Annotated in this window: 59 protein-coding genes (2 of these 59 running past the window's edge); 42 read left to right on the forward strand and 17 right to left on the reverse strand. The window is 63.4% G+C overall.

What is annotated here, in order from left to right:
* The 10 genes from EWM57_RS00245 to EWM57_RS00290 all read left to right on the forward strand — a co-directional run.
* Window positions 1–92: the end of a ZIP family metal transporter gene (locus EWM57_RS00245; RefSeq protein WP_242509932.1), read on the forward strand. It extends 625 nt beyond the left edge of the window; only the last 92 of its 717 coding nucleotides appear in the window; its start codon lies beyond the left edge, outside the window; it ends in the stop codon at window positions 90–92.
* Between the two features lie 130 nt (window positions 93–222).
* On the forward strand, window positions 223–492 hold the full coding sequence (locus EWM57_RS00250; protein ID WP_129919127.1) for a hypothetical protein: 270 nt from the start codon (window positions 223–225) through the stop codon (window positions 490–492).
* A 78-nt stretch (window positions 493–570) separates the two neighbouring features.
* On the forward strand, window positions 571–1,239 hold the full coding sequence (locus EWM57_RS00255; protein WP_129919128.1) for a DUF305 domain-containing protein: 669 nt from the start codon (window positions 571–573) through the stop codon (window positions 1,237–1,239).
* A 4-nt stretch (window positions 1,240–1,243) separates the two neighbouring features.
* Entirely contained in the window at window positions 1,244–1,972 is a 729-nt protein-coding gene (locus EWM57_RS00260) for an SDR family NAD(P)-dependent oxidoreductase (RefSeq protein WP_129919129.1), read from the forward strand.
* Window positions 1,973–2,024: 52 nt separating this feature from the next.
* Window positions 2,025–3,224, forward strand: coding sequence for a family 1 glycosylhydrolase (locus tag EWM57_RS00265; RefSeq protein ID WP_129919130.1), 1,200 nt, complete (start codon window positions 2,025–2,027; stop codon window positions 3,222–3,224).
* 47 nt (window positions 3,225–3,271) lie between these two features.
* On the forward strand, window positions 3,272–3,970 hold the full coding sequence (locus EWM57_RS00270; protein ID WP_129919131.1) for a DUF1345 domain-containing protein: 699 nt from the start codon (window positions 3,272–3,274) through the stop codon (window positions 3,968–3,970).
* Window positions 3,971–4,033: 63 nt separating this feature from the next.
* On the forward strand, window positions 4,034–4,969 hold the full coding sequence (locus EWM57_RS00275; protein WP_129919132.1) for a bestrophin family protein: 936 nt from the start codon (window positions 4,034–4,036) through the stop codon (window positions 4,967–4,969).
* 176 nt (window positions 4,970–5,145) lie between these two features.
* A complete protein-coding gene (locus tag EWM57_RS00280) occupies window positions 5,146–5,412 on the forward strand; it encodes a hypothetical protein (RefSeq protein WP_129919133.1) in 267 nt (88 codons plus the stop codon).
* A 285-nt stretch (window positions 5,413–5,697) separates the two neighbouring features.
* Entirely contained in the window at window positions 5,698–6,192 is a 495-nt protein-coding gene (locus tag EWM57_RS00285) for a DUF305 domain-containing protein (RefSeq protein WP_165370352.1), read from the forward strand.
* A 519-nt stretch (window positions 6,193–6,711) separates the two neighbouring features.
* Window positions 6,712–6,942 (forward strand): hypothetical protein, encoded by a 231-nt coding sequence (locus EWM57_RS00290; protein WP_129919135.1) that lies wholly within the window; start codon window positions 6,712–6,714, stop codon window positions 6,940–6,942.
* A gap of 104 nt (window positions 6,943–7,046) precedes the next feature.
* Here EWM57_RS00290 and EWM57_RS00295 read toward each other — a convergent pair whose 3' ends face one another.
* Entirely contained in the window at window positions 7,047–7,493 is a 447-nt protein-coding gene (locus EWM57_RS00295; protein WP_129919136.1) for a hypothetical protein, read from the reverse strand.
* A 143-nt stretch (window positions 7,494–7,636) separates the two neighbouring features.
* On the opposite strand from EWM57_RS00295, the gene EWM57_RS00300 reads away from it, so the two are divergent.
* Window positions 7,637–8,590, forward strand: coding sequence for a murein L,D-transpeptidase catalytic domain family protein (locus tag EWM57_RS00300; protein WP_129919137.1), 954 nt, complete (start codon window positions 7,637–7,639; stop codon window positions 8,588–8,590).
* On the opposite strand, the gene EWM57_RS00305 is transcribed toward EWM57_RS00300, so the two are convergent.
* Window positions 8,485–9,396: a lipid A deacylase LpxR family protein gene (locus EWM57_RS00305; RefSeq protein WP_165370353.1), complete on the reverse strand. Its 912-nt coding sequence runs from the start codon at window positions 9,394–9,396 to the stop codon at window positions 8,485–8,487. The two genes, EWM57_RS00300 and EWM57_RS00305, sit on opposite strands and share 106 nt — an antisense overlap.
* A gap of 391 nt (window positions 9,397–9,787) precedes the next feature.
* Here EWM57_RS00305 and EWM57_RS00310 point away from each other — a divergent pair, with 391 nt between their 5' ends.
* Window positions 9,788–10,051: a hypothetical protein gene (locus EWM57_RS00310; RefSeq protein WP_129919139.1), complete on the forward strand. Its 264-nt coding sequence runs from the start codon at window positions 9,788–9,790 to the stop codon at window positions 10,049–10,051.
* A gap of 181 nt (window positions 10,052–10,232) precedes the next feature.
* A complete protein-coding gene (locus tag EWM57_RS00315; protein ID WP_242509933.1) occupies window positions 10,233–10,466 on the forward strand; it encodes a hypothetical protein in 234 nt (77 codons plus the stop codon).
* A 1-nt stretch (window position 10,467) separates the two neighbouring features.
* On the opposite strand, the gene EWM57_RS00320 is transcribed toward EWM57_RS00315, so the two are convergent.
* From EWM57_RS00320 to EWM57_RS00375, 12 genes are all read right to left on the reverse strand, one after another.
* Window positions 10,468–11,763 (reverse strand): type II toxin-antitoxin system HipA family toxin, encoded by a 1,296-nt coding sequence (locus EWM57_RS00320; RefSeq protein ID WP_129919141.1) that lies wholly within the window; start codon window positions 11,761–11,763, stop codon window positions 10,468–10,470.
* Complete coding sequence (locus EWM57_RS00325) at window positions 11,757–12,092, reverse strand: helix-turn-helix transcriptional regulator (protein WP_129919142.1); 336 nt, start codon at window positions 12,090–12,092, stop codon at window positions 11,757–11,759. Before EWM57_RS00325 ends, EWM57_RS00320 begins: the two co-directional genes overlap by 7 nt.
* A gap of 171 nt (window positions 12,093–12,263) precedes the next feature.
* Window positions 12,264–12,608, reverse strand: coding sequence for a hypothetical protein (locus tag EWM57_RS00330; protein WP_129919143.1), 345 nt, complete (start codon window positions 12,606–12,608; stop codon window positions 12,264–12,266).
* A gap of 2 nt (window positions 12,609–12,610) precedes the next feature.
* Window positions 12,611–13,168 carry a hypothetical protein gene (locus EWM57_RS00335; protein ID WP_129919144.1) on the reverse strand — a complete coding sequence of 186 codons (558 nt, stop codon included), beginning with the start codon at window positions 13,166–13,168 and terminating at the stop codon, window positions 12,611–12,613.
* A 30-nt stretch (window positions 13,169–13,198) separates the two neighbouring features.
* On the reverse strand, window positions 13,199–15,049 hold the full coding sequence (locus EWM57_RS21035) for a DUF4209 domain-containing protein (RefSeq protein ID WP_165370354.1): 1,851 nt from the start codon (window positions 15,047–15,049) through the stop codon (window positions 13,199–13,201).
* 298 nt (window positions 15,050–15,347) lie between these two features.
* The gene (locus EWM57_RS00345) at window positions 15,348–16,595 is read right to left on the reverse strand and encodes a hypothetical protein (protein WP_129919145.1); all 1,248 of its coding nucleotides are present in this window, start codon (window positions 16,593–16,595) and stop codon (window positions 15,348–15,350) included.
* A 96-nt stretch (window positions 16,596–16,691) separates the two neighbouring features.
* Window positions 16,692–17,705 (reverse strand): DUF4396 domain-containing protein, encoded by a 1,014-nt coding sequence (locus EWM57_RS00350; protein WP_129919146.1) that lies wholly within the window; start codon window positions 17,703–17,705, stop codon window positions 16,692–16,694.
* 46 nt (window positions 17,706–17,751) lie between these two features.
* Window positions 17,752–18,066, reverse strand: a complete 315-nt coding sequence (locus tag EWM57_RS00355; protein ID WP_129919147.1) for a DUF6122 family protein — start codon at window positions 18,064–18,066, stop codon at window positions 17,752–17,754.
* Between the two features lie 80 nt (window positions 18,067–18,146).
* Window positions 18,147–18,776 (reverse strand): DUF305 domain-containing protein, encoded by a 630-nt coding sequence (locus EWM57_RS00360; RefSeq protein WP_129919148.1) that lies wholly within the window; start codon window positions 18,774–18,776, stop codon window positions 18,147–18,149.
* A 122-nt stretch (window positions 18,777–18,898) separates the two neighbouring features.
* A complete protein-coding gene (locus EWM57_RS00365; protein WP_165370355.1) occupies window positions 18,899–19,525 on the reverse strand; it encodes a helix-turn-helix domain-containing protein in 627 nt (208 codons plus the stop codon).
* A 5-nt stretch (window positions 19,526–19,530) separates the two neighbouring features.
* A complete protein-coding gene (locus tag EWM57_RS00370; protein WP_129919150.1) occupies window positions 19,531–19,908 on the reverse strand; it encodes a cupredoxin domain-containing protein in 378 nt (125 codons plus the stop codon).
* A gap of 46 nt (window positions 19,909–19,954) precedes the next feature.
* Window positions 19,955–22,285, reverse strand: a complete 2,331-nt coding sequence (locus tag EWM57_RS00375; RefSeq protein ID WP_317128145.1) for a heavy metal translocating P-type ATPase — start codon at window positions 22,283–22,285, stop codon at window positions 19,955–19,957.
* Between the two features lie 397 nt (window positions 22,286–22,682).
* Here EWM57_RS00375 and EWM57_RS00380 point away from each other — a divergent pair, with 397 nt between their 5' ends.
* The 22 genes from EWM57_RS00380 to EWM57_RS00480 all read left to right on the forward strand — a co-directional run bounded on the left by EWM57_RS00380 (window position 22,683) and on the right by EWM57_RS00480 (window position 43,928).
* Window positions 22,683–23,177 carry a hypothetical protein gene (locus EWM57_RS00380; RefSeq protein WP_129919151.1) on the forward strand — a complete coding sequence of 165 codons (495 nt, stop codon included), beginning with the start codon at window positions 22,683–22,685 and terminating at the stop codon, window positions 23,175–23,177.
* Between the two features lie 132 nt (window positions 23,178–23,309).
* Complete coding sequence (locus tag EWM57_RS21720) at window positions 23,310–23,441, forward strand: hypothetical protein (RefSeq protein ID WP_262708220.1); 132 nt, start codon at window positions 23,310–23,312, stop codon at window positions 23,439–23,441.
* Window positions 23,442–23,498: 57 nt separating this feature from the next.
* A complete protein-coding gene (locus EWM57_RS00385) occupies window positions 23,499–24,446 on the forward strand; it encodes a heavy metal-binding domain-containing protein (protein WP_129919152.1) in 948 nt (315 codons plus the stop codon).
* Window positions 24,447–24,499: 53 nt separating this feature from the next.
* Window positions 24,500–25,222: a DUF305 domain-containing protein gene (locus EWM57_RS00390; RefSeq protein WP_129919153.1), complete on the forward strand. Its 723-nt coding sequence runs from the start codon at window positions 24,500–24,502 to the stop codon at window positions 25,220–25,222.
* 88 nt (window positions 25,223–25,310) lie between these two features.
* The gene (locus EWM57_RS00395; protein ID WP_129919154.1) at window positions 25,311–25,868 is read left to right on the forward strand and encodes a heavy metal-binding domain-containing protein; all 558 of its coding nucleotides are present in this window, start codon (window positions 25,311–25,313) and stop codon (window positions 25,866–25,868) included.
* A 106-nt stretch (window positions 25,869–25,974) separates the two neighbouring features.
* On the forward strand, window positions 25,975–27,219 hold the full coding sequence (locus EWM57_RS00400; RefSeq protein ID WP_129919155.1) for a TolC family protein: 1,245 nt from the start codon (window positions 25,975–25,977) through the stop codon (window positions 27,217–27,219).
* A 1-nt stretch (window position 27,220) separates the two neighbouring features.
* Window positions 27,221–27,847, forward strand: coding sequence for a hypothetical protein (locus EWM57_RS00405; RefSeq protein ID WP_129919156.1), 627 nt, complete (start codon window positions 27,221–27,223; stop codon window positions 27,845–27,847).
* A gap of 12 nt (window positions 27,848–27,859) precedes the next feature.
* Window positions 27,860–29,005 (forward strand): efflux RND transporter periplasmic adaptor subunit, encoded by a 1,146-nt coding sequence (locus tag EWM57_RS00410; RefSeq protein ID WP_129919157.1) that lies wholly within the window; start codon window positions 27,860–27,862, stop codon window positions 29,003–29,005.
* A 19-nt stretch (window positions 29,006–29,024) separates the two neighbouring features.
* Entirely contained in the window at window positions 29,025–29,528 is a 504-nt protein-coding gene (locus EWM57_RS00415; RefSeq protein WP_129919158.1) for a YybH family protein, read from the forward strand.
* 18 nt (window positions 29,529–29,546) lie between these two features.
* On the forward strand, window positions 29,547–30,290 hold the full coding sequence (locus EWM57_RS00420) for a hypothetical protein (RefSeq protein ID WP_129919159.1): 744 nt from the start codon (window positions 29,547–29,549) through the stop codon (window positions 30,288–30,290).
* A 3-nt stretch (window positions 30,291–30,293) separates the two neighbouring features.
* Window positions 30,294–33,515, forward strand: a complete 3,222-nt coding sequence (locus EWM57_RS00425; protein WP_129919160.1) for an efflux RND transporter permease subunit — start codon at window positions 30,294–30,296, stop codon at window positions 33,513–33,515.
* Window positions 33,516–33,528: 13 nt separating this feature from the next.
* A complete protein-coding gene (locus tag EWM57_RS00430; RefSeq protein WP_165370356.1) occupies window positions 33,529–34,113 on the forward strand; it encodes a helix-turn-helix transcriptional regulator in 585 nt (194 codons plus the stop codon).
* 83 nt (window positions 34,114–34,196) lie between these two features.
* A complete protein-coding gene (locus tag EWM57_RS00435; RefSeq protein ID WP_129919162.1) occupies window positions 34,197–34,592 on the forward strand; it encodes an HYC_CC_PP family protein in 396 nt (131 codons plus the stop codon).
* A gap of 166 nt (window positions 34,593–34,758) precedes the next feature.
* Window positions 34,759–36,105: an efflux RND transporter permease subunit gene (locus tag EWM57_RS21725; RefSeq protein WP_129919163.1), complete on the forward strand. Its 1,347-nt coding sequence runs from the start codon at window positions 34,759–34,761 to the stop codon at window positions 36,103–36,105.
* 1 nt (window position 36,106) lies between these two features.
* Window positions 36,107–37,999, forward strand: a complete 1,893-nt coding sequence (locus EWM57_RS21730; protein ID WP_129919164.1) for an efflux RND transporter permease subunit — start codon at window positions 36,107–36,109, stop codon at window positions 37,997–37,999.
* Between the two features lie 37 nt (window positions 38,000–38,036).
* Window positions 38,037–39,362, forward strand: coding sequence for a TolC family protein (locus EWM57_RS00450; protein ID WP_165370358.1), 1,326 nt, complete (start codon window positions 38,037–38,039; stop codon window positions 39,360–39,362).
* Window positions 39,340–40,770 (forward strand): efflux RND transporter periplasmic adaptor subunit, encoded by a 1,431-nt coding sequence (locus tag EWM57_RS00455; protein ID WP_129919166.1) that lies wholly within the window; start codon window positions 39,340–39,342, stop codon window positions 40,768–40,770. The genes EWM57_RS00450 and EWM57_RS00455 overlap by 23 nt, the downstream gene beginning before the upstream one ends.
* Window positions 40,763–42,265: an efflux RND transporter periplasmic adaptor subunit gene (locus tag EWM57_RS00460; RefSeq protein WP_129919167.1), complete on the forward strand. Its 1,503-nt coding sequence runs from the start codon at window positions 40,763–40,765 to the stop codon at window positions 42,263–42,265. The genes EWM57_RS00455 and EWM57_RS00460 overlap by 8 nt, the downstream gene beginning before the upstream one ends.
* A 117-nt stretch (window positions 42,266–42,382) precedes the next feature.
* Window positions 42,383–42,820, forward strand: a complete 438-nt coding sequence (locus tag EWM57_RS00465; protein ID WP_129919168.1) for a metal-sensing transcriptional repressor — start codon at window positions 42,383–42,385, stop codon at window positions 42,818–42,820.
* A gap of 21 nt (window positions 42,821–42,841) precedes the next feature.
* Window positions 42,842–43,114 (forward strand): glutaredoxin, encoded by a 273-nt coding sequence (locus EWM57_RS00470; protein WP_129919169.1) that lies wholly within the window; start codon window positions 42,842–42,844, stop codon window positions 43,112–43,114.
* Window positions 43,115–43,217: 103 nt separating this feature from the next.
* Window positions 43,218–43,397: a hypothetical protein gene (locus tag EWM57_RS00475; protein ID WP_129919170.1), complete on the forward strand. Its 180-nt coding sequence runs from the start codon at window positions 43,218–43,220 to the stop codon at window positions 43,395–43,397.
* A gap of 189 nt (window positions 43,398–43,586) precedes the next feature.
* The gene (locus EWM57_RS00480) at window positions 43,587–43,928 is read left to right on the forward strand and encodes a four-helix bundle copper-binding protein (RefSeq protein WP_129919171.1); all 342 of its coding nucleotides are present in this window, start codon (window positions 43,587–43,589) and stop codon (window positions 43,926–43,928) included.
* 74 nt (window positions 43,929–44,002) lie between these two features.
* Here the strand turns inward: EWM57_RS00480 and EWM57_RS00485 are convergent, their stop codons facing one another.
* Window positions 44,003–45,991: a RecQ family ATP-dependent DNA helicase gene (locus EWM57_RS00485; protein WP_129919172.1), complete on the reverse strand. Its 1,989-nt coding sequence runs from the start codon at window positions 45,989–45,991 to the stop codon at window positions 44,003–44,005.
* Entirely contained in the window at window positions 45,981–46,970 is a 990-nt protein-coding gene (locus tag EWM57_RS00490) for a hypothetical protein (RefSeq protein ID WP_129919173.1), read from the reverse strand. The genes EWM57_RS00485 and EWM57_RS00490 overlap by 11 nt, the downstream gene beginning before the upstream one ends.
* 208 nt (window positions 46,971–47,178) lie before the next feature.
* On the opposite strand from EWM57_RS00490, the gene EWM57_RS00495 reads away from it, so the two are divergent.
* The 5 genes from EWM57_RS00495 (at window position 47,179) to EWM57_RS00515 (ending at window position 52,530) form a co-directional block, all read left to right on the forward strand.
* A complete protein-coding gene (locus EWM57_RS00495; RefSeq protein WP_207218255.1) occupies window positions 47,179–47,802 on the forward strand; it encodes a hypothetical protein in 624 nt (207 codons plus the stop codon).
* 126 nt (window positions 47,803–47,928) lie between these two features.
* A complete protein-coding gene (locus EWM57_RS00500; RefSeq protein ID WP_129919174.1) occupies window positions 47,929–48,138 on the forward strand; it encodes a heavy-metal-associated domain-containing protein in 210 nt (69 codons plus the stop codon).
* A 328-nt stretch (window positions 48,139–48,466) separates the two neighbouring features.
* Window positions 48,467–49,624 (forward strand): DUF2231 domain-containing protein, encoded by a 1,158-nt coding sequence (locus EWM57_RS00505; protein ID WP_129919175.1) that lies wholly within the window; start codon window positions 48,467–48,469, stop codon window positions 49,622–49,624.
* Window positions 49,625–49,631: 7 nt separating this feature from the next.
* Entirely contained in the window at window positions 49,632–52,109 is a 2,478-nt protein-coding gene (locus tag EWM57_RS00510; RefSeq protein ID WP_165370360.1) for a multicopper oxidase domain-containing protein, read from the forward strand.
* A gap of 178 nt (window positions 52,110–52,287) precedes the next feature.
* On the forward strand, window positions 52,288–52,530 hold the full coding sequence (locus EWM57_RS00515) for a hypothetical protein (protein ID WP_129919177.1): 243 nt from the start codon (window positions 52,288–52,290) through the stop codon (window positions 52,528–52,530).
* Between the two features lie 14 nt (window positions 52,531–52,544).
* Here the strand turns inward: EWM57_RS00515 and EWM57_RS00520 are convergent, their stop codons facing one another.
* Window positions 52,545–53,480 (reverse strand): toxin-antitoxin system YwqK family antitoxin, encoded by a 936-nt coding sequence (locus EWM57_RS00520; protein ID WP_129919178.1) that lies wholly within the window; start codon window positions 53,478–53,480, stop codon window positions 52,545–52,547.
* Between the two features lie 260 nt (window positions 53,481–53,740).
* Here EWM57_RS00520 and EWM57_RS00525 point away from each other — a divergent pair, with 260 nt between their 5' ends.
* Window positions 53,741–54,856, forward strand: a complete 1,116-nt coding sequence (locus tag EWM57_RS00525; RefSeq protein ID WP_165370362.1) for a DUF4856 domain-containing protein — start codon at window positions 53,741–53,743, stop codon at window positions 54,854–54,856.
* 96 nt (window positions 54,857–54,952) lie between these two features.
* Window positions 54,953–55,596: the 5' portion of an imelysin family protein gene (locus EWM57_RS00530; protein WP_129919180.1), read on the forward strand. Its footprint extends 469 nt past the window's final position; the window shows 644 of its 1,113 coding nt (coding positions 1–644); it begins with the start codon at window positions 54,953–54,955; its stop codon lies off the right edge, out of view.

Raw genomic sequence — 55,596 nt, forward strand, 5'->3', positions numbered from 1 at the left:
CCGGCGTGGGCATCACCGTGCTCAAGGGGGCCTCCGACAACGTGATGGAACTGGTGCTCTCCTTTGGCCTGGCCGCGCTGCTGTTTTGGTGACGGAAGAGCTGCTGACCGAGGCCCACGAGGAACCGGAGTCGCCCTGGCTGACCTCGGCCTTCTTCCTGGGTTTTCTCCTGTTTCTACTTCTGGGCATGCTCGTGTAGCCGGCCCTTTTTACTTGCCTACTATGGATTCGCACAAGCTTCTTATCGAACTCACCCTGTTGCCGGCGGGCCGGCATATTGCCTTTTCTAAAGAAGTGCTGGAAAAGGTGCACGTGTACCGCCGGGTAGGGACAGCCGGGGACGCCTGGCAGCAAGTGGCCACCAACGCCCGTTCGCCTTTTATCGACACGGAAGCGTTTCCGGCCGGCACCACGCTGGAGTACCACGTGCAGCACTTCAATCAGCAGGATGCCTTTGAGGGGCACAGCAACATCGTGCGCACGACCCTGTAGCCCTGGGGCCCGCATTTTTCACATTTCCGTCACTCCTTGGCTCGGGCCCAGGCGGTGATAAGCTACTTCGCTCGCTGCATGATACCTCGTTTCGTTGTGGGTGTGCTCACGTTGCTGCTGCTGGGCGCGTGCCGGGAGTCGACGCCGGAAACGCCGGTGCACACGGCCGACACGCACCAGCGCCATCCGGCCCCGGCCCAACCCGAACTCAGCTCCGCACCAGCCGTGGCCGCCCGGGCGCAGCAGCGCCTGCGCACGGTGGCCCGCTCAGGCAACATCGACCACGACGTGGCCTCGCTGCTGCTGGAGCATCACCGCGGGGCCCAGCAGCTGGTTGCCGTGGAACAGGCCACGGGACGGGATGCGGACTTGCGGGCGCTGGCCGATTCGCTGCGCCGGGAGTGGCAGCAGGAAAGTCTGGCGCTGGGCCGGCTCGCGAGCCGCACCCACGACAAGGCCTCCGAAGAAAACACCCGCTTCTACCAGGAATTTTCCCGCGACGTACAGGCGGCCTGCGATTCGGCGGCCCGGTACTCCCGCCCGCCGACGGGCAACCCGGACGCCGACTTTGCCGCGGCCCTCTCCGCCCACCTGCGCACCGGCCTGCTGCTGGTGCAGGAGGGCATCGCCCACGGCAGCGACCCGCCCCTGATTGCCCTGGCCCACCGCTTTCACCACGACCAGCTCCGGCACCTGCGGCAGGTGCAGGCCTGGACTTCCGCTCACGCTTCTCCCACCAAGCACTGACCCCATGCGCTTTACCGACAAAATATGCCTCGTCACCGGCGGCGGCTCCGGCATCGGCCGGGCGGCCTGCCTGCAGCTGGCAACTGAAGGCGGCACCGTCGTGGTCCTGGACCGCGACGAAACCACGGCCCAGCAGACCGTGGCCCTGATTGAAAAAGGCGGCGGTCAGGCCCGGGCCATCCGGGTTGATTTGGGCCTGGTGGCCGAGATAGAAGCGGCCATGGGTACCGTAGTAGCCGCCTACGGCCGGGTGGATGTGCTGGTCAACAACGCGGCCATGATGACCTTCAAGCCCCTCACCGAACTGGCGGTAGCGGAGTGGGACCTGGTTATGGCCGTGAATTTGCGGGCCGTTTTCCTGCTCAGCAAACTGTGCCTGCCCCACATGCAGGGCGGGGCCATTGTCAACATCAGTTCGGTGCACGCGCAGGAAACCACGGCCAACGTGATTCCCTACGCGGCCAGCAAAGGCGCCCTGGAGGCCTTCACCCGGGGCATGAGCCAGGAATATCCGGCCGCTCACGTGCGCACCAACTGCGTGGCCCCCGGAGCCGTGGACACGCCCATGCTGTGGAACAACCCGAACGTGAAAAGCGGCAAGGAGAAGATTGAGGGCGAGGTTGGCCACCCCGCAGACATTGCCGGCGCCATCTGCTACCTGGCCTCGGCCGATGCCCATTACATCAACGGTACTACCCTGGTCGTGGACGGTGGCCGGCTCAGCATCCTGTAACCGCCTCCCCGCACGCACTTTTCCATTTCCGTTTAATCTGACCCCCAAGCCCATGAGCGCCTTCATGTTTGCCACAGGCATCGAAAACAGCTACCCCACCATCCGGCTGCCCGACGGGACGATGCAGCGGGTGGACGAGCTGGAGAAAACCGGCCATTACGAGCGCTGGCGCGAAGACTTCGCCCTGGTCAAGGAAATGGGCATTGAGTTTCTGCGCTACGGCCCGCCCTACTACCGGGTGCACACCGGGCCGGGCCTCTACGACTGGGCCTTTACCGACGAGACCTTCGGCGCCCTGCGCGAGCTGGGCATCACGCCCCTGGTGGACTTGCTGCACTTCGGCCTGCCCGACTGGCTGGGCAACTTCCAGAACCCGGAGTTCCCGGAGCACTTCGCTGCCTACGCCGGGGCGTTTGCCGCCCGGTTCCCGGACCTGCAGTTCTACACCCCCATCAACGAAATCTTTGTCACCACCATGTTTTCGGCCCAGTACGGCTGGTGGAACGAGTGCCTGGCCAGCGACCAGGCTTTCGTGACGGCCCTCAAGCACGTGTGCCGGGCGGGTGTGCTGGCCATGCAGGCCATCCTGGCCGTGCAGCCGGGAGCCACCTTCATCCAGAGCGAGTCGGCCGAGTACTTCCACCCCGAAACGCCGGCTGCCCGCCCCCTGGCTAACTTTCTCAATCAGAAGCGCTTCCTGAGCCTGGATTTAACCTACGGCTACCCCGTGAGCGTGGTCATGTACGAATTCCTGCTCAAAAACGGCATGACGGACGCCGAGTACCACTGGTTTGACGACCAGCACATCAAGGCCAAGTGCATCATGGGCACGGACTACTACCGCACCAACGAGCGCATGGTGCGCGAAGACGGCAGTACCTACCCCGCCGGCGACGTGTTCGGCTACTACGTCATCGCCAAGCAGTACTACGACCGCTACCGCATGCCGCTGATGCACACCGAAACCAACCTGTGGGAGCCCGACGCCGTGAACTGGCTGTGGCGGCAGTGGGCCAATGCCTACCGCCTCAAGCAGGACGGCATTCCGCTGGTGGGTTTCACGTGGTATTCGCTGCTCGACCAGGTGGACTGGGACACGGCCCTGCGCGAAAACAATGGGCGCGTCAACCCGCTAGGCCTCTACGACCTCGACCGCAAGCAGCGGCCCGTGGGCCGGGCCTACCAGCGCCTGATTGCCCAGTGGAAAGACGTGCTGGTGGACGAGAGCTACGGCGTGCACATCAACTACTAACTCACTTCTTTCATTGACCGGCACGTTGGCCGGCGGATTCTTTTGTCATGCCTTTTGCCCGGTTTTTTGCCCACCGTCACCTGCAGCACCACTTACTCAACCTCACGGCGCCCCAGCGCCTGCTGCTGGCCGCGGGGGGCGCGGGCACGGGGTGGGCGCTGCTGCCCGGCACCCTGCTGCCGGCCACCCGGCTGGTGGCCACCTGGAACCTGTTCTGTCTGTGCATCCTGGCCCTGCTCTGGGCCGGTACCCGCCGGGCCGATGCCGCCCACATTCGCCGCATGGCCAACCGCCAGGACCCCGGGCGGACGTGGACCTTCGTGGCGGTGCTGGTCGGCAGCGCGGCCTCGCTGCTGGCCGTGGTGATGCTGCTGAGCAACCTGCCCAACCTGAGCCGGCGGGAGGTCGCCTACCACGTGCTGCTTTCGGCCGGAGCCGTAGTGGGGGCCTGGCTGCTGGTGCATTCGGTATTTGCCCTGCGCTATGCTCACGTGTACTTCAGCGAGGATACCTCCACCGACCCGCCCGATAACCTGGGCGGACTGGACTTTCCGGGCGCCCCCCCGTCCTCCTACTGGGACTTCGCCTATTTCGCCTTTGTCGTGGGTTCCACCGCTCAGACGGCCGATGTGGACGTCTCCTCTACCCGCATGCGGCGCCTGGTGATGCTGCACGGGCTGCTGGCCTTTGCCTTCAATACCAGCATCGTGGCGTTGACCATCAACCTGCTGGCTGGCATCCTGTAGTCAGCCCTATCGCCGGCGCTTTGGTTAACCGTCCGCTACTTTATCCGCTCATTTTCATCTTGCATGTACGTTCAAAAACACATCCACTGGCGCGTTATCTGGGACTACTCCTGGAAAGACCTGCTGATTTTTTTTGTCTATGATTTAAGCCTGGCCGTTCTGCACGGGCCCCTGAAGATGACCTGGCTGGACGTGCCCTGGCAGCTGGTAAGCATCCTGGGCGTGGCCGTGTCGTTCTACGTGGGCTTTAAAAACAGCAGCTCCTACAACCGTTTCAACGAGGCCCGGCAGCTGTGGGGCGGCATTGTCAACCGCAGCCGCAGCTGGGCCATGCTGGTGCTGGCCAACACCCAGCCGGCGCGCAGCACCTTGACGCCTGAACAGGTTAGCGCCCAGCACCGGCTGGTGAAGCGACAGATTGCCTGGGTAAATGCCATGCGTCTGCACCTGCGCCGCCAGCCCCAGCGCTGGAACGAGGACGTCGCCCCTTTCCTGGACCCGGCCGAATCCGCCTACCTGCGCGCGACGGCCAACCCACCGGCCCAGCTGCTGCTGCTGCAAACCCAGGCCCTGCGCGACGCGGAAGGGCTTTTCGACCCGCTGCAGCACCGCACACTGGTGGAAGACCTGCGGGAGATGACCAACCTGCAGGGCGGCTGCGAGCGGATTAAGAACACGCCCTTTCCGCGTCAGTATGCCTTTTCCAGCATTGTCTTCGTCTGGCTTTTCGTGGCCCTGCTGCCGCTGGGCGTCCAGGGCGAGTTCGAGAAGCTCGGCCACGGCCACTACTGGCTAACGGTACCCTTTTCCATGCTGGTGTCCTGGGTGTTCGTTACCATCGAGCTGGTGGGCCATATCAGCGAAAACCCGATTGAAAACAAGATGAACGACGTGCCCATGACAGCGCTGTGCCGTACCATCGAAATCGACCTGCGCCAGATGCTGGGCGAAACGAACCTGCCCGCACCCATGCAGCCCCACAACGGTGTGCTATACTAAGGCTGGGGGAGCCGGCAGCGGGGATAAAGTAAAGGTGTTGGCCTAAAGCATGACATCAAACCGTTTTAAACCCCGGGCCATGACGTCCCCTTGGGTACATGGCTCCGCCTTCCTCAACGCTACTTCCGCTACTGCGTAAGCGCATTTACATTTTCCTCCACTGAATCCTGACCCTCATGGCTGACCATCCCGAAGAGCACCAGAAAATCATTGAGGCCCACGAAAAAGCCGCGCACTACTTTGAGCACGCCCTGCAAAATCACCGGGCGGCGGCTGAGCACCTCAAAAAAGGCGACCACGAGAAGGCCGCCCACCACGGCTACACCGCCTACGGATTTGCCTCCCATGCGCAGAAGCATGCCGAAGAGGCCGCTTTGCACCACTCGCATGAGCACGGCCACAACGAGCCGCTGCATGCCCATGAACAGGGCGGCCAGCAATAGCCGAGCGTGAAACCGCCCGCCTCAGAAAAGAGGCGGGCGGTTTTAGTTTTTAGCCATTGCTATCGACGTCTCAACCACTAGGATTTTTTGTTTATGGCGCGTCTCTGCCCCGCTTCGCTTCCATTCGTTTGCTTACTTTCCGCGCTGGCGTTGAGCGGCTGCGACCCAAAACCGGCCCCGCAGGCTACAAAACCCACGCCTCTGCCGCCCCCGGCGCATGGGGACGCCCGCGAGCCGGTAACCCACGCCGACCCACCCGGAGAGCCAGCCACGGTGCGTGGCATCGTGGCGGCACTGCGCGACGAGGTACTCAACAACAACTCGGTTGAAAACCCCGACCACGTCTTCATCCATCTGCTAGAAGTGTACCACCACAGTGGCTTGGACCTGGCGCAGGCGCAACTGCGGCGCGGCAAAGAGGCGGCACTGCGCCTGGCAGCTGATACGTTGCGTCACCGCAGCCAGCGTAATTTAAAACAGCTCGAAGCCCTGCACTTAAATCAGCACAGCCCGGGGGCCGACTTCCGCGCGACTTCTCCGGCCCAGGTGCGGGCCTTGCAGCAGGCTTTGCAACGGGTCCGGCGCATACTGGCTACCCCGGTGAAAGCGGGCAATCCAGACCAGGAGTTTGCAGCCCTGACGGCCTTGTATTACCAAAGTGGGTTGCTCCTGGCCCGGACCGAGTTGCGCTACGGCCGGGAAGCCAGGCAAAAAGCTCTGGCCAAGCAATGGTCGGAGGCGCAGCAGCGCGAGTTGCGGGCGCTAAATGCCTGGAAATAGATGGGAGCTCAACAGTAAAATAGAACGGGTCGTAGCAATACGCGGCGCGGTATTACGCAGAGAAATTTAAGATAGGCCAGCGAGCGACTTTCCACAGCGGAGCATGCAACGCAAATAGGTAGTCTCGTGTTGAGGCCGCATGTGTGAACACCATAAGCCTGCTCTGAAACTCCAACGCCTGGGCATCTACCTGGTGGTGGGTGTTTTGGTTTTATTAAGCCAGCTGTACGGCCAGTAAGATGGTCCGGAATCGGTTCGGCAACGCATCTTTCATTACCCATTGCTGTGACCGTACGCTCACCTTTACTTCACTGTCTCTGATGCGCTTAGTGGGCATGCCGATGCTCGCAACACCCCTTGCGGCCGCAACGCAACGTGCGTGTGCTGCGCCGCTCTAAGCCCTGCCGGCCGATACGTTACTCGTCCTGACCCGCCGCCCCTCGCTACCGCGCCGCTCACTGGGCCGCGCAGCCAGCCGGTCAGCGGGTGCTGGTTCGCGCGGGACTGTTCACTGCCGGGGTGTTGACTTCGCGCCGCGTAGCGGTGGTCAACTCGGACAAAGAAGTGCGCGAAGAGTTGGGCGAGCACGTGGTGCCAGTTCGCCCTACCATTGACGACGAGCTACGCCACGTGCCAGTGGCCCCGGGCCTTGGTTTAGTTGGGACGAAAGGTCAGCACAGCACCGTCAATCAGGCTTTGCTGTTTGCCCTTATCTATACCATCAACAACACGCTGACCAGTAATGTATAAAACCTGACCCACGTGGAATGTTGGTCAAGGTCCCGCCCTACTACCAGGCTGGTGCAGCCAGCTTGACTGTTGTACTCGTACTACGCTGAATAGCCGGGTAGGGGCTAGCGGCGCGTTAGAACAATAAACTTCTGGCCCGGCAGCAACCCCATAAAGCGGGCCGTCACGGCTTGCCGGGGCGCATCACCCCGGCTCACCTTCAAGGCGGGCCACAATCCGAACCAGCTGTTGCTCCATACCATCTCGGTCTGGGTAACCGACGCCAGCGCTTGGGCGTGCGCTTTTATCTGAGCATAGGCCGACGGCGTCAGCCGGGCCGTAACCTGGTAGAGGTTAAAGGACGGCTTTTCGAAGGTGGCGGTCAACTGAAAGCCGGCTCCCTTCAGAATGAGAAACTTGCGCCCCAGCCGGTCAGGCTCTTTGCGGGTAGCGTACACAAAAGGCTTAAGGCGACTGGCCACCACCACCTCCGGCATGTCCTTGGCCAACAGCAGTTCTACCAGCAAGTCAAAAAGCTGAACGGGTGATTTCTCGATGGGGGATTTGCTCATGGGTAAGGGTGTGGGGAGGCAGCGTGCGCAAGCTACGTACTTGCTCGTTTCCGGAAACCCGCAGCTGGGCCGGGCACGGCCGCACAGTGGTGCGCTTTTTGAATTAGGGCACTGGGATATACTTCCCGGTTAACCCGACTGCTATGGAAAAGCTTAGCGTTGTTCATCGCCTGCGGCGGCGCGACGGACCCCGGCCCGCTGCCCGCTGGGCTCTGCCCTTCCTGCTGGCGTTGTTTCTGGCTATGCCGCTGGCTGGCCCCGTCCTGACGTCCGTAGCGCGCCCGGAGCATCCGCTACCACGGCCACGGCCGGCACCTACCCCGATTCTGACTTCCGGGCATGTGGCCGGGTTTGACGCGCAGTTGCGGGCGCGCTACGCCAGCCTGGGGGCTGAGCAGCAGGGCCTGCGCTTCGCCGTGTTTGAGCAGGCGTTGACCGGCTTTCTGAACCTGCGTCAGCAGGGCAAGGTACCCACCCGGCAGCAGCGCCTAGCCGTCATTGACTTTGACTTGCCCTCCACTGAGAAGCGCCTCTGGGTGCTGGACCTAGTCGCCAATCAGGTGCTGTACCGCTCGCTGGTGGCGCACGGCAACAACTCCGGCCAGCTCGAAGCTACCCGGTTTTCCAACCTTAACGGGAGCAATGCCAGCAGCCTGGGCTTCTACGTAACCGGCCAGGAGTACGTCGGTAAGCACGGCCGTTCCCTGCGCCTGAACGGCGTGGACCCGGGCTTTAACGACCAGGCCGCGGCCCGTGCCATCGTGGTGCACGGCGCCGACTACGTTAGCGAGGCCTTTATCAAGCAAAATGGCCGCCTCGGCCGCAGCCAGGGCTGCCCGGCCCTTCCTCTGGACTTGTATGAGCCGATTATCGATACGCTCAAGGGCGGGGCGGGCCTGTTCATGCACAAGTCCGGTGCGGGCTACTCCTCTGTCTATCTTAACGAGCAGCAGGCCAGTGCGGTGCTGCCCGGGGTTGCCCAAGTTTGGAATCAGAAGGCCACCAGTATTCCGAGTGTGTTCCAGCGGTGGGTGCGCGACCCGGTAAACTCGGGCGAAATCCACGTCAGTGAAGCTTCCAGCCGCAGGCCGGCGTAGCCTAGCCCCACAGTCCCAGTACTGGTGACCACAGTTCGGCGGATGGCGGAGGCGGGCAGCACGTAGGGATTGCGGCGGTTTAGCAAGCCGCCTTGCAGCGTGGCATTGTAGCCCACCAGGCGGCCCTCGGCCTGCACCTCGCCGTAAGCCTGCAGCCTGGGCTGCCCCGCGCGACCAGCTTTACTGTTCACCCCCAGCGAGCCAACGGTGGCCGTCCGCTGGCCCAGCCGCAGCGTGGCACCGGCGCCGGCGTAGGTTTGCAGCGTTCCCAGCGAGGCACTGGCCACGCCGTTGAGTTCAGCCACGTGCCCGAGGGCGAGCAGTTGCTGTTCTATTCGGCCTTCATAACCCAGCACGACGTCGGTTTGCACCTGGTAATCCCAGCCGCGGGGCGTGGGGGCACCCAGCAACTCGTGAAACTTGGTTTGAAATCCCTTGGCCCCGGCCACCGGCCCCAGAATGCCCACGTTCAAGGCGGTGGTCATGCGTCGGCGCCGGGCGGACTGACTGGCCACCCGAAACAAGTCGGCGTAGATATAGGAGGCATAAGGCCGGTCTCCCAGGCGAATAAATGGGTCTTGGATGCGCAAGGGGGTAAATCCATCGTAGTGCAGCCGTATCCCGTGGTGCAAGGTGCTGCCCACAAGTACCGGCCCCAAAATCCGATTCACTGGAGAGTGCCGCAGGCCCGGGCTTACCAGCAGCAGCGTCATGCCCTGCGTGTAATAGTAATCGGTCCGCAGGAAGGCATCGTTGGCAAAAGAATACCCGAGCAACCGGTCCGAACTCACGCGGGTACTGTCCATAGGCGACTGGGCTGAGGCAGCTAATGAATTCAACCCCAGAAGCATTATTAACCCGAGAAGACAACGCATCATGGCTGAGATTATGGAACGGTAACTATACTTACGCCACAGCCCCTGGTGTTGGGTTGCCGGTTCCAAGCCGAGTTCGGTCTATACGCTGCTTGGTGGGACGGGCAAGCCGTTGCTTAGAGCGCAGCTAAGGCACAAGGTCTTTTTCCCATATCTACAACCATATTTTTTTCCGCTGCTGCCCGGCCCTGTACTGCCAGACCAAGCTTTCGTTACTGGCCGGATGGCGTACAAAACAACCGAAACCGGCCTCGTGGCCCAGGCGCTTGGCTGGACTTCTCGTATTCCTCCTGCTGGGCCACCTACTCCTTCGTTTCGCAATATGCATACCGCTAAAATAGACCTGACTCTGGAGCCCGCGGGCCGCCACCTCGCGTTTTCCAAAGACCTGCTGGAAGTTGCCCACGTGTTCCGGCGCGTCGGCGAAGCCTCCTCCTGGCAGCGGGTGGCCGTCAACGCCCGCTCGCCTTACCTCGATACCGACGCTTTTGTGCCGGGCACTCTGCTGGAATACTACGTGCAGCACGAAACCCAGCAGGGCGAGCCCGAAGCCCGAAGCCACGTGGTGAGCACCACCGTGGCCTGAGAAGGTTCCTGCGGTAGCAGAAGGCCCGTGCTGCCCTATGCGCATTCTCTAGGCAGGCAGCATCAGTTCGTCCAGCCGGGCCACGTTCCGCAAATAGCTGCGCAGCTGCGGATTCATCACCAGCGTAACCGCCTGACCATCGTGGCTGCGGGACTACCTAACGGCCCTGCTTCAGCCTTCCTTGCCCGACCAGGCCCTGGCGAATGTACCGGCGGCGTTGCTTGCCAACCTGGAGGCGTATCTGGTCGGCAAAACGTCGTACCAGGATGAGACCGGCCAGCGCTGGATTTACGCGGCCGACCTAACTGCCTGGGCTAGTGACCTTATTTACGGAGCGGGGATGGCGGTTGCCTTACCGCTGGCCACGGTCGACCCAGCCGACTTCCGGGCGGTGACGTTAAAGCTGGCCCCCTGAGTTACGTGAGTTGCCGGTGCACGAGGCCAATGGCGGCGGTGCGGTCCTCGCTCATGCCGGCCGTAGCGGCAAACTCCGGCCACCGCGCCACGTGCGTCAGCACCTCGTCGATGAGTTCGTCCGCCCCGCGGATGTTCATTTCCCGGGCCACCGCCCGCAGGTCGGCGCGGGTAAAGCCGTCGCGCTTGCCGTTCAGGGACATCTGGTGCTGATTGGTCCAGCGGTTGCCGGGCTGGTAGGCGTAGGCCACGTCGTAGGCCGGCGCCAGCTGCCACTGGCCCGCTTGATTCATCAAAAACGAGATGTTCTTGGTGTGGTCGTCTTGGTTGCGGGCCACCACGTTGAACACCATCCGCCGGAAGAACTGCTCGGCCGCCGTGTAAGGCAGCCGCAGGTCGCGCATCACTTGAAATGCCTGCTCGTAGGAATAGGCGGCGGGCTGGTTGTAGTCGTAGTGCGCCAGCGCGCACAGGGTCTGCGCGTGGATTTTCTCTCCCTCAGGCGTCCGGTCAAAGCGCCGCGTCATGAAGTGGGCCCGCGGCCCTTCTGTGTAGAGGCGGCACTCGCTCATCTGCAGGCCGCTGGCCGTGGCCATGAGGTAGTAGGCGTACTCCAGCCGGCCAAAGTCCTGGGGGTCGGTCAGGGCCAGGTCGCGTACCCCGTCGAGTTTGAGCAGCCAGTAGCCGAAGCCGGGCGGGGCCTTCACCTGGCCCGAGCGCACTTCGCCGCTTTCCTCGTTGAAGGCAATAATGGCCTTGGGCCGGGCCCCGCCCGCCGAGGTACCCACGGCCAGCAGGGCCGCCAGCCCCTCGGCCGCCTCGTCGCGCAGGTTGACGTGGAAGGCCTCGCGCTGGCCCACTACCTGCTGCGCCAGCTCCACCAGGGCGGCTACTTCCAGTGATTCGGCACCCACCCCGGCCACGTTGCCCACCTGGGGCTCGAACTCCAGCGCCCCCATGCCGCGGTTGGCAATGTAGCACAAGCGTTCCACCGGCGAGAAGTCCGCGGGGGCGCGGCCCTGCGTGGCCAGCCAGGCGTCGATGAGTTGGTTTCCAAACCGGTCCGGCAGCGCATCGGCCAGCAGCCCGGGCAGGCCGTGGTAGGTGTCGGGGTTCAGGCGGGGAAACGCGTACACCTGGCCTGCGCGGGTGGGTAGCGGCATCTGCAGCGGGGCCACGTTCAGGCCGGATTTGACAAAGCCCGGGTCGTAGGCAAAGGTGGCCAGCGACCGGGCCGCATCCCACCGTACGACGCCGACTTCCTGCCCCCACAAGCGAACAAAAGCGAGGTCTACCATTCAGCAGGCGGGGGTGGGGGCGGAGTGGATGAAGCCGGCGACGCGTTGCGGCGCTGCTTTTTGGCGAGGCGGGCCAGGGCCAGGGGACTGATTTCGGCTTTGGTTACCAGGGTATCCAGCAAATCGAGCTGCTCCAGCGTGCGCAGCAGCTGCACGAAGGTGAGCAGCGAGGTGGGCCGGCCATGCTCAATCTGGCTCAAGGTGGCCCGGTCGATGCCGGCTGCCTCCGCTACTGCTTGCTGGGACTGGTTGCGGTTAAGCCGAATCTGGCGCAGGCTGCTGCCCAGTTCGCGCAGGATGGCCAAGTCGGAAAGGGAGTACCAATTCATGTTGTATAGACGCAACAAAGATGGCCAAATATACCACGTTTGTTGCGTTTGCACAACATAAATACAGCCATCGCCAGAATTGGCTCAAGGCCTAACTTAGCAACACACGCCTGTTAAAGTCGAAAGCCGGAAATAGCTCACAACGAGGTCGGCGGTATCACACCGGGCCGGTTACAGCAGGCGGGCATTGACGGCAAACAGCTTCGCCAAAGCCGGCGTCACGTTTTTGATAAGCGCGTGGGCCGGATTGCCGGCCACCGGGTCGTGGACGCAGGGGCAGTTCTGGTCCAGTGGAACTTTGGCCAGCAGCAGCGCGCCGGTGTGCGTGGCCGGGTTGGCAATGGCCTGCTCCAACGAAGTCAGTCCCAGAATATCAACCGAGAGGCCATCTTCGCCGCTGCGCATTTTGAAGGCCGCGCTGGTGGGTCGGCGCACGCCGTCCGGGGTGATTTTAAAGAACTGGGGCTGCAGGATGATGCGGCGAAGCAACTCGTCCTCGGGGGTTATCTGGTGCACGCTCATGTACGGCTGGCCGGGGGCGTGATGAAATGCCGCAGGGCCGCAAACAGCGACGGGTAGGAGCCCAGGACGGTGCCGTCCGGGGTGAAGAGCAGGTAGTCCTCGGTCCCGTCGGGGTGCACCTCGATTTCCATGGACGCCGCGTCCCGGTCCAGTTCGACCTGCACGCCGCCGTCGCGCATGGGAAACACGTGCACGCTCACAGCCGGCGCGTACACCAGCTGCAGGGAAAGCGCCTCCAACAACTGCCGGGCGCGTTCGAGCGCGCCGGGCTCGATGGGCAGCGCGCCGTAGGTGTCCCAATCCGCCGCCAGGGCCCGGAACGAGTCCAGTTGAGCCGCCAGTTTGGGAATCAACATCCCCAGGCCCGTGGCCGGGTTCCGCCTGGTTTTGGTGGCCAAGGTTTCCAGGGTGATGAACAGGGCAAACTTGTTGCTCACCCCCCGGGCGCTCTTGCGGTTGGTGCGCTCGTTGCGCACGAACTCGTCCGCGTCCATGGCCCACATGTCGATGCCCTTCACCGACGGCGAGCCGCTGCGGACAATGGCCTTGCGCATGGTTAATTCCTGGGGTTCCAGGGGAGGAAGTTATACCGCACGAAATTCGTACGAGGCTAATTTTAAAATCATGGTCAGTACGAGAAAGACGTTTTCGACGCCGTACTCGTCGTCGTCCATCAGGCCGTGGGCCACGCGGTTGCGCAAGTTATAGCCGGCCTTCTCACTGAGGAAAAACTTGATGAAGAACCGGTCGTCCTCTTCGAGTTTCCCTTTCAGGTCCGCCAGCAGTTCATCCAGCAGTTTCTCCATGGTCACGTCCGTGTTCTCGCGCATCTTGAAGGTGGGCAGGCGCAGCTGCACGCAGATGTAGCGCAGCAGGTACTCCACTTTCAAGGTAAGCGAATCCGTGCTGGCGATAAAGTCGGGTTCGTAGTCTGGGTCCTGCCGCCAGGCTTCCAGCTCGTGGAACAGCAGGCGCACCCCGGACATGACCAGGCGCAGCGGCTGGGTCTGGGTTTGCTGGCCGCTGGACTCCACCAGCCGGGGCTGGCCCAGCCAGCTGCGCTGCAGGAACTCCTGCACGGCGTCGGCCGTCAGCTTGCGGGCCTTGAAGGCTTCCAGCATCAGCTTGACCAGCGTCTGGGTGGAGAGTTGCGCCAGCAGGCTGTAGGTGTTCAAAAACTGGAACTGCTCCTTTTCTTCTTCGGTGTAAAAGGTTTGGACCGTGTTGCCGTGCTTGTCCTCCAGGCTCTTGGGCAGCATGTCCATGAACGAGTCCCGCTGGGCCTGGGCCGCCTCGCTGACCCGGTCCAGGCTGTGAAACATGGGAGTCAGGCACAGCTCGGCGATGATGCCCTGGGCGTCTTTTGACCGCACGACTTCCGCGATGTACTCCATCAGCGCCCGCGTCGCTTCGTCCGGCATCTGGGTGCGGGTCTGGGTCAGGGCGAAGCGCGTGCGCAAGCGCTGGTATTCCAGCTCCAAGCGCCGGCTGTTCTCCTCGTCCTTCAGCTGCCGGTAAATGCGCAGGGCGCGTTCGGTGAAGGCCACGGCGGTCATGTTGTGCTGCACCTCGGCCTCCTGGGCCAGGGCTTCGAGCTGCTGGGCCTGAAAAAACGACCACCGCGCCCGTTCGCGTCCGGCTTTGCCGGCCAGTTCGGATGCTTCCGCGGCCAGCTCAATGGCCCCGTGCCGGTAGGTTTGCGCCAGTTGCTGCACCCCACGCCAGTCCTGCTCCAGCAGGGCATCGGCCTGCTCGGGCGCGGTCAGGGCGCGGTAGTACTCCGTGAACAGCTCCGTAATGGCGCTCAGTACCCGCAGCGTAGCCCGGTTGTCCAGGGGCCAGGTGGTGTGCAGCGCTACCAGGTATTGGACGATTTCGCCCAGCAGCTGCGCCACGGAAGCGTCGTTTTTTCGCGTGTTGGCCAGCTGAAACGCCTTGCGCAGCGCCTCCAGAGCGTGCAGGGCGTAGTGGGTTCGTTCTCCGCCGACGCGGTGCTTCTCGACGTAGCCCACGCCCAACTGAAACAGGGTGGCCGCCAGCTCCCGCACCTGCTCGTTGGTGCGCAGGTGTTTGCGCAAGTACAGAAACAAGCCGTATTCGCTCTTCAAGTACAGATTTGGAGTTTCCTGGTAGCGCCGGCGCACGTACGCGTATTCGGGCTCGGCGTACCCGGACGTATCGGGCCAGCCCACTTCGTGCTCAACTCCCTGCTCATCCTTGCGCGTACCGCTGATTTGGTAGCCGACGCCCCTATCCAGCTGCTTGCTGGCCGCCAGTACTTCCTGTTCAACCCGGGCCCACCGGGCCCCGTCGGCATCCCCCGCTTCCGCCAGCTGGACGGCCAACTCGCCCAGCCGCGCCGTTAGCGCGTGGGTGTCCCGAACATCTTCGCTGGCGGTATCAAGGTAGCGGAGGTAACTCTGAAGGTCTTGCATGGAATGAATTTCCCGGGACTCGATTAACAACCTGGCGGGCAGAATTGCTCCAAGTACGGCACTGCGGAGAAAGTACGCTATTTTTCACGGCCGTCCCCGGCCGCCAAGCCCCACGTACGCCCTTGCCAAGCCCATTACTGCGCATCCGGGCGGGCGCCTGATTCGCTGCCAGCGAGTACTTCCGGAAGCTTCCGGAAGCTTCCGGAAGGGCTAGAACCACCATGCTCTGCGCAAGGGCCAACTAGCACGTTGCTCTAGTGGCCTGGCGAAATGGCTGCTAAGTAGCCGGGCCGGCCTCCTAAACGCCCTTCGCAATCTTGCGCATGGCAGCCGGCGAGTCGCCAAACTTGCACAGCGCCTCGCAGTGCTGGCTTAACTCGGAAAACAGAATGTAGTGGATGGTCGCGCCAGCGGCGCGGATGGCGGGGCGCGAGAGCTGCGCCTGCACTTCTTTCTCGCGGGCATCGGGCACGACCAGGTATAAAGCCGTCTCATGCTCGGGCATGGAGAAGGCCAAGTCCGTCAGGCGCAGAATGCCCGAGTAGATGCTGGTGCTCTTTTCCACTTCGAAAGCGGCCACCACCCGGTTGGTGCCGGGCGCAAACCACACGATGTCAATCAGACGGATGGTGCTGGCCACGTCGGCCGGCACGGGCAGCTCGGGGTGCTGGTCGAGGCAGTGAAACGAAAGCTTCTGGCCCCCGCAGAGCCGGTTGCGGTCGTTGATGGCCGTGGTCACGTCGCAGCCCAGCGCCTTGCCGATGCGCAGCAGGTGGTGCTGCATCTGGGTGTGCTGGTTCTGCTCCTGGGCCTCGGTTTGTACCTCCTGGTGGCGCTTGCGGGCCTGCTGCTGGTACTTGTCGCGCTCTTCTTCCGTGGTGAACTGCTGGTCGCCGGCAATCATCTTTTTCACGCCCACGTCGAAGAGCAGGCCGGCCAGCGCACCGTAGTCCAGACTCAGGTGCTGGCGGTGCGTCAGGTTCAAATCACGCAGCTGCTCGCGCATGCGCAGGTACTCGGGCCAGGAGCCCAGCTTGATTTTCTGGCCAAACAGGGCGTTGAAGCCGTTGACGATGGCCGTGTTGCAGGGCGGCATCAAGGTCGGGTGCAGGAAATACAGGATGCTGGCCACGGCCGGGCCCAGCCCCTTGATTTTGCGGCGGTCAAGTAGCTCGATTTCCTTGAGCAGCTGCTGCTCGGTGGTGGCGGCCAGGCAGCTTTCCAGAAACTGCCCGAAGGCCCGCTTGTTGTCCTCGTGCTCGTAGATGTCGGGGATACGCAGCTTGGGCTTCCAGTAGAAGGGGTGGGCCGCGCCCTGAAACACCTGCTTTTGCTCGCTGATGACGCTGAGCACGAATTCGAGCGAGGTGCCCTTAAAATCGTTGCCGAAGCTGCCCGATTTGATGTCCTTGACTACCTGTTGCACCCCGCGCCGGATGGAGCGGAAGGCCTTCAGGCGCTCCTCGTTGTTGATGAACCAGGTGTTGTAGACGGACTCGGAATCGGCTTTGTATTGCTGGATAAGCGGCGGCAGAGCGGCGGACATAAAAAAGCGCAAGGTAATTAGAGCGGCTAAGATGCACAGAATTGGCGCCTGAAACACTATAAGCCTGGCTTTGGTTAGCGCCCATGATGGACTTGCCTACATCGGATGGCCGGCGGGCATTGCCATGCCGGGCATGTCCAGCATGGGCTCGCCGGGGCGCATGGACAAGTCGCCGTAGCGCGCCGCCAGCCAGTAGCCCCCGGCCAGCATGGCCAGCGTGAGCAGTGTGACGGCAGCCTTGCGCAGCCCCGATACCGGGGCGCTGCTGCCCGTGGCCATGTCCGGCATTTGCTCGGGCAGCGCCGTCATGCGGTGCCCGGCGTGTCCTGCGGCGGCGGGCATTTCGTGCTGCATCCCCGTCATGCTGGGCATGCTATGGCCCATAGGCGGGGTAGCGCTGGCTTCCGCCTGCGGCGCTCCCCCTTTGCCCAGCGCCCGCTCGGTGCCCATGCCGTGCTTGAGCTGGTTTTTCACCAGCCAGTAGTTGACCGGGTAAGAAACAACCACGCCCACCAGCGTAGCGGCCGACATAGCCGCCCAGAACCAGGGCGACGTCGCTTCCATGGCCCGCATGTCACGGCTCATCAGGATAACCATGGTGGGCAGCATGCCGGCCATCATGGCGTTCATCGACATCCACTCCGGCAGAAACGAGTGGCGCACGGCCTGTCCGTAGCTCATCTTCATCATGTCCTTCATAAACAGGGCCTGAAAAATAAACAGGCCAAAGGCAAAGCCCGCCGCGTACTCCAGCCAGATGTCCACGCCCATGCGCAGGCCGAAGTAGCCGGTCAGGGCGGCCGCCACGATGATGCCGGTGGCGTCGCCGGCCGCGCAGTGAATGGTGGAGCCCACGGCCTGCTTCCACAGGGGGGCCACAAACTGCTCGTGGGTGCCGGGCGAGGGCTCGCGGCAGGAAAACCAGTAAATGAGCAGGCCCACAGGCCCGGTGTAGAGTGTCACCAGCACCCAGCCCCACTTCATCACCTTCATTTCCGGGGTACGGGTGAACAAGTCCCAGGCCACGTAGGCCACGGACAGGGCCGTCAGGGCGAACCAACCCCATAACAGGTACTCAGGGAACAGCGGCGCGGGCATCGGATGGTTCATAGGACGAGGAGAGGGTGAGGTCAACCGGTAAGAAGCGTCAGGCGACTCAGCGGGGAAACGTGATGCCTAGTTGCCAGCACTCGGCATAGTCGAGGGCCATGTGCAGCAGAAAGCCCAGGGCCCACACCCGGCTCCGGGGCGGCACCAGCAGCAGGGCGTAGCCGCCCATGGCCCAGTAAGTGTGCAGCGGATGGTAGTTGATGCTGCACCGGCCGGCGTCGAACATGGGCGTGGCCAAGACGTGGTCCACATCCAGCAGCAGCGCCGCCGCTAAGATGAGCCAGGTTCGGCGCCAGTGCGGCCGGTAAAACAGCAGGGCCACGACACCGGGCACCAGCACGTGGAGAAACGCGTGCACCATCGGCCGCAGACAACAAGGAGGGGTAAGCAAAAAAGCGGCCCCACCGGAGCCGCCTTGCCGGGGCAGATGTGTACCCCTGGTTAGTAGGATTTGTTGGCCAACAGCCAATTCTGCAGCTCTTTGACTTCCATTTGCTGGTCCGTGATTATCTGCCGGGCCATGCTCTTGGGCGTGGCTTCGCGGCCCAGCTCCAGTTCGTCCTCGCTCATCTCGATGGCGCTGGTGTGGTGGTCAATCATGAGTTGGGCAAAGTCCTGGTCGGCGTCGCCGGTGAGCACGCGCAGGTCGTTGTTTTTGTCCATGGTTTCCATGGCCATCATGGCGCGGTCCATGAATTCCATCACCATCGGGGCGTGAGCCGGGTGGCTGGTCAGAAAGGCATTGAATTGCGTGATTTCGGCCTGCTGCGCGGTTATCATGCGCTGGGCAATGGCTTTCATCGCCGCGTTGTCGCCGGCGCTGAGCTCTTTCTGGGCCATCTTGATGGCGCCCGTGTGGTGCATGACCATCATCTTGGCGTAGTCCACGTCGGGGTCCATCGTGGCCGTCATCATGTCCATTTCTTTGCTCATGTCGTGCATGATGGTCATGAAGGCATTGTCGTTGTGGGCCTGCACCTTCAGGCCGTCGGCTTCGTCCTTGCTACACGAAGCAAGGGCACCAACGGCAAACAGGCAAGCAAGCAGGGGGAGGCGGAGGGAACGTAGCATACGGCGGGGTTTCGTTTAGGAGAAAGCAACAGCAACTGTCACCCTGACTAAACGAGGCCGCCAGGCCCCCGGTTTGCCCACGATTCGGCCGAAAACCTTGTAAAGTTTCCAGCCCGGCGCCGTTAGGAGAGGGTTTCCAGCCCCAGCCGGCCCGCGCTGCCGGGGCCCAGGGCCTGAAACGCGGAGGGCGACATGCCCGTGACCTGGCGGAACTGATTGGTCAGGTGCGCCGCGCTGCTGTAGCCCAGGCGCGCGGCCACCTCGGCCACCTTGGCGTCCTGGTAGCTGAGCAGCTCCTTGGCCCGCTCCACCTTCTGGCGGATGATGTACTTTTCCAGCGTCAGGCCCTCCCGCACCGAGAACTGGTGCGACAAGTACGCGTAGGCCCGCCCGACCCGCTCGCTGATGAAGTGGGAGTAGGTGTGAAAGGGCTGCAGCTCGGTGGGCGTGTAGTGAATCAGCTCCACCACGACGGCCTTCACCTGCTCCACCAGCTGGTCGCGCGGGTCCTCGACCAGGGCAAAGCCGTAGGCCTGCAGGGCGCTGCGCACCACGTCTTCGCGGACGGCCCCGCCGTCGGCCATCCGCACGTTGGCCGCGCCCAGCGCCACGCCGTCCACCACCAACCCGGCCTTCTCCAGCTCGCGCTGCACCACGCGCAGGCAGCGGGGGCACACCATGTTGCGGATAGAGAGGCGCACCGCCCCGCCCGCGGGGGCCGGCAAGCTGGAGGAAGCGGACTGCGTCATGGTTTTCATTTTACGACCAGGCTGCCCCGCAGCATGTGCATGCCGCAGGTAAAGGCAAAGGTACCGGCTTGCTGGGGCAAAAACTCAATGGCCGTGGTTTTAAACGGGGCCAGGTCGCGCCGGATGTTGAAGTCGGGCAGCAGCAGCTCTTCCGAGCAGCTGTTTTCCTCGTCGCGGTAGAAGTTGAGCTGCACGGGCTTGCCGCGCTCCACCTCGATGACGTCGGGCGAGTAGCCGCCCTTCACCACGATGTCGACCTGCTGGATGCCGGCCGACGACGAGACGGCCGTGGCCACCCGGTGCGGGGCCAGAAAGAAAAACCAGCCCACCAAGCCCAGCAGGCCCACGCCCACCACGGTTACGATTATTTGCGTAGTATCCATACAAAGGGAGTACAAAAGAAGAAAGGAAAGCCAGGCGGGAGCCGCCTTACGCCGCCCGCTGGTAGCCGCGCAGGCGCAGCGAGTTGGTCAGCACCGACACCGAGCTCAGGGCCATGGCCGCGGCGGCCAGCATGGGCGAGAGCAGCCAGCCGGTAAACGGGTAAAGCAGCCCGGCGGCAATGGGAATGCCCAGCGTGTTGTAGATGAAGGCGAAAAACAGGTTCTGCCTGATGGTGCGCATGGTCTGGCGCGAGAGGTCCATGGCCGTCACTACGCCCTGCAAATCCGAGCGCATGAGCGTGATGCCCGCCGCTTCCATGGCCACGTCGGTGCCGCCGCCCATGGCCAGGCCGATGTCGGCCTGGGCCAGCGCCGGCGCGTCGTTGATGCCGTCGCCCACCATGGCCACCGTGCGGCCTTCGGCCTGCAGCTCCTTGACTTTGCCGGCCTTGTCGGCGGGCAGCACCTCGGCAAAGTAGCGCTTGATGCCCACCTGCTCGGCCACCTTGGCGGCGGTTTGCGGGTTATCGCCGGTCATCATTACCACTTCAATGCCCTCGGCCTGCAGGGCCTGGATGGCGGCCCGGCTAGACTCGCGCACGGTATCGGCCACGCCAAACAGGGCCACCATCTGCCCGCCCAAGGCGGCGTAAAGCACCGTCTTGGCCTGGCCCAGCAGCTGCGCGGCAGCCTGCTCGGCAGCGGCCGTTACCGGCACGCGGTGCTCGTCGAGCAGGCGGCGGTTGCCCAGCAGAAGGGCTTGCCCGTTTACCGTAGCGCCGGCCCCCCGGCCTTCAAAGGCCTGAAAAGCCGTGGCCGTCAGCACCGGGGTGCCCTGCGCGTCGGCGTAGCGCACCACGGCCTCGGCTAGCGGGTGCTCACTCTGGCGCTCCACGGCCGCCAGCAGGGGCAGCAGGCGGACAGCGTCGTCGCCGTTGACGGGCACAAAGTCCGTCACGCTGGGCTCGCCGCGGGTAATGGTGCCGGTTTTGTCGAGCAGCACGGTGGTGACTTTTTCGGCCTTCTCCAGTGCCTCGGCGTTGCGAATCAGCACCCCGTGCTCGGCCCCCTTGCCGGTGCCCACCATGATGGCCGTGGGCGTGGCCAGGCCCAGCGCGCAGGGGCAGGCAATGATGAGCACGGCCACGAAGTTGACCAGGGCCAGCGGCAGGCGCGTGGCCTCGGGAGCGAAGTCAAACCAGAGCACGAAGGTGACGATGGCCACCATGACCACCACCGGCACGAACACGGCGCTGACCTTGTCGGCCAGCTGCTGGATGGGGGCACGGCTGCCCTGGGCTTCCTCCACCAGCTTCACAATCTGGGCCAGCATGGTTTCGGCGCCTACTTTCGTCACGCGGAAGCGGAAGGAGCCCGTCTTGTTGAGGGTAGCGCCGAACACGTTGTCGCCTTCCTGCTTTTCCACCGGCAGGCTCTCGCCGGTGAGCATGCTCTCGTCGACGGCCGAGTGGCCGCTGAGCAGCACGCCGTCGGTGGCCACTTTCTCGCCGGGGCGCACCACCACTTCGTCGCCGGGCACGACCTGCTCGATGGGCACGTCCACTTCCTGGCCGCCCCGCACGACGCGGGCCGTTTTGGCCTGCAGCCCCATCAGGGCCTTGATGGCGGCCGAGGTCTTGGATTTGGCCCGGCTCTCCAGCACCTTGCCCAGCAGAATCAGCGCAATGATGGTGGCGGTGGTGTCGTAGTACACCTCGGGCATGAGGCCGCGCTGCATAAACCAGTGGGGAATGAGCGTGGCGGCCAGGCTATAGAGGAAGGCCGCCCCGGTGCCCACCGCAATGAGCGTGTCCATGCTGGCGGTGCGGTGCCGCAGGCCGTTCCAGGCCGAGACGTAGAACTCGCGGCCGCTGTAGAGCAGCACCGGCAGCGTCAGGGCCAGCAGCACGTAGTTGAGCACCGGCGTCGGAATCAGGTTCATCATCCGCGGCCAGAGCATGAGCATGCTCAGCGGCATAATCACCACGGCCAGCCCCACGGCCACCTGGAAGCGGCGCTTGAGCTTCTGGTAGGCCGCGGCCTTGCGCTGGTCCAGTTCCTGGTCGGAGGCCAGCACGTTGGGGGAGGCCGGCGCGGCCGGCTCGTGCACGCCATAGCCGGCCTGCTCCACGGCGGCCTTCAGGCCGGCGCGGTCAATCTGGCCCGGCAGGTACTCGATGGTGGCTTTCTCGCTGGCCAGGTTCACGGTGGCGCGTTGCACGCCGGGCGTGCGGCTCAGGGCCTTCTCGACAAAGTTGGAGCAGGAAGCACAGGTCATGCCCTCGATGTTGAGGGTGGCCGTTTCCGTTGCGCTGGTGGCCGCCGCTGGAAGGGAGGGCGGCGTCGGGGCCGGGTGGTGGTGAGGTATGGTATCCACGGGTAGTAGCGTTGGTGAGGAGCGGCATTTTCGCTCGTCCTATAAACAGGAAGTAAACTGGCTCCGGCACCGAATAGATGTGCAGAATTGCGCTTTGCGCTTACAACATTTGCACGCCCCGCCAGCGGGCGCGCCGGGATGTATACAATTCAGTCGCTGCACTTATAAGATTTCCAGGCCCGCTTGTCAGTCCACCAGCCGTCCTAAAACATAAAGGAGGCGCTGGATAGCCCTTCAAGGCTCAAAACGACCAATGCAGGGGCCATAGGGGCGTAAACGCGTTTGGCAATGGTGACGCAATGGGTGTACTAATGGCAGAATACTATTTAAACCTTTCCCATAATTTTGCCGTTGCTTCGTACCAATGTTCCGACTCCAGACCCATTCCCGACGCGCGATGGCGACCTCCTTGCTGGTGGTCTTCCTTAACGTGTTCTTTGGGCAGGTCTTCTGCGCGCTGGCCAGGCCCGCGGCTGCGGCGCACGCCGCGGAACACCGGCACCCGGCCGGCACGCCGGCGCACGAGCACCCGCAACCGGCCGCGCACGAGCATAAGGCTCCCCACTCTCACGGGGCCGGCCACGATGCGGCCACCGCGCACCACCACGACGAGCACAAAGCACCCGCCTCGGGCGGCTCGCACCAGCACGGCCCTAAGGGCGCCTGCTGCCAGGACGACGCCGCGGCCGTGTGGGCCTCGCTGACGCACCCGCCGAAAGCGGGCATTGAGAAGATGGCGTTCATGCCGGTGGCCCTGCCCCCGGCTCCGCTGGCCGTGGTGGTCCGCTTTCAGCAGTGGGACCGCACGCGGCCCGTGCTGCTGGTGGCTCGCCGGCAGCTCAAACCCAAAATACCCGACATCCGCATTTTCATCCAGTCGCTGACTGTCTGATTGCCCCGACGCGCTAAGGCTCGCGCCGGCACAGCTCTGCTGTGTCCGGGGCGGGCCTTTTCGTTTGCCCGTCGCGCCGCCTAAGCCGGCATTTCTCCCTCCCCTCATCTTCCGGGTTACCCCTGCTCCGCAATGAAAGATTGCTGCGAACCGGCCAGTGGCCCGCCCCCGCGCGGCCCGCTCCGCCGGCTGCTCACGGGGTTGCTCTACGCCGTGCTGGCCGCTGCCCTGGGCTTTGTGCTCTGGCAGCAGTGGCAGGCCTGAGCTAACCGCCGGGATGGCCGATGCCAGTCCCTCCATTTCTCACCCTTACCCCCTGTTATGTTTCGCTTACCCATTTCCGTGCTGGCCGTGGCCAGTCTGCTGACTGCAGCCAGCTGCTCGTCCGATTCCGCTTCGAGCAGCGCGACCAACACCGTTACCACCCCGACCGAGGGCACGGCCGACCACGCCAGCGGCCATACCTACGCCTGCCCCATGCACCCCGAGGTGACCAGCACCAGGGAAGGGGAGACCTGCCCCAAGTGCGGCATGAAACTCGAACACAACGATAAGGTGGCCAATGGCAAGACTTACGCCATGAAGTTTGAGCCCACGCCCATGCAGCTGACGGCCGGCCAGCCTTCGCAGCTGGTCTTCACGCCGCAGGAAGTGGGCAACGAGGCCGCCCCTGTGCCCCTGGCCCTGGTGCACGAGAAGAAAATCCACCTCATCATTGTCAGCAAGGACCTGGGCCAGTTCTACCACGAGCACCCCGAGTACACGGCCCAGGGCAACTACCAAGTCAACTATACCTTCCCCAAGGGGGGCGACTACGTGCTGTTTCAGGACTACACGCCCACCGGGGCCGGCCACCAGCTGGGCCGCCAGCCCATCACGGTGCAGGGCCCGAAGTACGCCCCGGTAAAGTTCAAACACGACGACATGCAGTGGGCGCAGGACGGCTACCAGGCAACCCTCAGCTTTGACAAGCCGCTCACCACCGGTCAGCTGCTGGGCATGAAAATCACCATCCGCAAGAACGGCCAGCCCGTCACCGACCTGGACAACTACCTCGGGGCGCTGGGCCACGTGGTGGTCATCAGCGAGGACACCGAGCGCTACCTGCACGTGCACCCCAACGACCAGGCCGACAAAGGGCCCGCCATCGGCTTCAACACCAACTTCGAAGCCCCCGGCCTCTACCGGGTCTTCCTGCAGTTCAACCACGGCGGCAAGATTCACACCGGCGACTTCACCATCAACGTGAAGGGCCCAGCCTCCAGCTAAGGCCAAGGCACCGCATAAGTTCCTTTTCCCAACCCTCAACCATTCCAAAACCCATGAAAAAGTCCACTCTTTTCCTCGCCGCCCTCTGCTCGGGCTCCCTGCTGGTGGCCTCGTGCAGCAGCGACAAAACCGCTGATACCACGACTACGACCACCGAAACGACCGCCCCCGACGCCACTGCTTCAGGCGACATGGCCGGCATGGACCATTCTAAAATGGCCGAGGGCAGCGCGGCCGGCGACTCGCCCCTGATGGCGTCCATGAACGACATGATGGGCAAGATGAGCGCCCTGAAAATGAAGGGCAACACCGACCACGACTTCGCCCACATGATGCTGGAGCACCACAAGGGCGCGGTGGCCATGGCCGACATCGAGCTGCGCGACGGCAAGGACGCCACCATGAAGCAGCTGGCCGAGAAAATCAAGGCCGACCAGCAGAAGGAAATCGGGGAGATGGAGCCCATTGCCGAGCGCCTGGACGCCGCCCCGAGCAACTACAAGCCCCAGGACCCGGCCGACCCCTTCACCAGCAAAATGAAGGCCTCGATGGACGGCATGATGAAAAACATGCCCAACATGGTAGCTGACCCGGACATGAACTTCAACATGCTGATGACGGTGCACCACCAGAGCGCCGTGGACATGGCCAAAGCCGAGCTGGCCCACGGCAAGGACACCAAGCTCAAGGAGATGGCTCAGAAAATGATTGACGCCCAGCAGAAGGAAATCGCCGAATTCAAAGCCTGGCACGACAAGAACGCCGACAAGATGTAATCCGGGCCGCCGGCAGCGGCGCCCCACCGGGACCGTTGCCGGCCCCATCCCTCTCCCCCTCACAGTACCCTTAAACCCCCTTTTTCCCATGAAGCTTTTTGGAATTTCCCTGGCGGCGGCCGCTCTTCTCGCCCTCGCCCCCCTGGCCTCGCAGGCCCAGCACGCCCACGCCGATGGCAAGGTGGAGGCCCACATGGCCCCCGGCGAAACCCACGCCCACGTGGCCCCGCACGGCGGCGTCGTGCGCTCGGCCAGCCCCTACCACATGGAACTGGTGCAGCACGCTGGTGAACTGCACATCTACCTGCTGGCCGCGAAGATGGCGCCGGTGCCCAACAAGTCGCTCTCAGGCACGGTGATGGTGCAAACCGCCGACAACAAAACCACGACCGTGACGCTGGTGGCCGGGGGCGACGACCACCTGGTGGCCAAGCTGCCCGCCGGGGCGAAAGTGCGCACGGCCATCGTCAGCCTGAAGGCCGACGGCAAAGCCATCAACACCCGCTTCGACAAGCTCGACGCGGCCGCACCGGCCAGCAAGGCCGTGGGCGCCGCTTACGAATGCCCCATGAAGTGCGAAGGCTCGGCCAGCACCAAGCCGGGCAGTTGCCCGAAGTGCGGCATGGCCCTCGTGAAAAAGGCGTAGGCAGAGCCTGTTTTTCGGACGCCGTGCGTCCGGACCCTCTTCTGCGTCCCGGGCCGCTTGCTGCTGCAACGGCAGGCGGCCCCTTGACGAGCTCTAACCTGATACCATGAAGTACCCAACCATGAAATGTGCGGCGCACGGGCTGCTGGTGCTGGCGCTGCTGCTCGGGCTACTCCCGGAAGCGGCGCGGGCCCAAACCGCCATTAGCCTCGACAGCGCCGAAGCCCTGACGCTGCGCCGCCACCCGCGGCTGCGGCAGTCGGACCGCGAAATCGAGGAGCAGCGCGCCCTCAGGCGGGGCTCCTTCGCGCCCGCCAACCCAGACTTTCTGTTCTCGGCGCCCACGGGCGAGATGTGGGCCCCGGGCGTGGTGCAAACCATCGACCTGCCCAACGTGTACCGGCGCCAGCGCCAGGTGGCAGAGGCGGGCATCACCCTGGCCGAGCGCAACCGCGAGGTGAGCCGGGCCGGCGTGCTGCGCGATACCCGCCTGGCCTACCTGAGCCTGCAGTTTGCCGAGGCGCAGGTGCGGCAGCTTACCTACCAGGACAGCCTGTTTCAGGCCCTGCGCGTGGCCACCGAGCGCCTGTTCGCGGCCGGTGAAGTCACCTCCCTGCAGCGCATCAGCACCGACGCCGAAGCCCGGCAGGTGAGCGTGCAGCTGCAGCAGGCCACCGCCGACCAGCGCGCCGCCCAGCGCCACCTGGGCTTGCTGCTGGGGCAGCCCACGGCCGCGCTGACCACCAGCACCGACCTGCGCCGCAGCGGGCCCGAGCTGGTGCAGACCGGCGGGGCGCTGCTTAGCAGCCTGCCCGCCGAAGACAGCGCGGCTTTGGTGCGCAGCCCCACGCTGGCGGCCGCCCAGCAAAACGTGGCCCTGAGCCAATCGGGCATCAGCCTGGTGCGGGCCCGGCGCACGCCCGCGCTGACGGTGGGCTACCAGAATCAGGCCTTTGAAAATTCCGCCCTCAAGTACCGCTTCCAGTTCGGCGTGTCGGTACCCATCTGGTTTTGGACCTACCGCTCGCAGCTGCAGGCGGCCACGGCCCGCTCGCAGGCGGCCGGCTACCAACTGCAAACCCAGCGCCTGGAGCTCAGCACCCTCTACCAGCAGGCGCTGGCCGACACGCGCAAGTTCTCGGCGTCGCTGGGCTACTACGAGCAGACCGGCGTGCCGCAGTCGCGGGCCATCATCAGCCAGTCGCAGCGCCTGTTCCGGGCCGGCGAAATCAGCTACCTCGTGCTGATTCAGAGCCTCAACCAGGCCTTTACCATTCAGAATACTTACCTGACCACCATCCGCGACTACCGTCAGGCCCTCATCGAACTTAACTACCTGCGGGGTGAATAGCATGAAACAACTCCTCATTTTGTTGCTGGGCCTGCTCGTGCTCAGCAGCGCGGCCTACGCCCACGGGGGCGAAGACCACGGCGACGGAGCCAAGGCCTCGACGCCGGCCGGCGCGACCTCCTTCTCGGTGGCGGCCCTCTCGGAACAGTTCGAGGTGCTGCTGCGCTACGAGCCGCTGGAAGGGGGCAAACCCGCTGATTTGCGCCTGTTCCTCTCGGATTACGTCACCAACGCCCCCATCAAGGGCGCCAGGCTCACGCTCACCAACCCCGAGGATGCGAAGCTGAAGTGGGCCGTGACGGAAAAAGAGCCCGGCGTGTACCTGGTGGAAGGCCAGTTTCCGGCCAACAAAACCTACAGCTTCGCGGCCAACATCGTGGCCGGCGACAAGGCCGATTTGCTCTTGCTCGAAGGCATCAAAGTAGGAGAGAAGCTACCCGTCGCCGCGGCGCCGGCCGTAGCGACCTCGCTCTTTTCGTCTTGGAAAACCATTCTGGCGCTGGTGGGCGCCTTCGTGCTCGGCATCGGCCTGACGGCCCTGCTCATGCGCCGCCGGCGCCCGGAGCCCTCCGTGCTGCAGACGTCGGAGCCGGCGCTGACCGCCAGCCGGCGCACCCCCATTGTTTAACGCTCAACGGATATGAAAACCAAGCATAAATTCCTGGCGGCCACGGCCGCGGCCGCCGTGGTCTTGACCGTGCTGCTGCCGCCCCCGGGCCGGGTGCAGGCCCACGGCGGCGAAGACCACGGCGCCGCAGCGAAAGCCAGCACCGGCGTGGCCCTGACCGACGAGGTGCTGCTGCCCAAAGAAAGCCAGTTCCTGTTTCAGGTGCAGACCACCCTGGCCGCCTTCTCCACGACCTATAGCCGCGCCACCCTTTACGGAACGGTGTCCGCCGCCGCCGGCGGCGAAGGCCGGGTGGTGGTGCCACAGGGAGGCCGCATCGTCAGTTTATCGGCTACCGTGGGGCAACCCGTGCGGGCCGGGCAGACCCTGGCCGTCATTGAGCAAACCCTGGATGCCACCCAGCAAATCGGGCTCAGCACCGAGCGGGCCAACGCCCAGGCCGAGCTGCGCGCGGCCCAGCAGGACTACGCCCGCCTGCAGAGCATCGCCGACATCGCCGCCCGCAAGGACGTGGTGGCCGCCGAACTGCGCCTGCGTCAGGCCCGGCAGAACGCGGCCATCTACAACGGGCAGGCCCAGCAGCGGCGCGTACCCATCACCTCGCCGGTGAGCGGCACGGTGGACGTGTTTAATCTGGCCGTGGGTCAACAAGTCAACCAGGGCGACGAGCTGCTGCGGGTCATCAACCCCGGCAAGCTGCGCGTGGAAGCCCAGGTGTTTGCCCAGGATTTGGCCAAAGTCACCCCCGGGGCCGTGTTCCGGGTGGAAGGCCTGCAGGGCCAGCCCGGCGTGCCGGCTCGCCTGGTGGTGTTCAGCAACGTGGTCAACCCCGTCAACCAGGCCCGCCAGCTGGTGCTGGAGCTGGATGCCCAAGAGGGCAGCGCCTACCGCGCCGGCCAGGCCGTGAACGTGCAGGTCGTGGGCCAGACCGGGGGCGGCAAGCCGCAGCTGACCGTGCCCACCTCGGCCATTACCGACCTGAATGGCAAGCCGGTGGTGTTCGTGCACACCGAGCCCGAGCGCTTCAAGATTCGCTACGTGCAGCCCGGCGCCGCCAGCGGCGAGCAAACCGTGCTGCTGCAGGGCCAGGTCAACGAAAACGACCGGGTGGTCACCACCGGCACCTACCAGCTCAAGTCCATTTACCTCAATCAGTAATTCCTTTTCCCTACCTGCTATGCGCCGTTTTCTCCTTGCCCTGCTCGCCGGGGCCGCTTGGTCGGCCCCGGCCCGTGCCCAAACCACCGCGCCCGCTGCCGCAACCACGCCGGCCGTTTCGGCCGACGAAGCCGCCGTGCGGGCCGTGCTGAAGCAGTACCAGCAGGCCGTACAACAGCTCGACACCACCGGGACTACCCGCTTGTTCGTGGCCAACTCCGTGGTGCTGGAATCGGGCAGTCGGGAAGGAACCTATGCCCACTACCGGGACCACCACCTGGGCCCCGAGCTTAAGGAATTCAGCTCGTTCACCTACAGCGACTACCAGGCCGACGTGACGGTGGACGGCCCCTATGCTTTCGCCACGGAAAGCTACACCTACACCATCGGGCTGAGGAAAGGCCCCAAGGATACCGCGGTGCCGGCCCCCGTCAAGCGGCGCGGGGTGGCCACCAGCGTGCTGCGCAAAAACGCGGCGGGCCAGTGGCAGTTCGTGGTCAACCACAACTCGGCGCGCAAGTAGCGCCCTGCTCGCCCGCTCATGCCCGCGCCCCTTTTTCGTCGCCTTCCTGGATTCTTCCCCGCGCTGCAACGCGGCGCAATGGGCCGGGGCCTGTTGCTGCTGGGTCTGCCGCTGCTTCTGGCCGCCCAGCACCAGCGGGCAACCAGGCGCCTGCATCCGCCGCAGCCAGGTAAAAACCCGGCGGCCGTGGCGCTGGACACGCTCACGGCCCGGCCCGTGCTCTACGCGGTAGGGGTGGCCGCCGGAGGTGGCGAGATACTGGTCGTGGCCGGGCAGGCGCACACCACCCGGCTCCGGCCCAACGGGGCCACCGAAACCACGGCCGGCTTTCGGGGCCAGGCCGCCTGGCTGCTGCAGCGCCGGGTGGCACAGTGGCGGGACGCCGGCGCGGTGCCTGCCACGGCTACCGCGCCGGCGCAGTTGGCCGAATTCATTCATGCCGCGGCCGCACGGGCAGGCTTCCCGGCGCGGCTGGCCCAACCCTTTCGGCTGCAGGGCGAGCCGCTGGCGGTCTGGTGGCACGTGGCCGCTTATCCCACCGCCGGCCCGGCCGACGAGGCCGCGCCCGAGCTGGGTGTCCATGGCCGCTTTGGGCGCGGGCCCCTCGACCTGCTGGGCTTCGTGCTGCCGCCCGCCTCACGCCGGGCCGCGAAGCGGCTGCACCTGCACGTGCGCCCCGGCACGCAGCCCTTCGTGGCGCACGTGGACAGCCTGCGGCCCGGCCCGGGGCTGCGCCTTCTCTTACCTGCACTTCCTCACTAACTCATGCTTGACAAGATAATTCGCTTTGCGCTGCAGAACCGCCTGCTGATGCTGGCCTTTGCCGTAGGCCTCATCATTGCCGGCTCCTACACGGCCCGGCAGCTGCCGGTCGACGTGCTGCCCGACCTGGACCGCCCCCGGGTAACCGTGTTCCTGGAAGCCCCGGGCATGGCTCCGGAAGAAGTGGAGGCCCTGGTGACCTTGCCCGTGGAAACGGCCCTGAACGGGGCCACCGGCGTGTCGGCCGTGCGCTCCAACTCGGCCATTGGCCTGGGCATGGTGTTCGTCGAGTTCGACTACGGCACCGACATCTTCACGGCCCGTCAGATTGTGAGCGAGAAGCTGCAAACCACCGGCGAGCAGCTGCCCCAGGGCATCACGCCCGTGCTGGGGCCCATCTCCTCGGTCATGGGCCAGATAATGCTGGTGGGGCTGTCGGGCGGGCAGCAAACCAACGCGGCCGACCTGCGCACGCTGGCCAACTACACTGTGCGCCAGCGCTTGCTCTCCATCCCCGGCGTGGCCCAGGTCATTCCCATCGGGGGGGACAATTTGCAGTACCAGGTGCTGCTGGACATGCCCCGGCTCAACGCGACGGGCCTGACCGTAAACCAAGTAGAGGAGGCGCTGCGCAAGTCGAACCTGAACACCACCGGCAACTTCTTTGACCGCAACGGCTCCGAGGTGCTCATTCGCAACCTGGGCCGGCTGCGCTCGGTGCAGGATATTGAAAACATCATCGTGGGCTACCGCGCGCAGTCGCCCATCCGGGTAGCGGACGTGGCCAAGGTGGAGTTTGGGGCCCGCTTCAAGCGCGGCGACGGCAGCGTGAACGGCCAGCCGGCCGTGATTCTGAGCATTGAGAAGCAGCCGGGCGCCGCGACGGTGGGCCTGACCGAAGCCGTGGAAAAGGCCCTGGTGGAGCTGAAACCCTCCCTCCCCAAGGATGTCAAGGTCAACACGCGCCTGTTCAAGCAGTCGGAATTTATCGACTCGTCCATCACCAACGTGGAAGAAGCCCTGCGCGACGGCGCCATCCTGGTTGTTATCGTGCTGTTTGCCTTTCTGCTGAACGTGCGCACCACGTTTATCTCCCTGGTGGCCATCCCGTTATCCTTGCTGGTCACGGCGCTGGTGTTTCGCTTCGCGGGCATCAGCATCAACACCATGACCCTGGGCGGCCTGGCCATTGCCATCGGGGAGTTGGTGGACGACGCCATCGTGGACGTGGAAAACGTGTACCGGCGCCTGCGCGAAAACCGGCAGCGCCCCAATCCGCAGCCGGTGCTGAAGGTCATCTACGCCGCTTCGTCGGAAGTGCGCAACTCCATCGTGTACGCCACCATCATCGTGGTGCTCGTGTTCCTGCCGCTGTTTGCGCTGGAGGGCATGGAAGGCCGCATTTTCGCGCCGCTGGGCATCGCCTACATCACCAGCATCGTGGCCTCGCTCTTTGTATCACTGACGGTCACGCCGGTGCTCTGCTACTACCTGCTGCCGAAGATGAAGCAGATGGACCACCCCGAAACCGACGGGGGCCTGGTGCGCTGGCTCAAGAAAAAGGACACCCGCCTGCTGAATTGGGGGCTGACGCACCCCAAGCTGGTGCTGACCACCACCGCCTTGCTTTTTGTGATGGCCGCGGCCATGGTGCCCTTCTTTGGCACCGAGTTTCTGCCGCCCTTCAACGAAGGCTCGCTCACGGTCAACTTCTCGGCCCCGGCTGGCACCTCGCTGGCCGAGTCCAACAAGCTCGGCACGCTGGGCGAGCAGCAGATGCTCAAGATTCCGGAAGTAGCCTACACGGCCCGCCGCACGGGCCGGGCCGAGCTGGACGAGCACGCTGAGTCGGTCAACAACTCGGAAATCGAGGTGGCCTTCAAAACCGAAGCGGAGCTGGAAAAGGAGGGCAAGAAGATGCGCAGCCGCGACGAGATTCTGGCCGACATGCGCCAGAAGTTGAGCCTGATAACGGGCGTAAATGTGAACATCGGCCAGCCCATTTCCCACCGCCTCGACCACCTGCTCTCGGGGGTGCGGGCGCAGGTGGCCATCAAGGTGTTCGGCAACGATTTGCTGGAGCTGCGCCGCTACGCCAGCGAAGTCCGCGCGGTGGCCGGCTCCGTAGCGGGCGTGGTGGACCTGCAGGTGGAAAAGCAGGTGCAGATTCCCCAGCTGCTCATCCGGCCCCGCGACGAGGCCCTGCGCGCCTACGGCATGGAGCGGGGCGAGGTGGTGCGCGACCTGGAAACCCTGTTTCAGGGCGCGGTGGTTTCGCAGATGCTCGACGGGCAGAAGCGCTTCGACCTGGTGGTGAAGCTGCCCGAGGCCCAGCGCAACGACATCGCCGCCATCGGCCAGACGCGCATCGAAACGCCTTCCGGGGCCATGATACCCGTGAGCCAGGTGGCGGAAATCGTCTACGAGCCCGGCCCCAACACCGTCAACCACGAAAACACCCAGCGCCGCATCACCATTTCGCTGAACGTAGCCGAGCGCGACCTGGGCTCCACGGTCAAAGAGATTCAAGCCAAAGTCAACCAGCAAGTCAAACTGCCGCCGGGCTACTACCTGACCTACGGCGGACAGTTCGAAAGCCAGCAGTCGGCCTCGCAGAAGATTCTCTGGCTGAGTCTCTTTTCGCTGGCCGGCATCTTCCTGGTGCTGTTCTCGCACTTCAAGTCCAGCTACATGGTGGGGCAAATCATGCTCAACATCCCGCTGGCGCTGATTGGCTCGGTGGTGGCGGTGCTGCTTACCGGCGGCACGTTCAGCATTGCCTCGCTGGTGGGCTTCATCACCCTGACCGGCATTGCCTCGCGCAACGGCATCATGATGATTTCGCACTACATCCACCTGGTGGAGCACGAAGGGGAGCAGTTCGGCAAACAGATGATTATCCGCGGCTCGCTGGAGCGCCTGGTGCCCGTGCTCATGACGGCCCTGGTCGCCGCCCTGGCCTTGGTGCCGCTCACGCTGGCCAAGGATGCGCCGGGCAAGGAAATCCTCTACCCCGTGGCCACCGTGATTCTGGGTGGGCTGCTCAGCTCCACCTTCCTCGACATCATCGTCACACCCGTGGTCTTCTGGCTGGTCGGGGAGAAGGCCCTGGCCCAATACTTCGCTTCCCACCAGGAAGTGGGCCTCGATGACCACCCGCAGGAGTTGGACGCCCAGCCGCTCACGCCGCCAGCGGACCAGAACGACTTATCACCGGCGCTGTAATTCCCCTGAGCCCATGCCCTCCACAGTTCTTTACATCCGGCACATGGTCTGCTCGAAGTGCATCCTGGTGATGCGCGAGCTCCTCGTGGAGCTGGGCCTGGTCCCCCTGCGCGTAGAGCTGGGGGAAGTAGAGCTGTTGGGGGCCGCTGACGCTATCGACTGGCCGGGCCTGCAGCAGTGCCTGGAGGCAGAAGGCTTTGCCCTGCTCGACCAGCTTTCCCCACAGCAGCGCGTGGTGGAGCAAATCAAAGAAGTGATTGCCGGACTGCTTCGCAACGAGCCGGCGGCGCTGCGCAGCGGGCACTTCTCGCGGCTGCTGAGCGGGCGTTTGCAGCGGCGCTTTGCTTACCTGAGCGACGTGTTTTCGGCCACCGAAGGCTTGAGCCTGGAGCAGTACGTGGTGCGCCAGCGGGTGGAAGCGGCCCGGTGCCTGCTGCGCGACGGCACCTTGCCCGTGGGCCGCATTGCCAATACACTGGGCTACAGCAACCTGGGCCACCTGTCCCGGCAGTTCCAGCGGGCCACGGGGGTTTCGCCCAGCGAGTACCGACGCCAGTGCACGGCCAGCGCCCAACTCCTCGAAAAGCGACTTCCCTGACTTCACCGGCCGGCGGCCTGACCGCACAACTCCTGGCCAGCCCGGCGCGTACTTCCCAAGCCTCTGTCTTCCGCTCGTTACCCGTGAAACGCGTTATCAGCCTGTTTCTGCTCGTTAGCTACTTGTTGTCCAGCCCCGGGCTGGTCTACAGCATGCACTTCTGTGGGCAGGCTTTGACGGCGGTAACGGTTACGCCCGATGCAGACAAGCACTGCTGCTGCCAGGATACCGGCAAGCCCGCGTGCGGCTGCTGCCACGACCAAAAAGTCGTCAGCGCTGCCAAGGACGTGAAACTAACGGCGACGCACTTCCTGCTGCAGGCACCCGACGTGGCCCCGGCGCCGACCATATTGCAGCTGGTGTGGCAGTTGGCCCTGCTGGCGTATCCTGCCAATGAGCCGGCGAGCAAACTCGTCGCGCACGCGGCCCCGCCGCCCGAGTGCCCCGCCTACGTGCGTGGGCATGCCTTTTTGATTTAGCGTTTGGGTTGATTATCGCTTCCCCCGGCCAGTTGGCTGCGGGGCTTTTCGGCTTGCCCGTTGCGGAGCAACGGGCCCCGTATCCAGGCTATCCGGCCCGCCGACGTCCCCACCCGGGGTTTCCGGCGCGGCAAGGCTCACCTATTCTTTTGCGGCTAATCAGACCATGATTGAGCGACTCATTTCCCTTTCCCTGCGGAACCGGTACCTCGTGCTGCTGCTCGCGGCCGGCCTGTTTGCCTGGGGCGCGTACGCGGTGCGCGCAAGCAAAATCGACGCCATCCCCGACCTGTCCGAAAACCAGGTCATCGTCTTCACCGAGTGGATGGGCCGCAGTCCTCAAATTCTGGAGGACCAGGTGACCTACCCGCTGGTGACCAACCTGCAGGGCCTGCCCAAGGTCAAGTCCGTGCGCGGCACGTCTATGTTCGGCATGAGCTTCGTGTTTATAATCTTCGAGGACGAGGCCGACATCTACTGGGCCCGCGAGCGGGTGCTAGAACGTCTCAACTACGCCCAGCGCCTGCTGCCGGCCGGCGTCACGCCCACCCTCGGGCCCGACGGCACCGGCGTGGGCCACGTGCTCTGGTACACGCTCAAGGCGCCCGGCCTGGACTTGGGCGAGCAGCGTGCCCTGCAGGACTGGTACGTGAAGTTCGGCCTGCAAAACGTGCCGGGCGTGAGCGAGGTGGCCAGCTTCGGCGGCTTTCAAAAGCAGTACCAGGTGACGGTGGACCCCACCCGCCTGACCTACTACGGCATCACCCTGCCCCAGGTGCTGGCGGCCGTGCGCAGCAACAACAACGAGGCCGGTGGGCGCAAGTTCGAGCAGTCGGGCACCGGCTACATCATCAAAACGTCGGGATACATCCAGGATATGGCCACGCTGGAAAACGTGCCGGTCATCACCCAGGGCACGACCCCGGTGCGCATCCGCGATGTGGCCACCGTGCAGATGACGGGCGAGAGCCGCCTGGGCATCATGGACCTGAACGGCGAAGGCGAAGCCGTGGGCGGCATCGTGGTGATGCGCTACGGCGAAAACGCCGACGCCATGATTGCGCGGGTGAAAGCCAAAATGGAGCAAATCCGCGCCGGTCTGCCCCCGGGCGTCTCGTTTCGGCTGGTCTACGACCGCAGCGGACTGATTCAGGACTCGGTGGATTCCATCAAGCACACGCTCATCGAGGAAATGGTGGTCGTGTCGCTGGTCGTACTCTTGTTTCTCTTCCACTGGCGCAGCGCCCTGAGCATCCTGATTCAGATTCCGATTACGATTGCCACGAGCTTCATTCTGCTCAACGCCTTCGACATCTCTTCCAACATCATGTCGCTCACCGGCATTGCCCTGGCCATCGGCGTCATCGTCGACAACGGCATCGTGATGACCGAAAACGCCTACCGCAACCTGGCCGAGTACCAGGCCCAGGAGAATACGGGCGGCCCGCCGGACCCCGGCCCGGCCACTTCGCCACCGTCAGCCAACGCCTCTTCGCCTTCAACCCCCGCCTAACATGGACAATACCAAACGCCTCGAAATTATCGAGTCTTCCAGCAAGCAGGTGTCGCGGGGAATCTTCTTCTCGACCATCATCATCGTCACCTCCTTTTTCCCGGTGTTTCTGCTCACCGGGCAGGAGGGCAAGCTCTTCCACCCCTTGGCCTGGACCAAGAGCTTCATCCTCATCATCGACGCCATCCTGGCTGTGACGCTGGCCCCGGTGCTCATCTCCTTTTTCCTAAAAGGCAAATTCAAAACCGAGGAGCAGAACCCTTTGAACCGCTTCCTGGAACGCATCTATTCCCCGATGCTGCACTGGGTGATGCGCTGGCGCAAAACCACCCTGGCCATCAACATTGGCCTGCTGCTCGTCAGCATCCCGCTGGTCATGAGCCTCGGCACCGAGTTCATGCCGCCGCTCAACGAGGGCTCCATCCTGTTTATGCCCGTGGCCCAGCCCGACGTGTCGAACACGGAAATGAAGCGCATCCTGCAAGTGCAGGACAAGATTATCAAGCAGGTACCCGAGGTGCTGAGCGTGCTCGGCAAAGCGGGAAGAGCCAGCTCGGCCACCGACAACTCGCCCATCAACATGATTGAAACCATCATCCTGCTCAAGCCTCGCGACCAGTGGCGCGACGGCCTGACCAAGGCCAAGCTGATTGAGGAGATGAACGGCAAGCTGCAGATTCCAGGCGTCGTGAACGGCTGGACCCAGCCCATCATCAACCGCATCAACATGCTCAGCACCGGCATCCGCACCGACGTGGGCGTGAAGGTGTACGGCCAGAACCTGAATACCATTAACGACGTGGCGGGTCAGGTCAACGCTGCCCTGAAAGGGGTGCCCGGCGTGGAAGACCTGTACGTGGAGCCCGTGACGGGCGGCAAGTACCTGGAAATAGCCATGAACCGCCCCGAGCTGGCCCGCTACGGCCTGACCGTGGACCAGGTCAACGAGGTGGTGGAATCCGCCATCGGCGGGGCGCCCATTGCCAGCACCGTGGAGGGGCGCCGCCGCTTTGCCATCAACGTGCGCCTGGCCCAGGACTACCGCAACAGCCTGGACGACCTCAAGCGCATCCCCATCCAGAGCGCCAGCTACGGGCCGGTGCCGCTCTCGGCCGTGACCACCATCCGCTACACCGAAGGGCCGCCGATGATAAACTCGGAAAACGCCCAGCTGCGGGGCGCGGTGCTCTTCAACGTGCGGGGACGCGACCTGGGCAGCACCGTGAACGACGCCATGCAAAAGCTGCAGCGTCTGGAAAGCACCTTGCCGCAGGGCTACTACCTGGAGTGGAGCGGGCAGTACGAGAACCTGATTAGCTCCCAGCGCACGCTCAAGCTGATTCTGCCGCTGGTGCTGGTGGTGATTTTCGGGGCCCTGTACTTCGCCTTTCGCTCCGTGCGGGAGGCGTTTATGAGCCTTATCACCAGTCCCTTCGCCCTGATTGGCGGGGCCTACATGGTGTATTTCTACGGCGTCAACCTGTCGGTGGCCGTGGCCGTGGGCTTCATTGCCCTGTTCGGGCTGGCCGTTGAAACGGGCGTCATCATGGTCATCTACCTCAACGACGCCATGCAGAAGCTGGTGGCCGAGAAGGGAAACTCGGCCGAAACTATCACCCGCGAGGATTTGCAGGAGGCTGTGTTTCACGGCGCGGCCAAGCGCCTGCGGCCCAAGCTGATGACCGTGTCGGTGTCGCTCTTCGGCTTGGTGCCGGTGCTCTGGGCCACCGGCACGGGCTCGGACGTGATGCTGCCCATTGTGCTGCCCATGATTGGCGGGGTGTTCACCTCGGCTACCCACATTCTGCTCGTCACGCCGCTCATTTTCCTGTATACCAAGGAGTACGAGCTGCGCAAATTCGGAAAAATCGATGTTCTCGCTGTCACGCACTAGCCCCCGTGTCGGGCAGGTGACCCGACCCTCTCGTCCCATGAAGAACTGGATTAAATTCTCCCTGCTGGCCTTCTTGCTGGTAATCGTCGGCCAGTCACTGGCAAGTGGCCAAACCATGGGCAAGGACATGCATCCGGCGAGCCTGCGCGGCCCGGTGCTGCCCCTGGATTCGGTGCTGCAGCGGGTAGAGCGCCGCAACCCCGCCGTGCAGCAGTACGCTTACCAGGCCCAGGCCAAGGAAGCGGCCGTGGCCGGCTACAACAGTTGGGAAGCCCCCAAAGTCAGCGCCGGGCTGTGGATGACGCCCTACAACCAACGCAAGGCCCGCGAGCTGAGCGGTATGAATGGCGGGGCCGGCAGCAACCAGCTGCAGGGTCAGGCCATCGTATCGGTGGAGCAGATGATTCCCAACCCGGCCAAACAGCGCGCCCGGCGTGAGTACCTGAGCAGCCAGTCGGCCTCGGTGCTCGCCGACCGGCAGTACCGAGTAGTGCAGCTGCGCGCGCAGGCCAAGACGCTATACGTGGAGCAGGCCGTGCTCACTCAAAAGCTGGCCGTGCTGGACGAGAACGAGGAATTGCTGCGCTTTCTCATCAAGCTGGCCGAAGCGCGCTACCCCTACAACCAGGCCACGCTGCCCAGCATCTACGACGCCAAAGCCCGGCTGGAAATGCACCTCAACGACCACCGGCAGGCGTCGGCCCTGGCCGCGCAAAACCTGATTGCCCTGAATACGCTCATGAACCGGCCGCGCGGCGAAGCCTTTGCCGTGGACACGGCTGTACTGACCACCCAAACGCTCGCCCCTACGCCGGTCGATACGGCCGCGCTGGCCAGCCGCCGCAGCGACGTGCGCAGCCTGGACCGGGCCCTGACCACCGTGCGCCTGAGCCAGAACCTGGAAGCCAGCCGCCGCCTGCCCGACTTCGGGGTGCAGTTCGACCACATGCCTTTCCTGGGCACGGGGGCCAATCAATTCACGCTGATGGGCTCCGTGAGCTTGCCGCTGGTGCCCTGGGCAGCGCGGGAGTACAAGGCCAACACCGCCGCCCTGGGTTTAGAGGCCCAGGCCCTGCGCAAGCAGCGCGAAGACGTGCTCAACGAAGCCGCCGGCAGGCTGGCCAGCCTGCAAACCGACCTGGCACTACGCCGCGACCAGACCCGCGCCTTTGAGCGGCGCATCCTGCCCGCCCTGCGCAAAAGCTACCAGGCCACCATGCTGGCCTACGAGCAGAATACCGGCCAGCTGTTTCAGGTGCTCGAAGCCTGGACGACCCTGAAAAGAACCCGGCTGGAATACCTGGACAACCTGCAACAACAACTCACTCAGCAAATCGCATATGAAAAAGAGCTGGAACAATAGCCCTAGGCGGGCCCGGCTCGTGCTGCTGGCCCTGCCGCTGGCGCTGCTGCTGGGCGGCTGCCAGTCGGATAAAAAGCCCCCGGGAGCGGTCGGCACTGCGGAGGCACCGGCCGCCGACGCGCACCACCACGAAGGTGCCGGGGATGTGTATACCTGCCCCATGCACCCGCAAATCATTCGGGATAAGCCCGGCCAGTGCCCCATCTGCGGCATGGACCTGGTGAAAAAGCCCAAGGCCAGCGGTGCTCTGGCCCCGGCCAGTGGTACCCTGCAGAACCTGCTCAATTCGCCCGATGCCACGGTGGTTTCCACCCAGGCCACGGTGTACCCGTCGGCCAGCGCCCCGGACCTTACGCTGACCCTAACCGGCCGGGTGGAGTACGACACGCGCCGCACGGAGGTCATTGCCGCCCGTTTCGGCGGGCGGGTGGAAAAGCTGCTCGTGCGCTACAACTACCAGCCCGTCAGCAAGGGCCAGAAGCTGCTCGAAGTGTACAGCCCCCAGCTGGTAACGGCTCAGCAGGAGCTGATTTTCATCCTCACCAACGACGCCGAGAACCAGACCCTGCTGCGGGGTGCCCGCCAGAAGCTGCGCCTGCTGGGGTTGACCGACGCGCAAATCAACCAAACCATCGCCACCCGCAAGCCCAGCTACAGCGTAGCCATCTACAGCCCCTACTCGGGCTACGTAGTCGAGCAGCCGGCCCAGCCCGGTGGGGCCCTGCCACCTCCGCCGGCCCCGGAAGCGGGCGGCATGAACAGTGGTGGGGCAGCCCCCATGGCGGGCGGTGCTCCTTCCCTGGGCAGTGCCCCGGTCGCTGCGTCCTTGCCGGCCGAAGCCGGTCTGACGCTTACCGAAGGCGCCTACATCACGGCTGGCCAGACCTTGTTTCGGATGGTCAACACCCGGCAGGTGTGGGGCGTGTTCGAGCCCCGGCCCGACGAGCTGGCCGCGCTGCAGGTGGGCCAACCCATCCGGGTACTGCCCGAAAACAACCCGGCGCGGGCCCGCACGGCACGCATTGATTTGATAGAGCCCTTCTTCCGCGAAGGGGCCCGCACCGGCGCCGTGCGGGTTCACCTCAGCAACGCCGACGAGCGCCTGCGCAGTGGCGCCCTGCTTACGGGCACGGTCAGCGTGCCAGCCGTCGGCGGGCTGTGGCTGCCCCGGGCGGCGGTGGTGGACCTCGGGGGCAACCGCCAGGTGGCCTTTGTGCGCCGCGGCGGGGCCTTCCAGGCCGTGCCGGTGCAGACCGGCCGCCGCAGCGCCGAGCGGGTGCAAATCCTGCAGGGCCTTACCACCCAGGATGCGGTGGCCACCAACGCCCAATTCCTAGTGGACAGCGAAGGCTTCGTGCAAACTGCCCCCACGACTAACCAGCCCCAAACCGACTACCGTGATGAATAGCTTCCTTAGACTGACCCTGCGCTTTGTCGTGCATCGTCTGCCGGCTTTTCTGCTGCTGGCGGGCCTGCTGGCCTTCGTGGTTAGCGCATGCCAGCAAGCTGCCCCCGAGCAGCAGAGTGAGGCTCACGACGGCACCTCCACGTACTTTACCTGCCCCATGCACCCGCAAATCGTGCGGGATAAGCCCGGTAAGTGCCCCATCTGCTCCATGGACCTGGTGAAAGCCACCAAGCAGGCGGCGGCTAAACCCACTGTGGCCATCGCGCCGGCGCTCACGCACTACACCTGTCCGATGCATCCCCAAATCAGCCGGAAAGAGCCCGGCAAATGCCCCATTTGCGGCATGGACTTAGTGAAAGCGCCCAAAGCGGCTCCAGCGGCAAAGGCCACTTCCGGCACGACAACCTCGGCGCCGGAAGTGATGCTGAGCGCCCAACAGCGGCAGCTGGCAGGCATTCGCGTGGCCACTTTCGGCCCCTCGGGCAGCGCCGCCGGCAGCACCGTGCTCACAGGCACCATCACCGCCAACGCCAACCAAACCCGCACGGTCAGCAGCCGGGTGGCCGGGCGCGTCGAGCGGCTGTTCGTGCGCCAGACGGGAGAGGCCATTCGGGCGGGGGCCCCGCTGGTTTCCATCTACAGCGAGCAGCTGCAGGCCCTGCAACAGGAATACCTCTTGGCCCTGGCCCAGCAACGGGCAGTGGGGAAGAGTGTTAACCAGTACGGCCGCCTGGTGACCAGCGCCCGCCAGCGGCTGCGGCTGCTGGGGCTGACCGAGGGACAGCTCCGTACCCTGGCCGCCACGGGCCGGCCAACTTCTTCCCTAACCTTTTACAGCCCGCAGTCGGGCCTGGTGCAAGCCGTGGGCGTCACGGAAGGGCAGTACGTGGGCGAGGGCTCCTTGCTCGTGTCGCTCACCAACCTGTCCTCGGTGTGGGTGGAAGCCCAACTCTACCCCGAGGAAGTAGCCGGCATTGCGATGGGGCAGTCGGTGCAGGTGCAGGTCGCCGGCCTGCCGGACAGCTACTCCGGCCAAGTGGTGTTTCTGAGCCCTGAGTTGCAAGCCAACAGTAAGGTGACGCTGCTGCGCGTGGAGCTGGCCAACCCCGACGGGCGGCTGCAGCCCGGCATGCAGGCCAACGTGCGCCTGACCAATCAGGGCACCAGCGCCCAAACGCTGAGTCTGCCTCAGGATGCGGTGTTGCGCGACAGCCGCGGCAGCTACGTCTGGCAGCAGGTGGATGCGGCCGGCCGTTTCCGGCGCCTCAACGTCACTACAGGGGCCGAAACGGATGAGACCGTGGCCATTACCGGGGGCCTACCTGCTGGCGCGCAGGTGGTGGTTAGCGGAGCTTACCTGCTGGAAAGTGAATATGCTTTGTACCAGGGTACCGACCCCATGGCGGGCATGGACTCCAACATGCCGGGCATGGACATGAAAAAGCCGGCCCCGGCGGAAAAGGCGCCGGCGATGGACCCCAACATGAAAATGTAATCCACGGCCTGGGGTACTTGCCCGCGCACTGCCGGAACTGGAACCACAGGAAAGAAAGACCGGTAGCGCTTGACGAGCACCCCCACCGCGGCCGTAGTTGCTGAAAAGACTAGCTCCATGCTTCCTAAAGACCTCACCCGCGACCTAAAAAGCCGCTTGAACATGCTGGCCGGTCAGTTGCACGGCATCGTTAGGATGCTGGACGCCGAAACCACTGAGCCCGAAAAAATTTTGGTGCAGTTCAAGGCCGTCACCAATGGGCTGAGCAGCGCGGAGCACCTGCTGCTGGACGAAGTTTTTCGCAAAGGGCTGGCCTTGCAAATCGTGGACGTGGTGGATGCCTGCCCCGGCGACTGCCAGGACGCGGGGCGCATTGAGCAACTGCGCCGCGAGTTTCCGAACCTGAGCGAGGGCGAGTTGACGCAAAAGATGCGGGAGCTACGCGAGATTGGCGGGCGCCTGGAGCAGCACAACGCCACAGTAGCGGTGAAAGATGTACCTCAAAAGCTTGACTGTCACCTGGGGGTGGGCAGCACCTTTGACTCGTTCAATTGATAATCTCCTTCACTCACCCCTATGAAACGCATCATCGAAGTCTTTACCGCTGGCTGCCCGTTGTGCAGCCCCATCGTAGAACTGGTCAAAAGCACCGCCTGCAGCAGCTGCGACATCATCACCCACAACCTGACCGAGACCGAAGCCGGCAATCCGGCCCTGCGCCGGGCCCGCCTGCTGGGCGTGCAGGCCCTGCCCGCTGTGGCCGTGAATGGCACTTTGCTGGCCTGCTGCCAAAGCGGCGGCATCACCACAGAAGCCCTCGAAGCCGCTGGCATCGGTCAGGCAGCTTAGCTCCTCAACCAGTGCAGGGTACGGCCTGCGTTTACTTATCCGCCCGGCTGCCGTAACCGGCCAGCTCATTCAAGCCATTTGTTGTATGAAACAGAAAGCATTGATGCTTACCTCTGCGGTCCTGCTGACCGGCGGGGCCTTGCTGGGCTTTACCAGCCCCGACAAAACGGCGGACTGCCCGCTGAAAGGCACGCCGGAATGCCCGCTGGTGAAGAATTGCCCGGCTAAGGGCACGGCGGCTTGCACGTTGGCGGGAGTGGCTGCCTGCTGCGCCAAAAAGTAGCCTTAACTCCATTAAAAAGCACGGAGAGAAGCAGCGCTGGTACGCAAGATTTTCTCCGTGCTTTTCAATTGAGGAAGGAATTTGCGCTACGAAGCAAATTATGCAAGCAATCTACCCCAATCGTGCACAACTACCAGCTGCACGGCAAGTACATACTGGAAATCGTTCTTTACTAAACCCTCCCGTTCCATGCATAACCAAAACCAACCCCTGCTCGACGCCCTCAATGCCTGCATCGCCTCGTGCGAGCACTGCGCTACCGCCTGCCTGCAGGAGCAGGATGTGCAAATGATGGCCCGCTGTATTAGCCTTGACCGCGACTGCGCCGACATCTGCGCCCTGACCGCCCGCCTGCTGGCCCGCGGCTCGGAGCACGCCCAGCACCTGTTGCGCGAATGCGCCGAAATCTGCAAGGCCTGCGGCGACGAGTGCGAAAAGCACGCCGCCCACATGGAGCACTGCCGCGAGTGCGCCGAAGCCTGCCGCCGTTGCGAGCAGGCCTGCCGCCAGGGCATGAGCACGGCTGCCTAAAGAATTCAACAAAGGAAAAGGCCAGTCTGCGTGAGGTAGACTGGCCTTTTTTTGTGCATTACCGCATTGGGGTATTAAGTGCGGGAAATTTGGTCGAAGAGGTGTTGCGCCTGTTGGCTCAGCGAAGCATTTTCTTCTGTTGTTACCCACCGGCCCGGGTAGCACTGCTCATATAGGTCTCTTTTGACATCCCAACGCCGGGCATACTCTGGGTCGTCAAGCAAGCCCAGATGCTCCCAGAAGTACGTGCCTGTTGGTGTCGTCACCGTGAAGTCGGGCAGCAGCAAGTATTTGCCGTTGCGGTAGATGGGTCGCTCGTAGGCATAGTCGGCGCCATTTTTGTGCAGCAGATTGGCAATAATAACCTCCGATTTGGAGCGTACCCATTCGCCTCGCAGGGTACGTAGCACAGGGCTGGCCCCAGCGGGACTTACTTTTAAGTAGTCGCCCACGGCCGCGTGTAGCCCGTTGGAATTAGCACTTGAGTCCAATACGTGGAGCAACTGGTCGAGTAGGCTGTGCTTGTAAGCCCGTTTCTCGGCTATAGCCACTTCAATTTGGGCGGCGGCGGCTGTACTGAGTGTTTCAGCGGCAGCCCGTATTAGCAAGCATTTATCCAAGGTACGTCCTTTGGCTAAACGGCCGGCGCCAGTGCGGAGGGCCTCGTAAAACAAGGCAAAAAACTGGGTAGGGGTGAGTTGTGGACTGCGGTTGAGGGTGACAACTGCTGTACCCAAGGGAGTAAGTTTCTGCAAGCGGTATACTTCGCTACCTGATGCCACCTGAACCGCATCAAGACGGTTGAAGCCCTTTGCTTCAAGCGAAACGAGCCCTGCTTCTAGAAAGAAGGGTAGCGCTTCCAAGACTTCCTCATCAGCAAAAGGCACCCACGTTTGCAGCGTTGTTTTGCCGCTTGCTAGTTTGTGGTAGAGGTGCGCTAACTCTTTGGCTGCGGGGAAAGATTTGTCGATAAACGTATCGCGTCGTACCTGCACGTTTTTCTTGGAGTACAGCAACCAGCAGTCGGCTCCTTGGTGGTCACGGCCGCCCCGGCCAACTTCCTGATAGTACTGCTCCACCGACTCCGGCATCATGAAATGCACCACGGTGCGGATGTCGGGAATATCAATGCCCATCCCGAAAGCATTCGTGGCAAAAACAACCGTCGTGGCGCCGGTGCGTAAGTCATGAAGCGCGGTTTGGCGCTCGGCCGCCGTCATATCCCCGTGAAAATGAGCCGCCCGCAGGCCCTTTTCCTGGGCACGGGCGGCCAAATCTTCCACGCCCCGCTTTTTGTACTTGCGGTAGAGGTACACGAGCGTTTTGGTCTGGGGTGGCTGAGCAGCGAGCAGTTCCCAAAGCCGATTCTCTTTGGCTTCTTCCGAAGTGAAACGCTCAACGTGTAGGCGCAGGTCGTGGCGAAGCAGGGAACGGTCGCGCAGGACGTGCTTCGCATCAATGCGAAAATCGGTAAGAATATCGCCCAACTCCCGCGGATTGATGGTGGCTGTCAGCCCCAACACGGGCGGCCAATGACTGGCCCCAAATACGTCGTCCAAAAATTGCGGAATCCGTTGGTAGAACGGACGGAAGTCAAACCCCCACTGGCTGATACAATGAGCTTCGTCCACAACCACTAGTCGTACGGCATCGCGGCGTGCCCGCAGGCAGTGCGCCAAGTACCCATCCACGGCAACACGCTCCGGGCTCAGAAAGAGAAAATCAGGGGTTTCTTGTCCAGTACCAAAGGCAGTAAGGCGGCTTACTTGTTCCGCAGCCGGCACACTGGCGTGAATGGTGAGCACCTGACAGCCTTGCTCACTAAGTTTGGCGGCCTGCTCGTCCATGAGAGCCACCAAGGGGGCAATCACCACCGTTGTGCCGCCGCGGGCTTTGCCAGCCACCCAGTATATCCACGATTTGCCCCCGCCTGTCGGCATTACGGCCACCGTCGAGCCGTCCTCGACCACATGGGTAATGACTCGTTCTTGGAATGGCTTAAGGGTCTTGCCACTGAGAAGCGGGAAGTACTTCCGCAGCAATTCCTGGGCGTTAGTAAGCATCGCCGTAGGCAAACGCTTCGGCCTGCTTTAACACGTTAATGTCTGCATCGTGGCACCGGGCGACGAAGCTTAAAAAGTCATGCAGCAACACAAATCGGTACGCTTCGGGGAATGCGGCGCCTGTTTGCTCCCACTTCGCTTGCAACTGGCGCGAGAGGTCGAGGGCATAAAGCGAGAACACTGCGTATGGATAATAGAAATTCTGCTGCGTAGTACCGTCTTTTTCGCTAATCATCAAGAATTCTGAATCCTGGCGGCAACCGAACGTGGCTTTATCGGACAGAAACCAGAGGGCCCAAATGGCATCTTGACTGCGATAGGGAAAAATGTGGGGATAAAGCTTATAGAGGAAATGGCTTTTGATGCCTCCGCCGATAACCCCGAAGACGGTATAGTCTTCCGTGTCCAGCTCATCGAAATTCAACGCGTCCAACGTCGTTGTGTTGATAAACTTGCTCCGCTTGTAATCCGCGGCGTATTCACGCCCAAACAAGGCGACGTTGCTCACCACCGTGTACAAATCCGAAGCACTGGCAAAGCTGAAGTCTTGCCGGTAACGGTCAAGCTTCTTGGCTTTCTTGTTTTGGAGTGTTTTGCGAATAATGGGGCACTGGTTGCGCAGGGCAGTGGCTTTGAACGAGGGCACGTCCTCTCCACTTAATTCTAACATCTCTTCGCTGAGCAGTTGCACGTAATCGGCGCGGTCGTCCTCAAAGCTTTCGATTGCTACGTTTGCCCGCGTTGTGAGCACCGTACTGGCATCTGCTCCTTTTTTGCCTGGACGGTGGTTGCCGCGCACTTTGAAGTATTCATGTGCCCTGAAACCGTCAAATCCAGCGCTTTCATCTTCCCCAGTGACGGTATCACTAACGTATCGTAAAAAGAAGGTCTCCAAGCCTTGGTTCAAGGCTTCCTTCACCGCTGCTATGTGCGAAGGTTCATAACAGATAGACTCCAAGTCGCGGTGGGGGAAGTGCATAAGGCGAACTGTTTGTTGACGCTAGAACTGCGAAATATACAAAGCGAAAGCACACCAAGGCCGCTGGTGCAAAATGTGTTTTTTTTGGGCCTACCATCAGTTTACCTCGCGCCATATTATGTAAGCGGCCGACAGAATCGTGTACCCTTACACAGTAGCTTGCCGCTAGCTTTGAACCACGTTTTAACATTAAATAACCTACTCCGTCATGGCCTTTGCCCCTTCTGTTCGCAAGCTGATGCTCACGGCCCACATCACGTTTTCCGTGGGCTGGCTGGGGGCCGTCGCCGTATTTCTAGCACTGGCCGTCATGGGGCTGACCAGCCACGATGCGCCGCTGGTGCGGGCCGCGTACCTGGCCATGGGGCTGAGCGGCTGGTATGTTATCGTGCCTTCCAGCTTTGCGGCGCTGCTCACGGGTGTGGTGCAGGCTGTGGGAACCCCCTGGGGCCTGTTTAAGCACTATTGGGTGGCCGTGAAACTGCTGCTGACCGTAGCCGCGACGGTGCTACTGCTCGTGCACATGCAGCCCATCAGCTACCTGGCGCAGGTGGCCGCCAAGGCCGACCTCTCCTCGACGGAGCTGCGCGGCATGCGGTTACGGCTGCTAGCCGATGCCGTGGCGGCCTTGGTGGTGTTACTCGCGGCTACAACCATCTCGGTGTACAAGCCCTGGGGGCGCATCGGCAACTGGCTGCAGCAGCGCCAACAACCCAGCCCGGTGGCGGCCACACCCACTTCCTGGGGCCAGTATATCCTGCTGGCGCTGCTCGGCCTGGTTGTCTTGTTTCTCGTCGTGCACCTGCTCGGCGGTGGGCTAGGGCACCATTAGGGGCGCCGCGCTACAAATCATGTAAGCTGCCAGCACAATCCTATACCCCGAACGGCGCACTCGCCGGTACTTTTGGCTGTTGTCCAGTTGAAACCAGCCCGCCCGCCGGGCCTTACTTCTCTTCCCATGAAAACCCTTCAGTTCAAGACCAATATCAACTGCGGCGGCTGCATTAAAGCCGTAACGCCGACCCTGAACCAGCAAGCCGGCGCCGGCAACTGGCAAGTGGACACGGCCAACCCCGACAAGATACTGACTGTCAACTCCGACAAGCTCACCGCCGAGCAGGTGGTGCAGGCCGTGGAGGAGGCCGGCTTTACGATTCAGGAAGCCTGAGCGCCTGCGCTGCCTTCTGGTAAAACGCCCGGCTCTGCCGGGCGTTTTTGCTTTTCACAGGTCTGCGGAGCCAGAAGCATGGAAATTATGTAGGCCGGGCGCTCAATTGCAGCAAACATTACCCGGGCCGGCCTGCGTAAGGGAATAGGCCGGCCTCCCCCTGCATATTGCTATTTCGAAAGTCAGGCAGCACTATTAGCCCTCCTTGGCTTGGTAGTGGCCAGGGAGCAGGGGCAGCACTTCACCCCGGAAACCGTTGTGGCGCCGGGGCCCTGCAGGGGCCCGGCGCTTTTGGCGGATTCCCGCTTTTGAAACTTTGCCTGCGCCTATGTTTTCAGATTTTCCCAACCTGCACCCGCTGGTGGTGCATTTGCCCATTGTCTTGCTGATGCTCAGCGCCGGCCTGCAGGCGCTGAACGTGTACAAGGACTGGCCCCCGGTGAAGTGGATTACCATAGGGGTAATGGCCGGCGGCTTTCTCGGGGCATTAGCCGCGAGTACCGTGTTCCACGCCATGCCCATGGGCCTGTCGCCCCGGACCGCTGCCGTCTTTGAGGCCCACGAAAAGTTCGCCAGCTACACGCTGTGGCTTTCCGGCATTACGCTGCTGCTAGCTGGTATTGGCAAGTTTTTCAAGATTGAGCAGCGAGCCTACGAAATTCTGGTGCTGGTGTCAGCCGTGGCCACGGCCGGGGTGTTATCGGTAGCCGGGCACCGCGGGGCGCAGCTCGTCTACGTCGAGGGCGTAGGGCCCCAAGGCCGCCTGCTTGATAAAAGCCATGGCCATGGGGGCGGGGAAGCCATGCCCGGCATGGATATGGGGGCCGATAGCCACGACGAAGCAGAAAGGGCCGATGACCACAACGGGGACCAGGCTCCCGCTTCACCCAACCCGACCGCCGTCCCGGCAACCCCGGGTTCAACCGACATGTCCGGCATGGATATGGGCGGGCCATCATCCGCCAAAAAAGGCAGCTCCGCTGCACCGGGCACGATGGGCAACATGGACATGCCCGGCGGGCAGGCGGCTCGTCAGGGCCGGCCCGCCTCCCCTAAAAGCGTCATGCCGGACATGCCGGGCATGAAACGGCCCGCTGCAAAAAGCGCCGAGCCCATGCCCGCGGGCATGGACATGAGCCGCCCAGCCAAGCAAAAGCCTATGAAGGATATGCCCGGAATGGCGAACATGCCGGGCATGAGCCAGCCGAAAGCAGGCGCGAAAAAGGCGACCGCCACCCAAGCTGGAATGGAAGGTATGGGCACCATGGCGGATATGCCGGGCATGAAGGCTTCCCCTCCCAAGCAGCCGAATAAAGCCATGCCGCCGATGGGCAACATGAAAGACATGCCCGGCATGGAAAAAGGGCAGGCGATGCCCGCAATGGGTACGATGCCGGGCATGAGCATGCCCACCAACCCCATGGACAAGTTTCGCTTTGAGGACAACAACCCCGCCCGGAACAAAGCCAAGAATGATAAACAATAGCCTCGCAATGAAAGGATTTGTTTTCCTGTGCCTGCTGCTCAGTTCGCTGCAACTCGCCGCGCAGATGCCGCAGCACCAGGCCATGCCCAAAGGCAAGGCCGCCAATGGTCTGGCCACACCGCCCCCGGACCAGGACCTGCGGGGCCACGTGGTAATGCCCCGCTCCGCCCACGTCGGCCACCGGGTCGAGTACGACCTGTACGTAGACGAGCGCGAGGTAAACTACAGCGGCAAAACCCGCCTGGCCATCGCCATCAACGGGCAGATTCCGGCGCCCACGCTGCGCTTCACCGAGGGCGACACGGCCATTATCCGGGTGCACAACCAGATGGGCGTGGAAACCAGCATTCACTGGCACGGCATCCTGCTGCCCAACCAGTACGACGGCGTGCCTTACCTCAACCCGGCCCCCATCGAGCCGGGCGGCACGCACACCTTCACGTTTCCGCTCATCCAGAGCGGCACCTACTGGTACCACTCCCACACCATGCTGCAGGAGCAGAACGGCTTGTATGGCTCCATCGTCATTCAACCCCGCGAAGTCAAGTACGAGCTCAAGGAATACGTGCTGCTGCTCTCGGACTGGACCGACCACCCGCCCAAGGAAGTGCTGCGCTACCTCAAGCGGGCCGGCGAGTGGTTTGCCGTGCAAAAAGGCGCCACCCAGAGCTACGGCGAGGCTATTGCGGCCGGCTACTTCAAAGATAAAGTCAAGCAGGAGTGGGGCCGCATGCCGGCCATGGACCTGACGGACATCTACTACAACAAGTTTCTCACCAACGGCCGCGAGAAAAGCTACTACCCCGACGCCAAGCCCGGGGAAGTCGTGCGCCTGCGCATCATCAACGGCAGCGCCTCCTCGTACTTCTACCTGCAGTACGCCGGCGGGCCCATGCAGGTCATCGCCGCCGATGGCATCAACGTCGAGCCCTTCCCCGTCACCAAGCTCGAAATTGCCACGGCCGAAACCTACGACCTGCTGGTGACCATCCCGCCCGCGGGCGCCGCGGAGCTGCGGGCCACGGCCAACGACATCACCGGCTACTCCTCCAGCTACTTCGGGGCCGGGGAGCCGATGAAAGCGCCCGACTTGCCGCGCATCAACTACTTCCAGATGATGCGGGAAATGGGCAGCATGGGCAACATGACCGGCATGGACATGGGCGGCAACGGCCAGATGGCCCCCCAGGGCGCCAGCATGAAGGGCATGAACATGAAAGGGGGCGGTGGGGAGATGAAAGGCATGAGCATGCCCGGCGGGCAGCAGCCCACCCCGCCCGCAGAGCCCTCCAGGCAAGGGATGGACATGAAAAACGGCACCATGCCCGCCGCCACGGCGCCCTCGCCGCCGGACCGGCCGATGAACATGCAGGAAAAGAGCGGCAAGAGCATGGGCACGATGCAGGATAAGGGCAGCATGGCCGGCATGGACATGAGCGGCGGCGGCAGTATGGCCGGCATGAGCATGGGTGGCTCGGGCGGCGATTTTAACTACAACCAGCTGCGGGCCCTGAACCCGACGACGCTGGATTCTACCCGGCAGTGGCGCGACATCAAGCTCACGCTCACCGGCAACATGCTGCGCTACCTCTGGTCGTTCGACAACAAGACCCTCTCGGAGGCCGACAACATCCCCATCCGCCGGGGCGAGAACGTGCGCATGACCTTCACCAACCTGACCATGATGCGCCACCCGCTGCACCTGCACGGGCACTTCTTCCGCCTGGTCAACGCCCAGGGCGCCTACTCGCCCATGAAGCACACCTTCGATATCCCGGCCATGGGCACCGTGACCATCGAGTTTGAGGCCAACGAGACGCAGGACTGGTTTTTCCACTGCCACATCCTCTACCACATGATGGCCGGCATGGCGCGCATCATCAGCTACGACGCCAGCCCCCAGAACGAGTATGCCCAAGGCAACTACCGCATGCTCAAGCGCGAAGACAACGCGGTGTACCCCTGGTTTGACCTCTCGGTGCATTCGCAAGCCGCTTACCTGGAAGGCAACCTCTCCAACAACCGCAACGCGCTCGAATTTGAGGGCCGCGTGAACTACCAGGGCAACTACGAAACCGAAACCCACCTGCTGCGCTACCTCGACAAGCGGCAATTGTGGGCCGGCTTCGTCGGGTACGACTTCCGGGACAATAAAACCCTGCGCTCGGAAGCAGATGCTGAAGGCGGCAACCGTCGTACGGCCGAGAACAACCGCAACTTCCGCCGGCAGGCCGAAGTCGGCGTGTACTACCTGCTGCCGATGCTGGTACGGGCCGAACTGCGCACGGACCTGACCGGCCAGGTGCGCCTGCGCCTGGAACGCCGCGACCTGCCCCTGAGCAACAACGTGTTCATGGACATCAGCGCCAATACGGACAAGGAGTTTACCCTCGGCTTCCGCTACATGGTCAGCAAATACGCCTCACTGAGTACCAACTACGACAACCAGTACGGCTGGGGTGCCGGACTCACCTTCCACTACTAGCGCAGGCAAGCGCAGCGCCGAGGTGCTGGGCCTGCCCGTTGCCAAGGCTTACACCATCCCCAGCGTTCCTTGCATAGTTTCCTGGCAGGCAACCTTTTGCCGGTCAGAATGCGATTTCACCAGTAACGCGTGGCTGGTCCGCCACCCATGCATTTCCCCTTAAGCTTTATGTTACTGCATGCGCATTAAGCAATTCGAGCACCTGTGCCGCCGCCTGGCACAGCAAATGGCCGAGCCTTCGGCGGCCGAAACGGAAGCTGCCTGGCAGCAGCTGGTTCACCGCCTGGACCGGCTTCAACCGGGCACCGGCAGGGCCGATTTCCTTACCAGCCTGTGCGTGGACCGGCCCGGCCCGCACGGCCAACTGACGAAGCAGCCGGCGTCCGCGTCTGGCTTGCGGGAGGCGCAACCGCACCGGTAACGCCTGGCACGCGCTTACTGGCAGGTTTGCACCAGGGCCGTTACACTGAGCGTCGCCGTCGCGTCGGTGGTGTAGTTGTCGTTGTTCACGCACACGTAGAGGCGCCGCGTACCCGCCGGCAGGGCCAGGGGCCGGGTTTCCTGGGGCGTGTTCTCCGCCGCCCGGAAGCACATCTTGTCCCGGGTGATGGTGCCCTTGGTGGCCAGAAACTGCTGAGCCGCGCTTTCATCGGGGGTGATGTACCAGTGGCACTTGGTGCTCACCGTGGGCGGGGCATTGTTGCCCTGCTTGGTGAGGGCCGTGGCCGCGGTGCTGAGCAGGGCGGGGGCAGCCGCCCCGCCGCTGCCCGCCACGGCCGCCACGGCCGCCACGGCCAGCGCCGTCGACCATGAAATAGGGGGCTGGCCTTCGTCGCGCACGTCGAGTTTGTAGACGATGCCCACCGTGCCCACGGGCAAGTCCACGGTAAAGACCTTCCTGCTGGTGTGCATGCAGTTGCTGCAGTGAATGGTGGCGTTGCTGAGCGGCAGCGCGTCCTGCAGTTGGGACGCACACTTGATTTCGCGCCCGTCGTCGTGCCAGCTGCGAAAATCGGCTTGCTGCACGCCGTTAACGTAGGTGCCGCGAAAGCTCACCTGCCCGTTCTCGTGCCAGCCGCAGCACAGGCCCGTGGGCTTGTCGGGATTTTCCGCGGCCATTTTGCCCTCCCACTGCTTTTTCCACGACGGGTAGAAGTAGTCGCGTACGGTCCCGATGGTTTTGCCGGCCGCGTCGTGCCGGGCAATGCGGGCGTAAGCTACTTCCTCCAGCGTTTCGGTCCGCTCCCAGTCGCGGTCAAAGTAAACCGTATCGACCGGGGGCAGGGTAGCCGCCGCCGGCTTGGGCCGCTGCGCCAGCGCGGGCAAGGAAGCCAGCATAAACAGGAAATACAGAGCGTAGCGTTGGGCCATAAATGCGGACTAACTAGTAGAAAAGGGACTTGCGCAGGGTAAAGATAAAGCCTTGCCGGCAGCTGCCCAACCCTTTTCAGCGGGCCGTTTCGGTAAATAATCACATATATGCTGAATACTTATTTAGACAACTTATAAAAAAAATTAGCCCTTATTTGGAACAATTACAAATAAGCTCTCTACCTTTGGGGCATCGTTCAACATTCCCCGTTAACCCTGCTCCCATGACGTTTAAGTACGTTCCCGTTGCCCTTCTTGCTTTGGCATTTGGCTTTACTTCCTGCGACAAGAATGACACCGAGTCGGCGCCGGCCCTGCGCGCCAAAATGGACGCCAGCACGCTGACGGCTTCCTCCAAGTACACGGAATCGTTCAAAGACGCCAGCGGGCAATCCACGGTGGAGTTGACGAGCTCGAACCAGCGCCTGGACATGTTCTCGGAGCTGAACTCGTACATGGCCCTGGTGGCCGTGGCCGCTCCGGCCACCCCGTCGACCCTGGACGTGGCCAAGCTGCGCGGCTACTACGCCAACACCGGCGGCTACTTTACCGGCACCGGCCTGAATGCCTCGGGCCTGACGCTGCGCACCAGCACGGCCGCTTCGTTCCCGGCTACGAACGCCGAGACGGTGCGCACTTACGTGGATGCCAAGCTCACCCAACTGGCCACGGCCAGCCAGTCGGTCAACAACGTGGCCACGCCCGGCAGCGCCGGCCGCCTGGGCCGCTACCTGGTGGATGGCAACGGCATTGAGGTCAACCAGGTGATTCAGAAAGCGCTGATTGGCGCCCTGCTGCTAGACCAGGTTGACAACGTGCTGCTGACCGACAACGCCCTGAAGGCCAACAACAGCAAAGTGGTGGACGGCAAAGCCTACTCCGAGTTGGAGCACAACTGGGACCTGGCGTATGGCTACCTGACCAGCAACGCCATCATGACCACGGACATCAACCTGACGCCCCGTGAGCGGTTCCTGGCCAGCTACCTCAACGAGAAAAACCCCACGGCCTCGCCCGGCGTGTACATGGCCTTCCTGAAGGGGCGCGCGGCCATCGTCAACAACGACGCTGCCGGGGTGAAGGCCCAGGCCGACATCATCCGCACCGAACTGGAGAAAACCATTGCCCTGGCTGCCGTGTCGTACCTGACCAACTGGAAGGCAGCTTCGACCCTGGACGTGAAGGCCCACGCGCTGGGCGAAGGCCTGGGCTTTGTCTACTCGCTGCGGTTCTGCACCAAGTACGGCGCTGACGCGGCGTTCTCCGACAACCTGCTCAGCGGCCTGACCGCGGGCACTAACGGCACCTGGAGCCTGACCAACGCCCAGGCCGACGTGGCCATCAACGCCATCAAGGCCAAGTTTAACATTCAGTAATTTTCGGCCCGCTTTCCGCAAGCGGACCCAAGGCCAACGGGTGGAGCAGTTGCGGCTGGTTCGCCCGTTGGCCTTCGCCACGAAAAAACGCCCCCGATGAAAAAGTCTGTTTTGTTTGCGTTTGCCCTGCTGCTGGCCGCCCTGGGCATCATCAGCTGCGGCAAGGATGGGAACGGCGACACGCCCGGCCCGGACGCCGCGGTGGACCGCAAGGCCCTGCTCACGCAATGGGCCGATAGCCTGGTAAAGCCGGGCTACCAGCGCTTCAACGACAAACTCGCGGTGCTGAAAGCCAAGACCACGGCCTTCACCGCGGCGCCGACGCCGGCCACGCTCGTGGACGCGCGCCAGGCCTGGCAGGCGGCCTACGTGGAGTGGCAGAAAGTCGAGTTGTTTGAGTTCGGCCCGGCCGAGCAGGTGAGCCTGCGCAACCACTTCAACATTTACCCGGCCGACGCGGCCGGCATTAACCGCAACATCACCGCCGGCACCTACGACTTCGAGCTGGCCACGGCCATTCCGCAGCAGGGCTTCCCGGCCCTGGACTACCTGCTCAACGGCGTGGCTGCGGGCGACGCGGCCATCGCGCAGCAGTATGCTTCCTCGGCCAACCACCGCCGCTACCTGACCGACGTGGTGGCCAAGATGGACCAGACGTTCGGTACCGTGTACAGCCAGTGGAACGGCTCCTACCGGGACACGTTCGTGGGCAACACCGGCACCGACGCCAGCTCCTCGCT

The organism is Hymenobacter persicinus (assembly GCF_004167665.1).
Lineage (GTDB): Bacteria > Bacteroidota > Bacteroidia > Cytophagales > Hymenobacteraceae > Hymenobacter > Hymenobacter persicinus.

Coding starts and splice junctions, on each gene's coding strand:
- EWM57_RS00250 (WP_129919127.1), top strand. CDS start 223: ATGGATTCGCACAAGCTTCTTATCGAACTCACCCTGTTGCCGGCGGGC.
- EWM57_RS00255 (WP_129919128.1), top strand. CDS start 571: ATGATACCTCGTTTCGTTGTGGGTGTGCTCACGTTGCTGCTGCTGGGC.
- EWM57_RS00260 (WP_129919129.1), top strand. CDS start 1,244: ATGCGCTTTACCGACAAAATATGCCTCGTCACCGGCGGCGGCTCCGGC.
- EWM57_RS00265 (WP_129919130.1), top strand. CDS start 2,025: ATGAGCGCCTTCATGTTTGCCACAGGCATCGAAAACAGCTACCCCACC.
- EWM57_RS00270 (WP_129919131.1), top strand. CDS start 3,272: ATGCCTTTTGCCCGGTTTTTTGCCCACCGTCACCTGCAGCACCACTTA.
- EWM57_RS00275 (WP_129919132.1), top strand. CDS start 4,034: ATGTACGTTCAAAAACACATCCACTGGCGCGTTATCTGGGACTACTCC.
- EWM57_RS00280 (WP_129919133.1), top strand. CDS start 5,146: ATGGCTGACCATCCCGAAGAGCACCAGAAAATCATTGAGGCCCACGAA.
- EWM57_RS00295 (WP_129919136.1), bottom strand. CDS start 7,493: ATGAGCAAATCCCCCATCGAGAAATCACCCGTTCAGCTTTTTGACTTG.
- EWM57_RS00300 (WP_129919137.1), top strand. CDS start 7,637: ATGGAAAAGCTTAGCGTTGTTCATCGCCTGCGGCGGCGCGACGGACCC.
- EWM57_RS00305 (WP_165370353.1), bottom strand. CDS start 9,396: ATGGACAGTACCCGCGTGAGTTCGGACCGGTTGCTCGGGTATTCTTTT.
- EWM57_RS00310 (WP_129919139.1), top strand. CDS start 9,788: ATGCATACCGCTAAAATAGACCTGACTCTGGAGCCCGCGGGCCGCCAC.
- EWM57_RS00320 (WP_129919141.1), bottom strand. CDS start 11,763: ATGGTAGACCTCGCTTTTGTTCGCTTGTGGGGGCAGGAAGTCGGCGTC.
- EWM57_RS00325 (WP_129919142.1), bottom strand. CDS start 12,092: ATGAATTGGTACTCCCTTTCCGACTTGGCCATCCTGCGCGAACTGGGC.
- EWM57_RS00335 (WP_129919144.1), bottom strand. CDS start 13,168: ATGCGCAAGGCCATTGTCCGCAGCGGCTCGCCGTCGGTGAAGGGCATC.
- EWM57_RS21035 (WP_165370354.1), bottom strand. CDS start 15,049: ATGCAAGACCTTCAGAGTTACCTCCGCTACCTTGATACCGCCAGCGAA.
- EWM57_RS00345 (WP_129919145.1), bottom strand. CDS start 16,595: ATGTCCGCCGCTCTGCCGCCGCTTATCCAGCAATACAAAGCCGATTCC.
- EWM57_RS00350 (WP_129919146.1), bottom strand. CDS start 17,705: ATGAACCATCCGATGCCCGCGCCGCTGTTCCCTGAGTACCTGTTATGG.
- EWM57_RS00355 (WP_129919147.1), bottom strand. CDS start 18,066: ATGGTGCACGCGTTTCTCCACGTGCTGGTGCCCGGTGTCGTGGCCCTG.
- EWM57_RS00360 (WP_129919148.1), bottom strand. CDS start 18,776: ATGCTACGTTCCCTCCGCCTCCCCCTGCTTGCTTGCCTGTTTGCCGTT.
- EWM57_RS00365 (WP_165370355.1), bottom strand. CDS start 19,525: ATGACGCAGTCCGCTTCCTCCAGCTTGCCGGCCCCCGCGGGCGGGGCG.
- EWM57_RS00370 (WP_129919150.1), bottom strand. CDS start 19,908: ATGGATACTACGCAAATAATCGTAACCGTGGTGGGCGTGGGCCTGCTG.
- EWM57_RS00380 (WP_129919151.1), top strand. CDS start 22,683: ATGGCGACCTCCTTGCTGGTGGTCTTCCTTAACGTGTTCTTTGGGCAG.
- EWM57_RS21720 (WP_262708220.1), top strand. CDS start 23,310: ATGAAAGATTGCTGCGAACCGGCCAGTGGCCCGCCCCCGCGCGGCCCG.
- EWM57_RS00385 (WP_129919152.1), top strand. CDS start 23,499: ATGTTTCGCTTACCCATTTCCGTGCTGGCCGTGGCCAGTCTGCTGACT.
- EWM57_RS00390 (WP_129919153.1), top strand. CDS start 24,500: ATGAAAAAGTCCACTCTTTTCCTCGCCGCCCTCTGCTCGGGCTCCCTG.
- EWM57_RS00395 (WP_129919154.1), top strand. CDS start 25,311: ATGAAGCTTTTTGGAATTTCCCTGGCGGCGGCCGCTCTTCTCGCCCTC.
- EWM57_RS00400 (WP_129919155.1), top strand. CDS start 25,975: ATGAAGTACCCAACCATGAAATGTGCGGCGCACGGGCTGCTGGTGCTG.
- EWM57_RS00405 (WP_129919156.1), top strand. CDS start 27,221: ATGAAACAACTCCTCATTTTGTTGCTGGGCCTGCTCGTGCTCAGCAGC.
- EWM57_RS00410 (WP_129919157.1), top strand. CDS start 27,860: ATGAAAACCAAGCATAAATTCCTGGCGGCCACGGCCGCGGCCGCCGTG.
- EWM57_RS00415 (WP_129919158.1), top strand. CDS start 29,025: ATGCGCCGTTTTCTCCTTGCCCTGCTCGCCGGGGCCGCTTGGTCGGCC.
- EWM57_RS00420 (WP_129919159.1), top strand. CDS start 29,547: ATGCCCGCGCCCCTTTTTCGTCGCCTTCCTGGATTCTTCCCCGCGCTG.
- EWM57_RS00425 (WP_129919160.1), top strand. CDS start 30,294: ATGCTTGACAAGATAATTCGCTTTGCGCTGCAGAACCGCCTGCTGATG.
- EWM57_RS00430 (WP_165370356.1), top strand. CDS start 33,529: ATGCCCTCCACAGTTCTTTACATCCGGCACATGGTCTGCTCGAAGTGC.
- EWM57_RS21725 (WP_129919163.1), top strand. CDS start 34,759: ATGATTGAGCGACTCATTTCCCTTTCCCTGCGGAACCGGTACCTCGTG.
- EWM57_RS21730 (WP_129919164.1), top strand. CDS start 36,107: ATGGACAATACCAAACGCCTCGAAATTATCGAGTCTTCCAGCAAGCAG.
- EWM57_RS00450 (WP_165370358.1), top strand. CDS start 38,037: ATGAAGAACTGGATTAAATTCTCCCTGCTGGCCTTCTTGCTGGTAATC.
- EWM57_RS00455 (WP_129919166.1), top strand. CDS start 39,340: ATGAAAAAGAGCTGGAACAATAGCCCTAGGCGGGCCCGGCTCGTGCTG.
- EWM57_RS00460 (WP_129919167.1), top strand. CDS start 40,763: ATGAATAGCTTCCTTAGACTGACCCTGCGCTTTGTCGTGCATCGTCTG.
- EWM57_RS00465 (WP_129919168.1), top strand. CDS start 42,383: ATGCTTCCTAAAGACCTCACCCGCGACCTAAAAAGCCGCTTGAACATG.
- EWM57_RS00470 (WP_129919169.1), top strand. CDS start 42,842: ATGAAACGCATCATCGAAGTCTTTACCGCTGGCTGCCCGTTGTGCAGC.
- EWM57_RS00475 (WP_129919170.1), top strand. CDS start 43,218: ATGCTTACCTCTGCGGTCCTGCTGACCGGCGGGGCCTTGCTGGGCTTT.
- EWM57_RS00480 (WP_129919171.1), top strand. CDS start 43,587: ATGCATAACCAAAACCAACCCCTGCTCGACGCCCTCAATGCCTGCATC.
- EWM57_RS00485 (WP_129919172.1), bottom strand. CDS start 45,991: ATGCTTACTAACGCCCAGGAATTGCTGCGGAAGTACTTCCCGCTTCTC.
- EWM57_RS00490 (WP_129919173.1), bottom strand. CDS start 46,970: ATGCACTTCCCCCACCGCGACTTGGAGTCTATCTGTTATGAACCTTCG.
- EWM57_RS00495 (WP_207218255.1), top strand. CDS start 47,179: ATGGCCTTTGCCCCTTCTGTTCGCAAGCTGATGCTCACGGCCCACATC.
- EWM57_RS00500 (WP_129919174.1), top strand. CDS start 47,929: ATGAAAACCCTTCAGTTCAAGACCAATATCAACTGCGGCGGCTGCATT.
- EWM57_RS00505 (WP_129919175.1), top strand. CDS start 48,467: ATGTTTTCAGATTTTCCCAACCTGCACCCGCTGGTGGTGCATTTGCCC.
- EWM57_RS00510 (WP_165370360.1), top strand. CDS start 49,632: ATGAAAGGATTTGTTTTCCTGTGCCTGCTGCTCAGTTCGCTGCAACTC.
- EWM57_RS00515 (WP_129919177.1), top strand. CDS start 52,288: ATGCGCATTAAGCAATTCGAGCACCTGTGCCGCCGCCTGGCACAGCAA.
- EWM57_RS00520 (WP_129919178.1), bottom strand. CDS start 53,480: ATGGCCCAACGCTACGCTCTGTATTTCCTGTTTATGCTGGCTTCCTTG.